The 55,873-nt window shown below is 62.2% G+C and carries 62 protein-coding genes (2 of these 62 only partly in view); 28 read left to right on the top strand and 34 right to left on the bottom strand.

Features of this window, described 5'->3' with window-relative positions; translation table 11 throughout:
- The 4 genes in view from BSG08_RS00590 to BSG08_RS00575 are tightly spaced (at most 12 nt apart) and all read left to right on the top strand, a layout consistent with a single transcriptional unit that may run on beyond the window.
- Positions 1-11, top strand: partial view of a monovalent cation/H+ antiporter subunit D gene (locus BSG08_RS00590; RefSeq protein ID WP_093030438.1) — the 3' end only. 1,519 nt of this gene lie to the left of the window's left edge; 11 of the gene's 1,530 nt are visible here — the last part of the coding sequence; its start codon lies off the left edge, out of view; it ends in the stop codon at positions 9-11.
- A gap of 12 nt (positions 12-23) precedes the next feature.
- The gene (locus BSG08_RS00585) at positions 24-515 is read left to right on the top strand and encodes a Na+/H+ antiporter subunit E (protein WP_093030435.1); all 492 of its coding nucleotides are present in this window, start codon (positions 24-26) and stop codon (positions 513-515) included.
- Positions 512-781 carry a K+/H+ antiporter subunit F gene (locus BSG08_RS00580; RefSeq protein WP_093030432.1) on the top strand — a complete coding sequence of 90 codons (270 nt, stop codon included), beginning with the start codon at positions 512-514 and terminating at the stop codon, positions 779-781. The genes BSG08_RS00585 and BSG08_RS00580 overlap by 4 nt, the downstream gene beginning before the upstream one ends.
- Positions 782-792: 11 nt before the next feature.
- Positions 793-1,191, top strand: coding sequence for a Na+/H+ antiporter subunit G (locus tag BSG08_RS00575; protein ID WP_093030429.1), 399 nt, complete (start codon positions 793-795; stop codon positions 1,189-1,191).
- An 18-nt stretch (positions 1,192-1,209) separates the two neighbouring features.
- Here the strand turns inward: BSG08_RS00575 and BSG08_RS00570 are convergent, their stop codons facing one another.
- From BSG08_RS00570 to ugpB, 4 genes are read right to left on the bottom strand one after another with little or no spacing between them, the layout of a single operon-like run.
- Positions 1,210-2,259: an ABC transporter ATP-binding protein gene (locus BSG08_RS00570; RefSeq protein ID WP_093030426.1), complete on the bottom strand. Its 1,050-nt coding sequence runs from the start codon at positions 2,257-2,259 to the stop codon at positions 1,210-1,212.
- 5 nt (positions 2,260-2,264) lie between these two features.
- Positions 2,265-3,101, bottom strand: coding sequence for a sn-glycerol-3-phosphate ABC transporter permease UgpE (gene ugpE / locus BSG08_RS00565; RefSeq protein ID WP_093031859.1), 837 nt, complete (start codon positions 3,099-3,101; stop codon positions 2,265-2,267).
- Positions 3,102-3,121: 20 nt separating this feature from the next.
- Positions 3,122-4,003 (bottom strand): sn-glycerol-3-phosphate ABC transporter permease UgpA, encoded by an 882-nt coding sequence (gene ugpA, locus BSG08_RS00560; protein ID WP_093030423.1) that lies wholly within the window; start codon positions 4,001-4,003, stop codon positions 3,122-3,124.
- Positions 4,004-4,058: 55 nt separating this feature from the next.
- On the bottom strand, positions 4,059-5,372 hold the full coding sequence (ugpB, locus tag BSG08_RS00555; protein WP_093030420.1) for a sn-glycerol-3-phosphate ABC transporter substrate-binding protein UgpB: 1,314 nt from the start codon (positions 5,370-5,372) through the stop codon (positions 4,059-4,061).
- Between the two features lie 167 nt (positions 5,373-5,539).
- On the opposite strand from ugpB, the gene BSG08_RS00550 reads away from it, so the two are divergent.
- A complete protein-coding gene (locus tag BSG08_RS00550; protein ID WP_093030417.1) occupies positions 5,540-6,442 on the top strand; it encodes a LysR substrate-binding domain-containing protein in 903 nt (300 codons plus the stop codon).
- Here BSG08_RS00550 and bhcD read toward each other — a convergent pair.
- From bhcD to bhcA, 4 genes are read right to left on the bottom strand one after another with little or no spacing between them, the layout of a single operon-like run.
- Positions 6,439-7,440, bottom strand: coding sequence for an iminosuccinate reductase BhcD (bhcD, locus tag BSG08_RS00545; protein ID WP_093030414.1), 1,002 nt, complete (start codon positions 7,438-7,440; stop codon positions 6,439-6,441). The genes BSG08_RS00550 and bhcD overlap by 4 nt on opposite strands.
- 8 nt (positions 7,441-7,448) lie before the next feature.
- Positions 7,449-8,612, bottom strand: a complete 1,164-nt coding sequence (bhcC, locus tag BSG08_RS00540) for a 3-hydroxy-D-aspartate aldolase BhcC (RefSeq protein ID WP_093030411.1) — start codon at positions 8,610-8,612, stop codon at positions 7,449-7,451.
- A 12-nt stretch (positions 8,613-8,624) separates the two neighbouring features.
- Positions 8,625-9,593 (bottom strand): beta-hydroxyaspartate dehydratase BhcB, encoded by a 969-nt coding sequence (gene bhcB / locus BSG08_RS00535; protein ID WP_093030408.1) that lies wholly within the window; start codon positions 9,591-9,593, stop codon positions 8,625-8,627.
- Positions 9,594-9,604: 11 nt separating this feature from the next.
- A complete protein-coding gene (gene bhcA, locus BSG08_RS00530) occupies positions 9,605-10,798 on the bottom strand; it encodes an L-aspartate--glyoxylate aminotransferase BhcA (RefSeq protein WP_093030405.1) in 1,194 nt (397 codons plus the stop codon).
- A 202-nt stretch (positions 10,799-11,000) separates the two neighbouring features.
- On the opposite strand from bhcA, the gene bhcR reads away from it, so the two are divergent.
- Positions 11,001-11,813 (top strand): HTH-type transcriptional regulator BhcR, encoded by an 813-nt coding sequence (gene bhcR, locus BSG08_RS00525; protein ID WP_093030402.1) that lies wholly within the window; start codon positions 11,001-11,003, stop codon positions 11,811-11,813.
- 4 nt (positions 11,814-11,817) lie between these two features.
- On the opposite strand, the gene BSG08_RS00520 is transcribed toward bhcR, so the two are convergent.
- Positions 11,818-12,684 (bottom strand): MurR/RpiR family transcriptional regulator, encoded by an 867-nt coding sequence (locus tag BSG08_RS00520; RefSeq protein WP_093031856.1) that lies wholly within the window; start codon positions 12,682-12,684, stop codon positions 11,818-11,820.
- Between the two features lie 130 nt (positions 12,685-12,814).
- Here BSG08_RS00520 and BSG08_RS00515 point away from each other — a divergent pair, with 130 nt between their 5' ends.
- The 7 genes from BSG08_RS00515 (at position 12,815) to BSG08_RS00485 (ending at position 20,631) form a co-directional block, all read left to right on the top strand.
- A complete protein-coding gene (locus BSG08_RS00515) occupies positions 12,815-13,606 on the top strand; it encodes an N-formylglutamate amidohydrolase (protein WP_093030399.1) in 792 nt (263 codons plus the stop codon).
- On the top strand, positions 13,599-14,195 hold the full coding sequence (locus tag BSG08_RS00510; protein WP_093030396.1) for a TRAP transporter small permease subunit: 597 nt from the start codon (positions 13,599-13,601) through the stop codon (positions 14,193-14,195). Before BSG08_RS00515 ends, BSG08_RS00510 begins: the two co-directional genes overlap by 8 nt.
- The gene (locus BSG08_RS00505; protein WP_093030393.1) at positions 14,195-15,517 is read left to right on the top strand and encodes a TRAP transporter large permease; all 1,323 of its coding nucleotides are present in this window, start codon (positions 14,195-14,197) and stop codon (positions 15,515-15,517) included. The genes BSG08_RS00510 and BSG08_RS00505 overlap by 1 nt, the downstream gene beginning before the upstream one ends.
- 54 nt (positions 15,518-15,571) lie before the next feature.
- Entirely contained in the window at positions 15,572-16,606 is a 1,035-nt protein-coding gene (locus BSG08_RS00500; protein WP_093030391.1) for a TRAP transporter substrate-binding protein, read from the top strand.
- Positions 16,607-16,671: 65 nt separating this feature from the next.
- Positions 16,672-18,033, top strand: coding sequence for a glutamine synthetase family protein (locus tag BSG08_RS00495; protein WP_093030388.1), 1,362 nt, complete (start codon positions 16,672-16,674; stop codon positions 18,031-18,033).
- A 76-nt stretch (positions 18,034-18,109) separates the two neighbouring features.
- Complete coding sequence (locus BSG08_RS00490) at positions 18,110-19,489, top strand: aldehyde dehydrogenase family protein (RefSeq protein ID WP_425439254.1); 1,380 nt, start codon at positions 18,110-18,112, stop codon at positions 19,487-19,489.
- Positions 19,486-20,631: an iron-containing alcohol dehydrogenase gene (locus BSG08_RS00485; protein ID WP_093030385.1), complete on the top strand. Its 1,146-nt coding sequence runs from the start codon at positions 19,486-19,488 to the stop codon at positions 20,629-20,631. The genes BSG08_RS00490 and BSG08_RS00485 overlap by 4 nt, the downstream gene beginning before the upstream one ends.
- A 66-nt stretch (positions 20,632-20,697) precedes the next feature.
- On the opposite strand, the gene BSG08_RS00480 is transcribed toward BSG08_RS00485, so the two are convergent.
- Complete coding sequence (locus BSG08_RS00480; RefSeq protein ID WP_093030382.1) at positions 20,698-21,153, bottom strand: Lrp/AsnC family transcriptional regulator; 456 nt, start codon at positions 21,151-21,153, stop codon at positions 20,698-20,700.
- 119 nt (positions 21,154-21,272) lie between these two features.
- Here BSG08_RS00480 and BSG08_RS00475 point away from each other — a divergent pair, with 119 nt between their 5' ends.
- Positions 21,273-22,319, top strand: a complete 1,047-nt coding sequence (locus BSG08_RS00475; RefSeq protein ID WP_093030379.1) for a Glu/Leu/Phe/Val family dehydrogenase — start codon at positions 21,273-21,275, stop codon at positions 22,317-22,319.
- 80 nt (positions 22,320-22,399) lie between these two features.
- Positions 22,400-23,317, top strand: coding sequence for an orotidine 5-phosphate decarboxylase (locus BSG08_RS00470; protein WP_093030377.1), 918 nt, complete (start codon positions 22,400-22,402; stop codon positions 23,315-23,317).
- A gap of 29 nt (positions 23,318-23,346) precedes the next feature.
- Here the strand turns inward: BSG08_RS00470 and BSG08_RS00465 are convergent, their stop codons facing one another.
- Together BSG08_RS00465 and BSG08_RS00460 are read right to left on the bottom strand one after the other, a co-directional pair.
- Positions 23,347-23,529 (bottom strand): hypothetical protein, encoded by a 183-nt coding sequence (locus BSG08_RS00465; protein WP_093030374.1) that lies wholly within the window; start codon positions 23,527-23,529, stop codon positions 23,347-23,349.
- A gap of 133 nt (positions 23,530-23,662) precedes the next feature.
- A complete protein-coding gene (locus tag BSG08_RS00460; RefSeq protein WP_093030371.1) occupies positions 23,663-24,490 on the bottom strand; it encodes an SDH family Clp fold serine proteinase in 828 nt (275 codons plus the stop codon).
- Between the two features lie 165 nt (positions 24,491-24,655).
- Between BSG08_RS00460 and BSG08_RS00455 the strand changes: the two genes are divergently transcribed.
- A complete protein-coding gene (locus tag BSG08_RS00455; protein WP_093030368.1) occupies positions 24,656-25,006 on the top strand; it encodes a hypothetical protein in 351 nt (116 codons plus the stop codon).
- 13 nt (positions 25,007-25,019) lie between these two features.
- Here the strand turns inward: BSG08_RS00455 and BSG08_RS00450 are convergent, their stop codons facing one another.
- Entirely contained in the window at positions 25,020-25,805 is a 786-nt protein-coding gene (locus BSG08_RS00450; protein WP_093030365.1) for an ABC transporter permease, read from the bottom strand.
- A 219-nt stretch (positions 25,806-26,024) separates the two neighbouring features.
- On the opposite strand from BSG08_RS00450, the gene BSG08_RS00445 reads away from it, so the two are divergent.
- From BSG08_RS00445 to BSG08_RS00420, 6 genes are all read left to right on the top strand, one after another.
- Complete coding sequence (locus tag BSG08_RS00445; protein WP_093030362.1) at positions 26,025-26,615, top strand: GcrA family cell cycle regulator; 591 nt, start codon at positions 26,025-26,027, stop codon at positions 26,613-26,615.
- Between the two features lie 95 nt (positions 26,616-26,710).
- Positions 26,711-27,784, top strand: coding sequence for a flagellar motor switch protein FliG (locus BSG08_RS00440; RefSeq protein WP_093030360.1), 1,074 nt, complete (start codon positions 26,711-26,713; stop codon positions 27,782-27,784).
- A 39-nt stretch (positions 27,785-27,823) separates the two neighbouring features.
- Positions 27,824-28,165, top strand: a complete 342-nt coding sequence (locus BSG08_RS19785) for an SH3-like domain-containing protein (RefSeq protein WP_281248243.1) — start codon at positions 27,824-27,826, stop codon at positions 28,163-28,165.
- The gene (locus BSG08_RS19780) at positions 28,158-28,436 is read left to right on the top strand and encodes an SH3-like domain-containing protein (RefSeq protein WP_093030357.1); all 279 of its coding nucleotides are present in this window, start codon (positions 28,158-28,160) and stop codon (positions 28,434-28,436) included. Before BSG08_RS19785 ends, BSG08_RS19780 begins: the two co-directional genes overlap by 8 nt.
- Positions 28,426-29,076, top strand: a complete 651-nt coding sequence (locus tag BSG08_RS00425) for a nitrile hydratase subunit alpha (RefSeq protein ID WP_093030354.1) — start codon at positions 28,426-28,428, stop codon at positions 29,074-29,076. Before BSG08_RS19780 ends, BSG08_RS00425 begins: the two co-directional genes overlap by 11 nt.
- A gap of 60 nt (positions 29,077-29,136) precedes the next feature.
- Positions 29,137-30,075: a lysophospholipid acyltransferase family protein gene (locus BSG08_RS00420; protein WP_093030351.1), complete on the top strand. Its 939-nt coding sequence runs from the start codon at positions 29,137-29,139 to the stop codon at positions 30,073-30,075.
- Positions 30,076-30,135: 60 nt separating this feature from the next.
- Here the strand turns inward: BSG08_RS00420 and hemF are convergent, their stop codons facing one another.
- From hemF to BSG08_RS00390, 6 genes are all read right to left on the bottom strand, one after another.
- Positions 30,136-31,026: an oxygen-dependent coproporphyrinogen oxidase gene (gene hemF, locus BSG08_RS00415; RefSeq protein WP_093030348.1), complete on the bottom strand. Its 891-nt coding sequence runs from the start codon at positions 31,024-31,026 to the stop codon at positions 30,136-30,138.
- Between the two features lie 26 nt (positions 31,027-31,052).
- The gene (locus tag BSG08_RS00410) at positions 31,053-31,853 is read right to left on the bottom strand and encodes an SDR family NAD(P)-dependent oxidoreductase (RefSeq protein ID WP_093030345.1); all 801 of its coding nucleotides are present in this window, start codon (positions 31,851-31,853) and stop codon (positions 31,053-31,055) included.
- A gap of 47 nt (positions 31,854-31,900) precedes the next feature.
- Positions 31,901-32,893: a class I SAM-dependent methyltransferase gene (locus BSG08_RS00405; protein ID WP_093030342.1), complete on the bottom strand. Its 993-nt coding sequence runs from the start codon at positions 32,891-32,893 to the stop codon at positions 31,901-31,903.
- A gap of 1 nt (position 32,894) precedes the next feature.
- The gene (gene clpS / locus BSG08_RS00400) at positions 32,895-33,233 is read right to left on the bottom strand and encodes an ATP-dependent Clp protease adapter ClpS (protein ID WP_093030338.1); all 339 of its coding nucleotides are present in this window, start codon (positions 33,231-33,233) and stop codon (positions 32,895-32,897) included.
- Between the two features lie 105 nt (positions 33,234-33,338).
- Positions 33,339-34,538 carry a class I SAM-dependent methyltransferase gene (locus tag BSG08_RS00395; RefSeq protein WP_093030335.1) on the bottom strand — a complete coding sequence of 400 codons (1,200 nt, stop codon included), beginning with the start codon at positions 34,536-34,538 and terminating at the stop codon, positions 33,339-33,341.
- Positions 34,539-34,589: 51 nt separating this feature from the next.
- Positions 34,590-36,575: an AsmA family protein gene (locus tag BSG08_RS00390; RefSeq protein ID WP_483880124.1), complete on the bottom strand. Its 1,986-nt coding sequence runs from the start codon at positions 36,573-36,575 to the stop codon at positions 34,590-34,592.
- 87 nt (positions 36,576-36,662) lie between these two features.
- On the opposite strand from BSG08_RS00390, the gene rimO reads away from it, so the two are divergent.
- Both rimO and trhA read left to right on the top strand, forming a co-directional pair.
- Positions 36,663-38,051, top strand: coding sequence for a 30S ribosomal protein S12 methylthiotransferase RimO (gene rimO / locus BSG08_RS00385; protein ID WP_093030329.1), 1,389 nt, complete (start codon positions 36,663-36,665; stop codon positions 38,049-38,051).
- A 164-nt stretch (positions 38,052-38,215) separates the two neighbouring features.
- Complete coding sequence (gene trhA / locus BSG08_RS00380; protein WP_342742576.1) at positions 38,216-38,857, top strand: PAQR family membrane homeostasis protein TrhA; 642 nt, start codon at positions 38,216-38,218, stop codon at positions 38,855-38,857.
- A 12-nt stretch (positions 38,858-38,869) separates the two neighbouring features.
- On the opposite strand, the gene BSG08_RS00375 is transcribed toward trhA, so the two are convergent.
- The 4 genes from BSG08_RS00375 to BSG08_RS00360 are packed head-to-tail and all read right to left on the bottom strand — an operon-like array spanning position 38,870 to position 41,813.
- Positions 38,870-39,793: an OmpA family protein gene (locus BSG08_RS00375; protein ID WP_093030324.1), complete on the bottom strand. Its 924-nt coding sequence runs from the start codon at positions 39,791-39,793 to the stop codon at positions 38,870-38,872.
- Between the two features lie 5 nt (positions 39,794-39,798).
- The gene (locus BSG08_RS00370; protein ID WP_093030321.1) at positions 39,799-40,371 is read right to left on the bottom strand and encodes a peroxidase-related enzyme; all 573 of its coding nucleotides are present in this window, start codon (positions 40,369-40,371) and stop codon (positions 39,799-39,801) included.
- A 3-nt stretch (positions 40,372-40,374) separates the two neighbouring features.
- Complete coding sequence (locus BSG08_RS00365) at positions 40,375-41,094, bottom strand: GNAT family N-acetyltransferase (protein ID WP_093030318.1); 720 nt, start codon at positions 41,092-41,094, stop codon at positions 40,375-40,377.
- Positions 41,091-41,813: a competence/damage-inducible protein A gene (locus BSG08_RS00360; RefSeq protein ID WP_093030316.1), complete on the bottom strand. Its 723-nt coding sequence runs from the start codon at positions 41,811-41,813 to the stop codon at positions 41,091-41,093. Before BSG08_RS00360 ends, BSG08_RS00365 begins: the two co-directional genes overlap by 4 nt.
- A 46-nt stretch (positions 41,814-41,859) precedes the next feature.
- On the opposite strand from BSG08_RS00360, the gene sfsA reads away from it, so the two are divergent.
- A complete protein-coding gene (gene sfsA, locus BSG08_RS00355; RefSeq protein WP_093030313.1) occupies positions 41,860-42,582 on the top strand; it encodes a DNA/RNA nuclease SfsA in 723 nt (240 codons plus the stop codon).
- A 50-nt stretch (positions 42,583-42,632) separates the two neighbouring features.
- Positions 42,633-43,445: a type I methionyl aminopeptidase gene (gene map / locus BSG08_RS00350; protein ID WP_093030310.1), complete on the top strand. Its 813-nt coding sequence runs from the start codon at positions 42,633-42,635 to the stop codon at positions 43,443-43,445.
- Here the strand turns inward: map and BSG08_RS00345 are convergent.
- From BSG08_RS00345 to coxB, 11 genes are all read right to left on the bottom strand, one after another.
- Complete coding sequence (locus tag BSG08_RS00345) at positions 43,427-44,854, bottom strand: FAD-binding oxidoreductase (protein ID WP_093030307.1); 1,428 nt, start codon at positions 44,852-44,854, stop codon at positions 43,427-43,429. The two genes, map and BSG08_RS00345, sit on opposite strands and share 19 nt — an antisense overlap.
- Positions 44,855-44,925: 71 nt before the next feature.
- Complete coding sequence (locus tag BSG08_RS00340) at positions 44,926-45,738, bottom strand: MBL fold metallo-hydrolase (protein WP_093030304.1); 813 nt, start codon at positions 45,736-45,738, stop codon at positions 44,926-44,928.
- 88 nt (positions 45,739-45,826) lie between these two features.
- Positions 45,827-46,414 carry a GNAT family N-acetyltransferase gene (locus tag BSG08_RS00335; RefSeq protein ID WP_093030301.1) on the bottom strand — a complete coding sequence of 196 codons (588 nt, stop codon included), beginning with the start codon at positions 46,412-46,414 and terminating at the stop codon, positions 45,827-45,829.
- Positions 46,414-47,676, bottom strand: a complete 1,263-nt coding sequence (locus BSG08_RS00330) for a M16 family metallopeptidase (protein WP_093030298.1) — start codon at positions 47,674-47,676, stop codon at positions 46,414-46,416. Before BSG08_RS00330 ends, BSG08_RS00335 begins: the two co-directional genes overlap by 1 nt.
- Positions 47,673-49,061, bottom strand: a complete 1,389-nt coding sequence (gene thrC / locus BSG08_RS00325; RefSeq protein WP_093030295.1) for a threonine synthase — start codon at positions 49,059-49,061, stop codon at positions 47,673-47,675. Before thrC ends, BSG08_RS00330 begins: the two co-directional genes overlap by 4 nt.
- A complete protein-coding gene (locus tag BSG08_RS00320; protein ID WP_093031847.1) occupies positions 49,058-49,741 on the bottom strand; it encodes an SURF1 family protein in 684 nt (227 codons plus the stop codon). The genes thrC and BSG08_RS00320 overlap by 4 nt, the downstream gene beginning before the upstream one ends.
- 102 nt (positions 49,742-49,843) lie before the next feature.
- Positions 49,844-50,644 (bottom strand): cytochrome c oxidase subunit 3, encoded by an 801-nt coding sequence (locus tag BSG08_RS00315; RefSeq protein ID WP_093031844.1) that lies wholly within the window; start codon positions 50,642-50,644, stop codon positions 49,844-49,846.
- Positions 50,645-50,669: 25 nt separating this feature from the next.
- Positions 50,670-51,251, bottom strand: coding sequence for a cytochrome c oxidase assembly protein (locus BSG08_RS00310; RefSeq protein WP_093030293.1), 582 nt, complete (start codon positions 51,249-51,251; stop codon positions 50,670-50,672).
- Positions 51,252-51,416 (bottom strand): hypothetical protein, encoded by a 165-nt coding sequence (locus tag BSG08_RS19375; protein ID WP_175544652.1) that lies wholly within the window; start codon positions 51,414-51,416, stop codon positions 51,252-51,254.
- Complete coding sequence (cyoE, locus tag BSG08_RS00305) at positions 51,413-52,360, bottom strand: heme o synthase (protein WP_093030290.1); 948 nt, start codon at positions 52,358-52,360, stop codon at positions 51,413-51,415. The genes BSG08_RS19375 and cyoE overlap by 4 nt, the downstream gene beginning before the upstream one ends.
- Before the next feature lie 91 nt (positions 52,361-52,451).
- Positions 52,452-53,336 (bottom strand): cytochrome c oxidase subunit II, encoded by an 885-nt coding sequence (gene coxB, locus BSG08_RS00300; protein ID WP_093030287.1) that lies wholly within the window; start codon positions 53,334-53,336, stop codon positions 52,452-52,454.
- A gap of 201 nt (positions 53,337-53,537) precedes the next feature.
- Between coxB and tldD the strand changes: the two genes are divergently transcribed.
- On the top strand, positions 53,538-54,962 hold the full coding sequence (gene tldD, locus BSG08_RS00295; RefSeq protein ID WP_093031841.1) for a metalloprotease TldD: 1,425 nt from the start codon (positions 53,538-53,540) through the stop codon (positions 54,960-54,962).
- Positions 54,963-55,117: 155 nt separating this feature from the next.
- On the top strand, positions 55,118-55,873 hold the 5' portion of the coding sequence (dprA, locus tag BSG08_RS00290) for a DNA-processing protein DprA (protein ID WP_093030283.1). 396 nt of this gene lie beyond the right edge of the window; the window shows 756 of its 1,152 coding nt (coding positions 1-756); the start codon lies at positions 55,118-55,120; its stop codon lies off the right edge, out of view.

Below are 55,873 nucleotides of genomic sequence, written 5' to 3'. Positions count from 1 at the left end.
GGCAACGCTGAGGGAGATCGAGAATGTTGCGCAAGATTCTGCCCCATCCCTTTCTGACCCTGACCCTGATCGTGGTCTGGCAGATGCTGGTCAACAAACTGACCCTCGGCAACCTGCTGCTGGGAACGGTCCTGGCCCTGATCATCCCGGTCATCACCTCACCCTATTGGCCCAATCGCCCACACCTGCGCAGCTGGCCGCGTATTGTGGAATATGTGCTTGTGGCGTTGTGGGATATCTGCGTTGCCAATGTGCAGGTGGCCTTTGTCATCCTGTTCAAGACCAACGCCAACACCAGACCGGCCTGGATCTCCATCCCCCTTGATCTGCGCACTCCCGAGGCAATCACCGTGCTGGCGGGCACGATCACGATGACGCCTGGAACGATATCCAGCGACGTTTCGGCGGACGGGCGCAGCCTGTTGGTGCATTGCCTCGATGCACCCGACCCGGACGCGGTCCGCGATCAGATCAAGGCGCGCTATGAACGCCGGTTGAAGGAGATTTTCGAATGATCGGATACGCGCTCTTCTTCGCCTTCTCCTGTTTCGGTCTGGCGCTTCTGATGAACATCTACCGGATCGTCCAGTCCCCCGGCCCCGGCGACCGCATTCTGGCGCTCGACACCATGGTGGTCAATGCCATCGCGCTGCTGGCGCTCTTTGGTATTCTCAAGGGAACGACGATCTACTTCGAGGTTTCGATGATCATCGCCATGACCGGCTTTATCTCGACCGTATCCTACACGCGCTTTCTGCTGCGCGGCGACATCATCGAATAGGGAGGCAGACCATGCTCGTGGAGATTCTCATTTCGGTTTCGCTGGTGATCAGTGGCATTTTCGGGCTTGTCGGCTCATTCGGGATGATCAAGCTGCCCGATCCGATGATGCGGCTGCATGCGCCAACCAAGGCGACAACGCTTGGCGTCGGCGGCGCGCTCATCGCCTCGATGCTTTATTTCTACTTCGTGGTCGGGCAACTCTCGTTTCACGAGTTGATGATCACGCTGTTCCTGTTTCTGACCGCGCCCATCACCGGGCATTTCATCGCCAAGACGCATCTACATCTCAACCACAAACCCTCTGACCTGCCACCCACCGGCACGGAGCGGCCATGGGCCAGCTACGAGAGCGATGCAGAACGCCAACGGATCGAAGCGGCGGCAGAGGCTGGCGACACCCCGCGCTAGTGCCTGTTACAGGTCACGTCACCCCAGCCTTGCCCCGCTATGCGCGTCGAAGAGATGCATATGCTCCGCCGCGACCGAAAGGCGCAGCGCCCCACTCCCCTGCCCGGCTGTATGGACCCCCGGGAGACTCGCGGTAAAGCTGTCGCCTGTCGCCAGCCTTCCATGCAAGAGCGTATTGGCTCCCAGCGGTTCTGCCAGTTGCACCTGCATCGTGATCGGTCCCTCAGGATCGGGGCGCAGATGTTCGGGCCGCAAACCCAGCTTGACCGGACCCGCATGGCCCGTGGAATTGGGCAGCGCCGCCTCGCCAAGATGAAGTGCGCCGTCCCGCCCCTCGGCATTCACCACATTCATCGAAGGACTGCCGATGAACTGTGCGGCAAAAAGCGTAGCGGGCCGCTCGTAGACATCCAGAGGTGTGCCGATCTGTTCGGCCCGACCGGCGTTCATCACGATCATCCGGTCGGCCATGGTCATCGCCTCGACCTGATCATGTGTGACATAGAGCGCGGTAATCCCCAGCTTGGCCTGCAATTCACGAATTTCCAGCCGCATCTGCACACGCAGCTTGGCGTCGAGATTGGACAGCGGCTCGTCGAACAGAAACACCGAGGGCGCGCGCACGATGGCGCGGCCCATGGCGACGCGCTGGCGCTGGCCACCTGACAACTGCCGGGGCTTGCGGTCCAACAACTCCGTCAGTTGCAGGAGCCTCGCGGCGTCCGCCACCTTGGCGGCGATCTCGGCCCTGGGCAGACCCGCGATCTTCAGCCCGTAACCCATGTTCTGCGCCACGCTCATATGCGGATAGAGCGCGTAATTCTGGAACACCATGGCGATGTCACGGTCCATCGGTTCGCGGTCATTGGCCCGCACCCCCCCGATGCGCAGATCGCCTGACGTGATCGTCTCCAACCCTGCCACCATGCGCAGGAGCGTGGACTTGCCACAGCCCGAGGGGCCTACAATCACGATGAACTCCCCATCCGCCACATCAAGGCTCACGCCCTTGATCACCTCGTCGCGGCCAAAGCGCTTTGTGATGTTGTCCAGTGTTACAGTTGCCATATCGCCTATTTCTCGCTGTCCACGAGGCCGCGGATAAAAAGTTTCTGCATCGAGATCACCACCACCACCGGCGGGATCATCGCAAGGATCGAGGTCGCCATGATCACCGGCCAGTTGGCCACATCGTCGCCCGAAGGGAACATCTGCTTGATGCCCATCACGATCGTGTTCATCGACGGGTCCGTGGTGATAAGAAGCGGCCAGAGGTATTGATTCCAGCCGTAGATGAACAGGATCACGAAAAGCGCCGCGATATTTGTACGGCTCATCGGCAGGATGATATCCCAGAAAAACCGCATCGGACGCGCGCCGTCCACCCGCGCCGCCTCGACCAGCTCATCCGGCACGGTGAGAAAGAACTGCCGAAAGAGAAACGTTGCCGTGGCCGAGGCTATAAGCGGAAATATCAGACCCGAATAGCTGTTGAGCATGCCAAAACCGGCGATCACCTCATAGGTTGGCACAATCCGCACTTCGACGGGCAGCATCAAGGTCAGGAAAATCAGCCAGAAGAAGAGGTTACGCGCCGGAAACCGGAAATAGACGATGGCAAAGGCCGACAGCAGCGAGATGATGATCTTGCCCACCGCAATTCCCACCGCCATGATCAGTGAATTGCCCAGCATCACCGCCACCGGCACGTTGACGCCTGACAACAGCGCGGCGGTGTAGTTTTCGACGAATTGGTCGCCGGGCCAGAGCGGCATCGGCGGGCGCACAATTTCCGGCTGGGTCACGGTCGAGGCGACAAAGGCCAGCCAGATCGGAAAGAAGATCAGCAGAACTCCCGCGATCATCGCCAGATGCGTGAGCCACAGCCCCGCGCCGCGCCGTTCGACCATGCCTGAGATCTGGATCGCCATCAGTAATGCACCCGCTTCTCGATATACTTGAACTGCAACACCGTGAGCAGCCCCACGACCAGAAGAAGGATCACCGATTGCGCCGCGGATGACCCAAGGTCTTGCCCCACGAATCCGTCGGAAAAGACCTTGTAGACAAGGATCGTCGTGGCCTGTTGCGGGCCACCGGAGGTGATCGTATGGATGACGCCGAAGGTCTCGAAGAAGGCATAGACGATGTTCACCACCAGCAGAAAGAACGTGGTGGGCGACAGCAACGGCAGTACGATGGTAAAAAACCGCCGCCAGAAGCGCGCGCCATCAATCGCCGCCGCCTCGATGATCGAACGGGGCACCGCCTGCAGCGCGGCCAAGAAGAACAGGAAATTGTAGCTGATCCGCCCCCATGCAGAGGCGACGACGACAAGGCCCATCGCCTCGTTCTGATTCAGCACATGGTTCCAGTCATAGCCCAACTGCCCCAGATACCACGCCACCACGCCCACGCGGGTGTTGAACATGAACAGCCACAGCACCCCCGCCACCGCCGGAGCCACCGCATAGGGCCAGATCAGCAGCGTCCGGTAGGCGCCGGCCGATTTAACCAGCCGGTCGGCCATCACTGCAAGAAACAGCGCGGGAATCATCGCCGCAAGGGTCACAAGGGTTGAAAAGATTGCCGTGGTGATGAAAGACGCGCGGTAATAGCTGTCCCCGAGCAGGTATTCGAAATTGCCCAATCCCACAAATCGCGATGACAGACCAAAGGGGTCTGGAATGAAGAGCGACTGCCATATCGCCTGACCGGCTGGATAGAAGAAGAATACCGCAGAGATAAAAACCTGCGGTGCAATCAGGCAGAGCGGCAAGAGCCAGCCCTTGAAGGTAACGCGTTTTTCCATGGGCTCTCACAAGAGTCGGGGCCGGGACGCTTGAGGTCCGGCCCCAATCCCTTAATCAGTTGCTGGCCTGTTCGAACCGGCGTAGCAATTGATTGCCCCGCTCCACCGCACTGTCGAGCGCCGCCTGCGCATCCTTGTCGCCGGACCAGACCGCCTCTAGCTCTTCGTCGATAATGGCGCGGATCTGATCGAAGGAGCCGAGCCGCAGTCCCTTGGAATTCTCAGTAGGCTCCTTGGTGGTCATCTGGATCACCGCCACATCGGTGCCTGGATTGGCATCGTAGAAGCCTGCGGCGCGTGTCACCTCTCCCGCCGCTGAGGTAATCGGCAGATAACCGGTGTCCTGATGCCATTTTGCCTGAATCTCGGGTGAGGAGAGAAAGTTGAGAAAGGCAGCCACGGCCTTGTACTCCTCGGCCTCGTGCCCTGCCATCACCCAGAGCGAAGCGCCGCCGATGATCGTGTTCTGCGGCGCACCTTCGACGCCTTCCCAATACGGCAGCGGGCGGATATCAAAGGCAAATTGTGCCTCGGCCTTGACGCCCGCATAGCCAGCCGAACTTTCGGTGAAGAGCGCGCAGTTACCGCTGCGGAAATTGGCGCCCGCCTCGTTGCGACGTCCGGCATAGATGAATTTGCCATCCCGCGCCCATTCTCCCATCTTGTCGATGTGCTGCACCTGAACCGGCCCATTGAACACAAGCTCTGTATCGAGCCCGCCAAAGCCATTCTCCTGCGTGGCGAAGGGCACATTGTGATAGGCCGAAAAGCTCTCGAGATGCACCCAGCTCTGCCAGGAGGTGGTGTAGGAGCAGGCATGGCCAGCCGTCTTGAGCTGGTCCAGCACCTCATCGACTTTTTGCCATGTGCTGAGATCGGTGTCGGGGTCGATTCCTGCCCCGGTCAGGGCGTCGCGGTTTACATAGAGAACCTGCGTCGAGGAATTGTAGGGAAAGGACAGCATCTGACCTTCGGGGGTGGTATAATAGCCGGTGACCGCCGCAAGATAGGCGTTTGGATCAAACGGCAGACCCGATTGCTCCATCACCTCATAGACCGGCTTGACCGCCCCTTTGGCGGCCATCATGGTCGCGGTGCCAACCTCAAAAACCTGGAGAATATGCGGCTGCTCGCCCGCACGAAAGGCGGCAATCCCGGCATTGAGCGCCTCGGAATAGTTGCCTTTGTGGGTAGCGGTGACCTTGTAGTCGCCCTGATCCGCGTTGAAGCTGGCCACTTGCTCGTCCAGCAACTCTCCCAGTCGCCCGGTAAAGGCGTGCCAGAACTGAATTTCGGTTTGCGCCATCGCGGCCAGCGGCGCGAGTGACGTTATTGCGGCGAGCAATGCGCCCAAGGCGATTTTCTGCATTTTATCCTCTCCCAGTGAACTGCGCAGCCGGACATCCCGTGCTGGCGGCGGCATTCAAGCATGCCACACGCTACACGGAAATTGACATAATACAACAGGGCATTTATGAGCATTAGTATAATATCATATTATTGTCATATTGAGAGATCCAAAAGGAAATCATCGTCTTGTCTACCCGTTTGCGCCTGCGTCAGCTTGAAGCGTTGGACTGCGTCGCCGAAACAGGCTCAATGACCCGCGCCGCCGAGCTCCTGGGAATATCGCAGCCAGCGGTGAGTCGTCTGCTATCCGACCTCTCGGCCGAGGTCGGGTTCCAGTTGTTTGACAGGCAGGGTGGGCGCCTCACCCCGACGCAGGAGGCGCGATTCCTGCTGCCGGATATTCACCGGGTTCTGGAGATGCTCGACCATATCGGCGAGGTCAGTCGCCATCTCAACGACCGCAAGGCAGGGCATCTGCGCATCGCCTGTCTGCCCGGCTTCGCCACCTCGCACCTCCCTGGCATCATGGCGCGGTTTCTGGCCGACCGCCCCGGTGTCACCGCGACGATCGAGCCCGACAGGCCGGAACGCATCCTTGAATGGATCGTCGGAGAGCAATATGACTGTGGCATCACCGACAGTTTCGACGGCCATCCGGCAGTAGACAGCAAGACGATTCTCATCCGTTCGGTCTGCATCCTTCCGACGGGCCATCCCCTGCTTGCAAAGCCCCGGATCACTCCCGAAAATCTGGCCGAAGAGCGGTTGATCCACACCCGTCGCGACAGCGCCTTTTTCCGCGAGTTGAACGAGCAGTTTCTCGCTGCCGGGGTCGAGATGAATTCCATCGTCGAGGCGCGCCAGTTCACCGCCGCCTGCGAGTTGGTGCTGCGCGGCGTGGGCCTGTCAATCATCAGCGAGTTAGACGCTGCGGGCTATGGCGCGAGGGGGCTGGAATTCCGTCCCTTCGCGCCTGCCGTGCCGCATCGCCTGGCGCTTGTCCGACCAATCCACAAACATCCGTCAATGATCACGCTGGAATTCATGGACGAATTCCGCGACAGCCTGCGTCCTTTTGAGGCCTGCTAAAACGTGACCGGCGTCACCAGCCCCTGTTCGCGTGCCAGTCGCGCGGCGACCGCTGCCACGGCCAGATCCTGAAGACCCACCCCCGTGCCGTCGAAAAGGGTGATTTCCTCATCCGAGCCGCGCCCGCCATGGGTGCCGTTGATCACGGCGCCGACAGGCGTGATGTCGCTCTCGGCAATCACGCCCTGTCCCACCGCATGCTGCGCCTCGCCGATGCTGATGGATTGCGCGACCTCGTCGGCAAAGACGGTGGCACGGGAGAACAGCGCCGGGTCGACCTCCTGCTTTCCTTTGGTGTCGGTGCCCATGCAGGCGATATGCGTGCCAGGTCTGATCCAGTCGGCCATGATCAGCGGCTCAAACGCGCTGGTGATGGTGATGATCACATCCGCCTGCGCACCAAGATCTTCGGGACTGACTGCCTCGAACGCCAGCCCCAGTTCCTCAGCCACAGCACCCAGACGCGGCAGCATCTCGGGATGCGGATTCCATGCCACGACCTTCTCGAAATCGCGCTGCTCGACGGCGGCGCGCAACTGGAAGGTGGATTGGTGACCCGCACCCACCATGCCCAGCACTTTCGAGTCCTCGCGCGCCAGATGCGCGATGGAGACCGAGGAGGAGGCCGCCGTGCGCAGAGCGGTCAGGTAGTTGCCACCCACCAGCGCCGAGAGACGCCCGGTATCGGGGTCAAACAGGAACACTGTGGATTGATGGTTGGTCAGACCCCTGGCCATATTGCCCGGCCAGTAGCCGCCAGCCTTGAGCCCGAGCGAGAGTCCAGTGCGATCGAACCCACCCTTGAAACCATAGAGCGCATCGGCATGACCGATCGCCTCGCGGACAACAGGGAAATTATAGGCATCCCCCCGCGCCATTGCCGCAAACACCGCCTCTACGGCGTCAAAGGCATCCGCGCGGCTGATCACCTTTTCGCAGATGTCTTCGCCGACGATCACGAAGCCGTCGGCGGTCGCTTCCGCATGAGTATTCATCATGCCGCCCCTCAATAGGCTTTGCCGCGCGCGGACACCGGCCAGACGGTCTCAACCTTGCCGCCGCGCACGCCAACATACCAGTCATGCACGTTGCAGGTCGGATCGCAGTGCCCGGGCACGAGGCGCAGTTTCTCGTTGACCTTGAGCACGCCATCGGGGTCGGCAACCACGCCATGCTCGTCCGAGCATTTGACATACTGCACGTCCGCGCGGCCAAACACCACCGGCAGACCGCTATCAACCGATTGTGCCTTGAGACCTGCATCCACGATGGCCTTGTCAGCCTTGGCGTGGCTCATCACGGAGGTCAGGATGAAGAGCGCGTTTTCCCACTCTCCCTGGTCTATCCGCTTGCCATCCCTGTCGAGGATGCGCCCGTAATCGGCATCCATGAAGGCATAGGAACCGCACTGAAGCTCGTTATAGACGCCCGAGTTGCCCTCGAAATAATAGCTGCCAGTGCCACCGCCGCCGACGATATCGCACTCCAGTCCTTCAGTCTTGAGCGTGTCGACGGCATCCCTGACCTGAGCCACGGCGATGTCGATCTTGGCCTTGCGATCCTCATATTTGTCCATGTGCTGCATCGCACCCTGATAGGCCTGAATGCCCGCGAATCTGAGGCCCGGTGCTGCGTCGATGGCCTTGGCAATCTCGACCACGGCGGGGGTGGTCGTCACGCCGCAGCGCCCCGCGCCACAGTCGATTTCCACGAGGCATTCGATCTCGGTTCCATGCTTTTGCGCGGCGGTCGAGAGGTCGGCCACATTGGCCAGATCATCGACGCAGCAGATGGTGCGCGCCCCAAGCTTCGGCAGGCGGGCCAGACGGTCGATCTTGGCAGGGTCGCGGACTTGGTTCGAGACCAGAACATCCTTGATACCGCCACGGGCAAAGACCTCTGCCTCGCTGACCTTCTGACAGCAGACGCCGCAGGAACCGCCGAGGCTTTCCTGCAATTTCGCAACATCGACGGATTTGTGCATCTTGCCATGCACCCGGTGGCGCACGCCGTGTTCCCTGGCCCAATCGCCCATCTTCCTGATGTTTCGCTCAAGCGCATCGAGATCGAGGATCAGGCAAGGGGTCTGAATATCGGCCTCATCCATGCCCGGCAGGGCGGGTATGTCATAGCCAACCTCAAGGCCTTCAAAGGTTACCGGTTTGTTCATCTCTTTTCCTCCTCACTTGATCCAGGGCAGCGTGTCGAGATCGACATTGCCGCCGGTGATGATGACGCCGACCCGTTTGCCGGCAAACACCTCGGGGTTTTTCAGAATGGTCGCGAGCGGCACGGCACAGCTTGCCTCTATGACGATCTTCATGCGCTTCCAGGTCAGCTTCATCGCGTCGATGATTTCCTGCTCACTCGCGGTCAGGATGTCGGTGACGTGATGCGAAACGAAATGCCAGGTGTTTTCCTTGAGCGGCACCTTGAGTCCGTCGGCTACCGTGTCGGGCGCGTCATCGGCAATGATGTGCCCCGCCTTGAAGCTGCGATAGGCGTCGTCCGCCTGCTCCGGCTCTGCGGCGTAGATTTCGACATGAGGCGCCAGATTCGAGAGTGTAAGACATGTGCCGGACACCATACCGCCGCCGCCAATGGGTGCGATCACCGCGTCCAGCCCGTCGGTCTGTTCGAGCAGTTCCGCAGAGCAGGTCGCCTGCCCCGCGATCACCCGCAGATCGTTGTAGGGATGCACGAATTCCGCCCCCGTCTCGGCCTCGACACGGGCAAATACCTCTTCGCGGCTCGATGTCGAGGGCTCGCATTCGGTAATGATCCCGCCGTAGCCGCGCACCGCGTCCTTCTTGGCCTGCGGCGCGGTTCGGGGCATGACAACGTTACAGGGGATCCCGCGCCGCCCGGCAGCATAGCTGAGCGAAAGTGCGTGATTGCCAGAACTGTGCGTCGCCACTCCCTTTCGCGCCATCTCTTCACTCAGGCCGAAAACCGCATTCGACGCGCCCCGGACCTTGAACGCCCCCGCCTTCTGGAAATTCTCGCATTTGAAGAACAATTGCGCCCCGGTCAGATCATTGAGAAAGGATGACGTCAGGACCGGCGTGCGGTGGATATAGGGTTTGATTCTCTCATGCGCGGCGCGCATGTCTTCGATCGTCAGATCGCTTGCAGTTCTCTGGTCCAGCATGGTCACTCCTTTCACGCAGCCCGTTCGGTCAGGGTGGATTTGGCGGTGGCGCGGTAATATTCCTGCGCCGCGATCACGCCACTACCCAACCTGACCGGATACTTCAGATCCGCCATCGCCATTTCCAGCGTCGCCAGCCCCGACAGAACCATCGTGGCCGTCAGACTGCCCAGATGCCCGATGCGGAACGCACGACCGTTCATTTCGCCCAGACCGACGCCGAAGCTGACACCATAATTGGCAAAGGCATGCTCGGTCAGCGCGTTGCTGTCAAAACCTTCGGGCACGTAAACAGCACTCACCGTGTCGGAGTAGAGATCCGGGGACTGCGCAACCAGCCTCAGCCCCCAGCCGGAAACCGCGCGACGTACACCTTCAGCCAGCCTTGTGTGACGGGCGTAAACATTATCCAGCCCCTCCTCGAACAGCATGTCGAGGCTTTCGGCCATGCCGTAGATCAGTTGCAGCGGCGGGGTGTAGGGAAATCCGCCCTTGCCATTCGCACTCATCATATCACGGAAATCGAAGAAGGTGCGCGGCAATTGCGCGCGCTCCATCGTCGCCAATGCCTTGGGGCTGACTGCAAGAATCGCCATGCCCGTATTCAGCATAAACCCCTTTTGCGAGCCGCTGACTGCGATATCGACACCCCATTTGTCCATCTCGAACGGCATCGAGGCCAGGGAACTCACGCAGTCCACCATCAGCAGCGCCGGGTGATCCGCTTCCTGGATCGCACGCCGTACAGCGGCAATGTCCGAGCGCACGCCGGTCGCGGTCTCGTTATGAGTGACCAGAACTGCCTTGATGGCATGGCCGTTGTCGGCCTTCAATGCTTCTTCGAACCGGTCCGCGGGTGCGCCGCTACCCCATGCGCATTCGATAATCTCAACGCTCAGCCCGTGTCGCTGGCACATGTCGATCCAGCGGTGACTGAACATGCCGTAGCGCGCCACCAGAACCTTGTCGCCGGGCGAGAGCGTGTTGGTGATCGCCGCCTCCCATCCGCCCGTGCCGCTGGCCGGAAAGGTGATGATCTGGCCGACAGTCGTGCCGAACACCGTCTTGCATCCCTCAAGCACAGGGGCGAGCGTGTTCACGAAGGCCGGAGAACGGTGATCCTGCGTCTGCACCTGCATCGCACGGCGCAGGCGGTCGGGAATATTCGTGGGGCCGGGAATGAAAACCGGATTCTGATCTGACATCGCACCATCCTCCTGTGATGATGGTTGATCATGCCTCAACACAGAGTCATATGCAATTTTCTTGAAATTATTTTCCATTATTTATTTTAATTATTTATGCTTATGTTTTTAATATATTTTTAATTTTCCAATATCATCATAATTGACATTATGAAAATAATTTTCATTTAATTCCGGAAGCCATCCTGGAGGAATCGCAGTCATGACACAACCCAAGCGTCCCCGTGGTCGCCCTAAATCGCAGTTCAGCGAGAGCAGCGCCGGAACGATGCAGGCACTTGATCGCGCGCTTGGCGTGCTGACCGCCGTTGCGCGCGAGGAAGGAGTGAACCTCAGCGACCTGTCGCTCAGCCTCGGGATTCCCACCGCCACCACACACCGCATTCTGACCACCTTGCAACAGCGGGATTTCGTCCGCTTTGACGAGGAACGCCAGGACTGGACCATCGGGATCGAGGCCTATCGCACGGGCGTGGCCTATCTCAAGCGGACCAATCTCGCCGACGCCGGACGCCCGGTGATGCGCCGGTTGATGGAGCAGACCGGTGAGACCGCCAATCTCGCCGTACCGGATGGGGCGGAGGTGGTGTTCATCGGCCAGGTCGAGACGCAGAACCCGATCCGCGCATTCTTTCCGCCCGGATCGCGCACGCCAATGCATGCCTCGGGCACGGGCAAGGCGATCCTGGCCGCATTGCCTGAGGAACGGCTGCTCGCGCTGCTCAAGGGCGCGGGACTAAAGGGCTTTACCGACAAGACCCATGTCACCCCCAGAGCACTCTTCGACGATCTGGCGCAGACCCGCGCGCGCGGCTGGTCGTTTGACCGCAACGAGCGTTATGACGGGATGTCCTGCATCGGGGCGGCGATCTTCAACGACCGGGGCGAGCCCTGCGCGGGCGTGTCGATCTCTGGCCCCAGCAGTCGGTTCGCCGACATGCAGATCGCCGAATTCGGCCGCGCCGTGGCGCAGGCGGCGGCCCAGATCACCCATCTGGTTGCGGGGCGCAGCTGATCGTTTACTTCTGAAACAGACGCGTCGCGTTGAACAACTCGTCCAACCGCTCGTAACGCTCGCGTGTGGCGGGCCAGCGTTCCTCCTGCACGGCGGCAATCAGCGCCTCTAGCAACATCATGGTCGAGATGTTGGAATCCCAGGCCGAGGGGATTTCCACCCAGCAGTTGAAACTGTGGGTGGCAAGATCGGAAATCGGGCTCATCCACTGATCGGTGATCAGCACCACCCGGACGCCACGCGCCGTGGCGATTTCTGCCAGACGCATCAGGTTGGTTTCATAGCGGCGGATGTCGAATATCAGCAGAGTGTCCCCTTCAATCATATCCAGCACATAATGCGGCCATGTGGCCGAGGACGAGGTCATATGAGTGACCCGTTCGCGCACCGCCTGAAAATGGGTAAAGGCATAATCTGCGAGCGCCCGGGTGATGCGCCCGCCCACCAGATAGAGCCGCCCGTCGGTATCGGCCAGAAGGTGCGCCGCCGCGTCGAACCGCGCGCTGTCGATATTGGCGAAGGTCTGTTCGATGTTCTGAGTCACCGCCTGCGCGAAACGATTGAGCGAATGCGTGGCAGGTGCCTCTGACGCCCAGTTGGCCCGGCGTTGGGTGGGCCCGGACACCTTGGCCTCCAGTTCCTTCAGCAGGGCCTGATGAAACTGCGGATAGCCCTTGAAGCCCAGTTTTTGCACCATCCGCGCCACGGTAGGTGTGGAAACGCCCGCATTGGCCGCCACGATGGTGATCGACGCCAGCCCCGCAGCCGGGTAGCTGTCCAGAAGCGCCTGCGCAAATTTGCGCTCGGATTGCGTGAGGGTGCTGTAATGCTCTCGGATCAGATCACGCACGGTTGGCGGTAGCTTGCTCACATCGGTCATCCTCGTCTGACTGCTGCCGGGACAGGCAGGCGGCAAGACAATCGTCAAGCACCTGCTGGAAATATATTGACACAAATCATGCCATGTGGAAACATTTTTACAAGCACCCTAGGAGAGGCAGATGCCAAGCGATCTGCACAGAAATGAGTCTGACGTGGTCGAAGTGATCGGTGCGCGGGCGGTGAGCCCGGCGCTGATCCTGTGCGAACATGCGTCAAACCATATTCCGGCGCGATACGATGGCCTGGGACTCGACGATGCGGCGCGCGCGAGCCATGCAGCATGGGATCCGGGCGCAAGGACGGTGGCGGTGCATCTGGCCGAGGCCCTGCACGCGCCGATGGTTGCGGCGCGGGTCTCGCGGCTGGTCTATGATTGCAACCGGCCGCCCGAGGCGGCGAGCGCCATGCCGGAACGCTCGGAGCAGATCGAGGTGCCAGGCAATCGCGGGCTGAATGAGGCCCAGCGCGCCGAACGGGTAGCGAGCGTTTACGAACCGTTCTGCGCCAGGGTCACCGAGGTGATCGCGGCACGCAAGGCAGCAGGGCTGGCAACGGCCCTGATCACGATCCACAGCTTCACCCCGGTCTGGTTCGGCGCACAACGCGATTGTGAAATCGGAATCCTGCATGACAACGACACGCGGCTCGCGGATGCGATGCTGGCCGAGGCGCACCACCTGCCGCACCGGGTGATCCGCCGCAACGATCCCTACGGCCCGCAGGATGGCGTGACCCATTCGCTGAAACTGCACGGGCTGGCGCATGGCCTGCCCAACGTGATGATCGAGATCCGTAATGATCTTCTGACCGACGCGAGGGCACAGGCGCAGATGGCCGAAGAGATCCTGACCTTGCTGCGCCCGGCGCTGGCCGTTTGTGTCAAAACGGCCGAGGGGAGCACGCATGCCTAGGCCCGTCCTTGCCTATATCCGCGCGATCGATTCAATGAACCGCTTTATCGGACGGATCACGATGTATCTGATTTTCGCGCTGATCGGCGTGCTGCTCTGGTCCTCTTTGTCCAAGGCGCTTTTCAACCCGTCGCTCTGGACGCTTGAGACCGCACAATTCGTCATGGTCGCCTACTACGTGCTGGGCGGACCCTATTCGATCCAACTGGGCAGCAATGTGCGGATGGACCTGTTCTATGGCAACTGGTCAATCAAGACCAAGGCGTGGGTCGATGCCTTTACGGTCCTCTTCCTGATGTTCTATCTCGGCGTGCTACTCTATGGTGCGGTCGGTTCCACCGCCTATTCGCTGGGGTATTTCGGGACAGAACCGTTTGCATGGTTCTGGGATCTCACCAAGACGCTGGTGACCCAAGGTCCGGCTGCCGCTGCTCAGGAGCTGGGCTTCATGGAGCGCTCTTCGACCGCATGGCGGCCCTTCATCTGGCCGGTGAAGACAATTCTCTGCGTCGGTCTGTTCCTGATGCTGCTGCAGGCATTGGCCGAACTTTTCCGGGACATCGGCCGGATCAGGGGCGAGGCGCTCTGATGCCCTATGAAATGATCGCCATCCTGATGTTCTCGTCAATGATGCTGATGCTAATGACCGGACAGCGGGTTTTTGGCGCTATCGGCTTTGTCGGCGCGGCGGCGGCAATGCTGCTCTGGGGCGTGGGCGGAGTGGATGTGCCGTTCTCCGCCGCGATGAAGCTGATGAAATGGTATCCGCTGCTGACCCTGCCGATGTTCATCTTCATGGGTTATGTGCTGTCGGAATCGAAGATCGCCGATGATCTCTATCGCATGTTTCATGTCTGGATGGGACCGGTGCGCGGCGGCCTAGCGATCGGCACGATCGGACTCATGGTGCTGATTTCGGCGATGAACGGCCTCAGCGTGGCGGGCATGGCGATCGGCGCGACAATCGCGCTGCCGGAACTGCTGCGCCGGGGTTATGACAAGATCATGGTGACGGGTGTCATTCAGGCTGGATCGTCGCTGGGTATTCTCGTGCCGCCCTCGGTGGTGCTGGTGCTCTATGCGATGATCGCGCGGCAACCGGTCGGGCAATTGTGGCTCGCGGGCGTCATTCCCGGCCTGATGATGGCCACGATGTTCATCATCTACATCTATGTGCGCTGCCGGATTCAGCCGCATCTGGGTCCGGTCCTGTCCGAAGAAGAGCGTAATGTGTCACTGGCCGAGAAGTTGCGTCTTCTGCGGGCCGGTCTCTTGCCGCTGTTCATCTTTGCCGCAATGATGGTGCCCTTTGTCAAAGGCTGGACGAGCCTTGTGGAAAGCTCGGCTATTGGCGCGATGGCGGCGTTCGTGGCGGCGGTGCTGAAACGCCGGATGACACGGCTGGTGTTCGAGACGTCGGTGCGCAACACGCTGGCCATATCCTGCATGTTCATGTGGATCATCCTAGCCGCATTGGGCTTTGGCGCGGTGTTCGACGGGCTGGGGGCGGTCAAGGCGATAGAGTATCTCTTTACCGAACAGTTGCACCTCAGCCCCTGGATGATCCTGATCCTGATGCAACTCTCGTTCATCCTGATGGGCACATTTCTGGACGATACAGCGATGCTGGTCATCGTGGCTCCACTCTATGTGCCACTGGTCGGCGCGCTTGGCTTTGATCTGATCTGGTACGGCGTACTCTACACCATTACCACGCAAATTGCCTACATGACGCCGCCCTTTGGCTATAATCTCTTTCTCATGCGCGCCATGGCCCCGCCCGAAATCGGGCTGCGCGATATCTATTGGTCGATCATCCCATTCGTGGGCGTGATGGTGCTGGCGCTGGCATTGGTGATGGTGTTCCCGCAGATCGCACTCTGGCTGCCGGATCATGTATACGGAAAATAATCCCGAGAAGAGCCCCGGACAGGGGCCGGAATTTTATAACAAGGAGAGAAGACGATGACCACCAGACGCAAGTTTCTGACCTCTGCCGGGGCGGGTGCCCTCGCAGCGCCGCTGGCCACACCGGCACTGGCACAATCAACGATCACCTGGCGCATGCAGACCTATGCCGGGGCCGCGCTGGCCGAACATGTGATCAAACCCGCGGTGGACATGTTCAACAAGATCGCAGGCGACCGGATGCAGATCGAGCTGTTCTTTGCCGATCAGTTGGTACCGACCGGCGAATTGTTCCGGGCCATGCAGCGCGGCACGATTGATGCGGTGCAATCGGATGACGACAGCATGGCGTCACCCACCGAAGTGACCGTGTTTGGTGGCTATTTCCCCTTTGCCTCGCGCTACAGCCTTGATGTGCCGGTGCTGTTCAATCAATACGGCCTCAACGAGATATGGGACGAGGAATATTCCAAGGTCGGCGTCAAGCATATCAGCGCGGGTGCGTGGGATCCCTGTCATTTCGCCACCAAGGATCCGATCCACAGCCTTGAGGATCTCAAGGGCAAGCGCGTCTTTACCTTCCCGACTGCAGGCCGCTTCCTGACGCAGTTCGGCGTGGTGCCGGTGACACTGCCGTGGGAAGATATCGAAGTCGCCGTACAGACGGGTGAACTGGACGGTATCGCATGGTCAGGCATCACCGAAGATTACACGGTGGGCTGGGCCGATGTGACCAACTATTTCCTGACCAACAACATCTCCGGCGCCTGGGCCGGGTCGTTCTTTGCCAACATGGACCGCTGGAACGAATTGCCCGAGGATTTGCAGACGCTCTTCCGGGTGTGTTGCGACCAGTCGCATTACTATCGCCAGTGGTGGTACTGGGGCGGCGAAGCGTCCCTGCGCGTCAATGGCACCAAGATGCAGTTGACCACGATCCCCGATGCCGAGTGGCAGCAGGTCGAGGACGCGGCACTGGTATTCTGGGACGAAATTGCAGCCGAGAGCCCGACCAAGGCAAAGGTTGTCGAGATCTTCAAGAAATACAATGCCGACATGGCCAAGGCCGGACGGCCCTATCGCTATACCTGAACCACCCTGTCCCGGCGCGCGGCACAACCCCGCGCCGGGGCGCTCACACGAACAGGATCTGAGACATGCCAGCCAATCTTACTTTTGACGCCCTCAAGGCCGAGGCCGCATCCGGCACGGTGGACACCGTTCTGGTCTGCTTTGTGGATATGCAGGGGCGCCTGATGGGCAAACGCTTTCATGCGGGCCATTTCGTCGCCAGCGCTTGGGAGGAAACCCACTGCTGCAACTACCTGCTGGCCACTGACCTTGAAATGACCACACCCGAAGGCTTTGCCGCCACCAGCTGGGAACGGGGCTATGGCGACTACATCATGAAGCCGGACCTCTCGACCCTGCGCCGAATGCCCTGGCTCGATGGCACGGTGATGGTGCTGTGCGACGTACTCGACCACCACACCCACGCGCCGGTGCCGCATTCGCCGCGCGCCATGCTCAAATCCCAACTGGCGCGGCTCGATGCCATGGGCTTTGACGCGATGATGGCAACGGAACTGGAATTCTTCCTGTTCGAAAAAAGCTATGATGATATCCGCAAATCCGGCTATCGCGATCTGACACCGATTTCGGGCTATAACGAGGATTACAACATCTTCCAGACCACCAAGGAAGAGCATGTGATGCGCCCCATCCGCAACCACCTGCACGCGGCGGGCCTGCCCATCGAGAACACCAAGGGCGAGGCCGAGGCCGGTCAGGAGGAACTGAACATCAAATACGCCCCCGCGCTCGATACCGCCGACTACCACACCATCGCAAAGCATGCGATCAAGGAGATCGCATGGCAACGGGGCCACGCCGCCAGCTTTTTGCCGAAATGGAGCCACAAGCGGGTGGGATCGTCATCCCATGTCCACCAATCGCTGTGGAAAGACGGCAAACCGGCGTTCTTTGACCCCGAGGACAAGCTGGGCATGAGTGCGCTGATGAAACATTACATGGCGGGTCTGCTGAAATATGCCCCCGATTACACCTATTTCCTCGCGCCCTACATCAACAGCTACAAGCGTTTCCAGAAGGCCACCTTTGCCCCCACCCGCACGATCTGGTCAGTGGACAACCGCACCGCTGGGTTCCGCCTGTGCGGCGAGGGCACCAAGGCGGTGCGCGTCGAATGCCGCGTGGGCGGGTCCGACCTCAACCCCTATCTCGCAATGGCCGCGATGCTGGCTGCCGGGATCAAGGGGATCGAGGACAAGCTGGAACTGCCGCCGCCCACCGTCGGCGATGCCTATGCGGGCGACACGGGGCGCATTCCGCAAACGCTGCGCGACGCCTATGAGGTATTCAAGATCTCGGCCTTCCTGCGCGAGACCTTTGGCGACGAGGTGGTCGACCATTACGCCCGCGCCGCCGAGATCGAAATAGAGGATTTCGACCGCGTGGTCACCGATTATGAGGTTGCGCGCGGATTCGAACGGGCCTGAGCGCCGCGTCGGCGGAATTGAGTATTTCTGACAGGATGAAAGGGCGGGCGGAATGCCCGCTATCAAGGATGCGATCATGCAGACACTGAAATGTATCTCCCCCATCGACGGATCGGTCTATGCCGAACGCCCGGCGCTGACGCTTGCGGCGGCACAGGCGGCGGTCGGACGGGCGCGTGCGGCACAGGCGGACTGGGCTGCGCGCCCCTTGCAGGAACGAACGCGGCTGGTGATGGCCGGCGTCGCCGCCGTGGGCGCGATGAACGACGCAATCGTACCGGAACTGGCGCATATGATGGGCCGCCCGGTGCGCTATGGCGGTGAATTCCGCGGCTTCAACGAACGCGCAAGCCATATGGCGGCGATTGCCGAAGGGGCGTTGGCGGATATCGCCGTGGGTGAGGACGCGACGTTCATGCGTTATGTCCGGCGGATCCCGCATGGCGTGGTCCTTGTCGTGGCACCATGGAACTACCCCTACATGACAGCGATCAATACCGTGGCGCCTGCGCTCATCGCGGGCAATACCGTGGTGTTGAAACATGCAACGCAAACGCTTCTCGTGGGCGAGCGCATGGCAAAGGCGTTTCACGCGGCAGGCGTGCCCGAGGATGTGTTTCAAAACGTGTTTCTGGATCACGACACGACATCTGCATTAATCGCAGGCGGTGCCTTTAACTTCGTCAATTTCACCGGATCCGTAGGCGGCGGGCGCGCGATGGAGCGTGCGGCGGCGGGCACATTCACCGGGCTGGGGCTGGAACTGGGCGGCAAGGATCCGGGCTATGTGATGGAAGATGCCGATCTGGACGCCGCTGTCGAGACGCTGATTGACGGGGCGATGTTCAACTCCGGCCAATGCTGCTGCGGGATCGAGCGAATTTATGTGCACGAGAGCCTGTTTGACGCCTTTGTCGAGAAATCCGTGACGCTGGTGAATTCCTATAGGCTGGGCAATCCGCTGAACGCCGAGACCACCATAGGACCGATGGCCAATCTGCGCTTTGCCGCTGAGGTGCGTGCGCAGGTGGCCGAGGCGCTGGACATGGGTGCCAAGGCGCATATCACGACCATGCCCGAGGATGACGGCGCGGCCTATCTCACACCGCAGATCCTCACCAATGTCACCCATGACATGCGCGTCATGCGCGACGAGAGTTTTGGCCCAGTCGTGGGCATCATGCCGGTGGCCTCCGACGACGAGGCCATCGCGCTCATGAACGACAGCGAGTTTGGCCTGACCGCTAGCCTCTGGACCACCGACGTGGCGCGCGCGCAGGCGGTGGGCGACCGGATCGAGACCGGCACGGTTTTTCTCAACCGCGCCGATTACCTCGATCCCGGCCTCTGCTGGACCGGCTGCAAGAACACCGGGCGAGGCGGCGGCCTCTCGGTGATCGGCTATCACAACCTCACCCGCCCCAAATCCTACCATCTCAAGAAGGTGACGCAATGACCCTGACTGCCAACTGGTCCTATCCGACCGCGATCAAATTCGGCGCTGGCCGGATTGCCGAGCTACCCGCTGCCTGTGCGCAGGCCGGGATCAAGCGCCCGCTTCTGGTCACCGACAAGGGGCTTGCAGGCCTGCCGGTCACGGCGCAGACGCTCGATATTCTCGACGCCGCGGGTCTTGGCCGGGCGATGTTCTCGGAGGTCGATCCCAACCCTAACGAGATCAACCTTGCCGCCGGTGTCGCCGCCTACAAGGCGGGAAAACATGACGGGGTCATCGCCTTTGGCGGCGGCTCGGGGCTCGACCTGGGCAAGATGGTGGCCTTCATGGCTGGGCAAATCCGACCTCTCTGGGATTTCGAGGATATTGGCGACTGGTGGACGCGCGCCGATGCCGATGCCATCGCGCCGATCATCGCCGTGCCGACCACGGCCGGGACCGGCTCGGAGGTGGGGCGCGCCAGCGTGATCACCAACTCCGAAACACACGCGAAAAAGATCATCTTTCACCCCAAGGTGCTGCCGACCGTGGTGATCTGCGATCCCGAACTGACGGTTGGCATGCCGAAATTCATCACCGCAGGCACCGGGCTTGACGCCTTTGCCCATTGTGTCGAGGCCTTCAGCAGCCCGCATTATCACCCGATGTCCCAGGGCATCGCGCTTGAGGGCATGCGGCTGATGATCGAATACCTGCCGCGCGCCTATGTCGATGGCAACGACATTGAGGCGCGCGCCCAGATGATGAGCGCGGCGGCGATGGGGGCCACGGCGTTTCAGAAGGGCCTTGGCGCGATCCATGCCATGAGCCACCCGGTGGGCGCCTATTTCAACACCCATCACGGCACCACCAATGCGGTCTGCATGCCTGCGGTGCTGGACCTGAACGCAGATGCGATCCGCGACCGATTCGACCGCGCCGCGGGCTATCTCGGCCTCAAGGGAGGCTTCGACGGCTTTCGGGCCTTCGTGCAGGAGTTCAACGACAGCCTCGGCATCCCGCGCAAACTATCCGATCTGGGCGTGACGGCAGAGGCGATCCCCGATCTTGTCCGCGACGCACTGACCGATCCCAGCTGTGGCGGCAATCCGGTGCCACTAACTAGGAACAACCTGACCGCACTCTTCGAAGCCGCGCTCTAGAAACCGGCCCGGCCTTCATCTGGCCTGAAATACCTCAGGGGGTTTGGGGGACAGCGTCCCCCATCCTCACCTCTCGGGCAGTGCATCACGCCGGATCATCGTGCGCAGCGCAAAACTTGACCGCATCGCCCGAATACCCGGCGTCTGCATCAGCCCCTCTTCGAGAAACCGGTCGAATCCGGCCAGGTCTGCGGCCACAACGCGAATCAGGACATCGCGCGTGCCGGTCATGAGATAACATTCCATGACCTCGTCAAAGCGTCTGAGCCGGGTCTCGAAGGCAGTTATCGCATCGCGCGTGTGGTGCTCCAGCTCGACAAAGACAAACGCATTGAGCGGCAGGCCGAGTTTCTCCTGATCGACGCGCGCGGCATAGCCGGTGATCACGCCCGAGGACTCCAGCCGTGCGATGCGGCGCGCCAGCGGTGTGGGCGATAGCCCGACGATCGCCGAGAGATCGGCCAGTTTCTGACGCCCGTCGCATTGCAGGGCGGCGATGATCTGACGGTCGATTCTGTCCATTTTCCCTAAATTCTCCCGCTTCCCTGGAGATATCACCCATTCGTCACGCGCAATTGAGCGATGTTTGCTGTTTTTTCGCGCCTCACAGCTCTTACCTTAGAGCCAAGGAGGATTCCACCATGCTCACACGTCTGGCTATACCCACTCACGAAGAACTCTACCGCGTCGAGGACCGCGAAAGTGGCCTGCGTGGGTTCATCGCATTGCACTCCACACGCCTCGGACCCGCCGCCGGGGGCCTCAGGATGCGCGTTTACGACGGCGACGATGCGGCGATCGAGGATGTGCTGAACCTGTCGCGCGGCATGAGCTACAAGAACGCGGCCGCGGGCCTGCCGCTGGGTGGCGGCAAGGCGGTGATCATGGGCGATCCGGCTGCCGACAAGACATCCGGTTTACTGCGCGCCATGGGCCGGGCGATCAATGCGCTTCAAGGCCGCTACTGGACCGCCGAAGACATGGGGATGAGTCCCGAGGACATGGCCGAGATCGCCCGCGAGACACGCTTCGTGGCCGGGCTCGACAGCGGCAGACATGCCAGCGGCGACCCCTCGCCGGTGACGGCGCGCGGCGTGTTCAACGCGATGCGCGCGGGTGCGGCGCAGGTCTTTGGCACCACGGACCTCGCGGGCCGTCACGTGGCAGTGCAGGGGTTGGGTCATGTCGGCTGGCATCTCTGCCTCCTGCTGCACGAGGCAAGGGCGCGACTGAGCGTGGCGGATATGGATCCCGCACGCGTCGCCGGCACGGTCAAGGAATTCGGCGTGACCGCCGTCGATCCGCGCGCCATCCATGCCGCCGAAACGGATATCTTCGCCCCCTGCGCCATCGGCGGAATTCTCAACCCCCGCTCGATCCCCGAAATCCGGGCCCGGATGATCTGTGGCGCGGCCAACAACCAGTTGTCCGGCAGCGGCGATGCGCAGGCTCTGCAAGAGCGCGGCATCCTCTATCTGCCCGATTACGTCGCCAACGGCGGCGGGATCATCAACGTGGCGGCAGAGATCCTGCAAATCGACGATCGCGCCCCCTGGGTCGAGGAACGTCTGACTGCAATGCAGGCCCGGATGACGCATATCCTGACCCGTGCGAAAGGCGAGGGTGTCAGCCCTGCGCTCATCGCCGACCGGATGGTCGAGGATGAGCTGCTGCAAACCGCGGTCTGACGCCGCCGCGCTCAGGCTTGAATTGAGCCGCATCGCCGGACCTGCTAGTTTGGGGTGAAAAACCCGACGGAGGCTCTGCGATGCGTCTGCCCCTTTACCTTGTCTTGATCCTTGGCCTTTGCGGCACGGCGCAGGCGCAGAATATGCTCAGCGAGCGGGTAACGCTGGCCCACGGCAGTTTTTCCTCGGGCGGCGGCCTTACTATCGTGGCCGAATTGCGCCGCGCGGGTGACCGGACCGCGTTATGCGGGGCATGGTCCGAAAGCCGCAGCCAATCGAGCTATACGACCGACGAAGCGCGCCGCATTGTCCGGCTGGCCAGCGTTTATGTCGAGGGTCGTCGGATCGCGCAGGATTTGCGGTTCATGCCGCGGATTCCGCCGCGGCTGGATTTCGCCGGAGCGCCGGCGCGGTGCAGGCTGACCGACCTGCCCTGGCGCGCGAACCGGATACCCGAGGTCTTCATGCCCCGCCAGCAGATCAGCCGGGCCAATGGCGGTGGCAGCAATCCCGACATCACCTTTCGCCAGACCGGGGCGGGTGCCATGGAGCAGGCGCTCGAGGTGGTGCCCTTCCTTGTCCGCAACAGCCGCCTCGTGCGACTCTCGCCCGCCGCACGGATGATCGAGGGGCGCTATTCCTCGGGCGGAGGGATCCGGCTGGCGGCAGAGGTGGTATCGGTCAATGGCCGCGCGCATCTCTGCGGGGTCTGGTCGGATCTGCCCGGTCAGGTGGCGATGACGGAACCGCTGGGGCGCGAAATACTGGAACGGAGCAGCGCCGTGCAGAAGGGACGGATCGTTATGGACAACCTGAGCGGTCTGCGCCGGGTGCGGGCACGCAGCGAATACACAGGCGTGGATGCCAGTTGCCTGGATACCGGCGCAACGTGGACCCCGGCGCAGTCCCAGACCCCGCTCGACCTGCGCCTGCCCTCCGGGGTCGTCTACCGCAGCACAACGCCGGAGGGGCAACAGGTGATCCGGTTCGGGTCGTGAATGGAAGGGATGGGCGCTTTGAGCCTATATCAATCGTAGATCACGCCCGGCTCCAGTATTTCGAAGCTCTTTATCTCGAACTCATACATCCCCGAGCGATCAGCCTTCTCGGCCCTCGCGATCAGCTTGCCATCTGCGTTCCGGAAAACAGCATGGGCAGAATGAATTGCCCGATAGCAGTGCGTTCCGTCAGGATAGATATACTTCAGCATCTTCGGGCCTCCAAACTCGTTTGCGGCAGGTTTATCAAGACAGAATGTTCTTGAATTGCTCCAGATGCCGCGAAATCAGTCAACGACAGATTCTCCTGCAAACGCGGTCCAATGCACCCCAATATAACCACCCCTACCCCATCCGCCGTCCCGGCGGATCGAACGGCAGGAATTCGACCGCCGACTGCTTGACCGGCGCGGGGTAGAGTTTCATCAGGGCCAGCACCTCGGACGGCATGCCCACGGTGATGGGCAGACCAAGTTCAGTCGCCTCTGCGGGTGTCAGCGCATAATCATGCGTCCATGTGCCCGAGGCCAGCGTTTCGGCCAGCGCCTCTGCCTTGGCTTGATTCATGCGCGGCGTCATGATCTCGATCGCGCCACGTTTGACCTGTCGTGTGGCCTTGTCACTCACATCAGCCAGCACCAGCGCCAGATCCGAGACATGCTCGATCGGCTTGGCATCCCGCGCGGCGATGATCGAGGCCGCGGAAATGCCCATGATCTGCGGATCAATCGGTCCCAGCATGGAAAACTCCCCCATCACGATCTCATCGGCGGCCAGTGCAATCAGCGTGCCACCCGACATGGCATAGATCGGCACCAGCACCGTCACCCTGGCCGGATGCGCCTCGACCGCGCGCGCGATCTGCATGGCGGCCAGCACAAGGCCGCCGGGCGTGTGCAGGACCAGATCAATCGGCGTATCATCCGGGGTGGCCTTGATCGCAGAGATGATCGACTGCGCATCCTCCAGACCGATCATGTTGGACATGGCGAAACCGAAAAGGCTGCGCTTTTCCTGCCGATGGATCATTGTGATGACCCTGCTCTTGCGTCTCCGCTCGATGGCGCGGATCGCCTGTTCGCGGCGAAAGGCAAAGACCCGACCCGTTAGCAGCGGTTGCAGGATCAACACAATAAAAAACAGAAACAAGAGATGCGAAAAATTGAATTCCATGGCGCGGGCGCTCCTTTGTCACGGACAGGTGTCCGGGGCGGGCCGTCCAACTGTCGCAGGACGGGACAATGTTGTGAATTGAAAAATCCGCCCGGTTACGGCATGGACAGGGAAACACAGAGCACGTCGGGAACAGACGGCGAGACAATACATGAGGCATGGGCGATGAAACAGATGCTGACCCTTGGTTTGGTGATGGTGCTTGCGGGATGCGGCGGCGGAGATCGCCACCAGCCGAATTCGCGCGCTGCCTCCGGGATCATGCCGATGGCTTCGGGACCGATCAACACGGCCTGTCTGCAATCGGATCGCAAGGCGCGCTCGCGCGCACTCTGCGGCTGCATTCAGGCGGTGGCGCATCAAACCCTCAGCGGTGCCGAACAGCGCCGCGCCGTTCAGTTCTACAAGGATCCGCAGATGGCTCAGGACATCCGCCAGTCCAGTCGCCCGGCCGACCAGCGTTTCTGGCAGGCGTATCGCGCCTATGGCGACCGGGCCGAGCAGGTCTGCACCTGATCACGCCCGAAGATCACGCCTTGAGCCGGTACCCCGTGGCCAGCATCCGCCACGCCAGAAGGCATATCAGGAGGGTTGATGCGATGCCCACCGTCAGACCCAGCATCGGGGCACTGTCCGACACCCCGATCACGCCATATCTCGCCCCGTCGATCAGGTAGAAAATCGGGTTGAAATGGGTGATCGTGTTCAGCACCGGCGGAAGTGCCTCGACCGAATAAAAGGTGCCCGACAGAAAGGCCAGCGGCGTCACGATGAAATTGGTGATCGCCGCCATCTGATCAAACTTGTTGGCGTAAATACCCGCCACGATCCCCAGACCACCCAGGAAGGCCGAACCGAGCAGAACAAAGGTCAATGCCCAGAGCGGGTGCTGTATCCCGAGACCAAGCACGACATATAAACCCAGCGCAATGGCCAGCGCCACCAGAAAACCGCGTCCCAAGGCACCCGCCAGATAGCCCAGCAGCAACTCACCAGCACTGAGTGGGGGCATCAGAGTATCAACGATGTTGCCCTGCACCTTGGAGATGACGATCGAGGACGATGTGTTGGCAAATGCGTTCTGGATGACCGTCATCATCAGAATGCCTGGTGCTATGAAGTTGGTGAAATCCACGCCCATCACCTCGCCGCGGCGCGGCCCGATGGCGATGGAAAAGATCATCAGGAACAACCCCGCAGTGATCAGGGGCGCCATAAGGGTCTGCGTCCAGACGACCATAAACCTGCGGATTTCACGTCCGGCCAGGGTCATCAGACCCAGACCGTTCACACGACCGAACCTGCGTGTGCCCATGGCTTGGGCGCTTCCCGATCCAAACCTTGCCGCCTGCCCCGTCATCGTCAGCCTCCGTTTTTCCCGGTATTCCCGCAGTCTTTGACGCGCCCTGACGCCAGGCCGTCGATTCGACGCCTTGTAACTCGGTCGCCAGTGATTAGAATAGGGCCTTGATCAGATTTGCAAGGCGGCGGGCCCCGGGGCCCGGACCGCCTTTTGACCCAGAGGAAAGCCCCGATGCCCTGGAATGACGAACGCGTAGAGCTGTTGAAGAAGATGTGGGGCGAGGGCCAGTCTGCCAGCCAGATAGCCAAGGAACTGGGCGGCGTCACGCGCAATGCGGTCATCGGCAAGGTGCACCGTCTGGGCCTCTCCAACCGCAGCGGATCGGGCGGCCCTGCCACGAGCGCGGGCAGCGCAGACACCAAATCCGAGGTCAGGCCAGAGACCAAGGCCACGAAGACCGTTTCAAAATCCGCACCCAAGCCTGCGCCCAAACCCGAGATGACCAGCGATCCCGCACCGGCGGCGACTCAGCCGAGCAGGATCAAGGCGATCATCCCGGCGGGACAGCCGTTGCCACCACAGCCCTCTGCCAATGAAATCGACCCCGAGGCGCTGGCGAAAGTGAACGAAATCGAGAAAAAGGCCCGCAAGCTGACGCTGATGGAACTGACCGAGCGCACCTGCAAATGGCCGGTGGGCGATCCGGCAACACCCAATTTCTGGTTCTGCGGCCTGCCGGTGCAATCCGGCAAACCCTATTGCGAGGCACATGTCGGCGTCGCCTTTCAGCCGATGTCCAGTCGCCGCGACCGCAAACGCTAACCACGGCCCGCATCCGACGAAGAACCCGCAGGGCTTAGATATTTCTTCACACTTGCACCCCTATGATCCGGCAAAATGTCGGATCAGGGGATTGTATGCAGGACTCAACGTCATTGACCGGCCGGAACGCACCGGCACGCGCGGGCGCGGCGGCGCATCTGACACGGGTGCAGAAGGCGGCGATCATCGTACGGTTTCTTCTCAACGAAGGCGCGGATGTGCCGCTTACCGACCTTCCCGAGGGTCTGCAGGCGCAGTTGACCACACAGATGGGTTCCATGCGCTACGTGGATCGCAAGACACTGGCCGAAGTGGTGGCCGAATTCGCGCAGGAACTTGAGGGGATGGGCCTGACCTTTCCGCGCGGCGTGGCAGGCGCGCTCGCGGCTCTTGACGGACGGATCAGTCCCCAAACCGCCGCGCGTCTGCGCAAGGAGGCGGGCGTGCGCCAGTATGGCGATCCCTGGAATCAGGTGCGCAAGGCCGATGTCAAAACTCTTCTGCCGATGATCGAACGCGAGAGCACCGAGATTGCGGCGGTAATGCTGTCAAAACTCGATGTGGGACGCGCCGCAGAACTTCTGGGCAAGCTGCCCGGCGAAGTCGCGCGCCGGATCACCTACGCCGTGTCGCAAACCGGAACCGTCAGCCCCGCGGCGGTTGACCGCATCGGTCTGGCGCTCGCGGCGCAACTACACGATGTGCCCGAGATGGCCTTTGCCGAGGGCGCGGTGGAACGCGTGGGCGCGATCCTCAACTATTCCCCTGCCGCGACCCGCGATGATGTGCTGACGGGACTTGACGAAACCGATCAGGATTTTGCCGCGCTGGTGCGGCGCGCGATCTTTACCTTCGAGCATATCCCCGAACGGGTGAAGCCCACCGACATCCCTCGCGTCACACGAGAGGTAGATCAGGCGGTTCTGGTCACGGCGCTGGCCGGCGCCGCTGGCGGCGATCTGGCCCCGGCAGCCGAATTCATCCTAGAAAACATGGGCAAGCGCATGGCAGAGGCAATGCGTGAGGAGATCACGGAACGCGGTCGCATCCGCCTGCGCGACGCCGAAGAGGCGATGACCGCGGTCGTCAACGCGGTTCGAATGCTCGAGGCGGCAGGCGAGATCACCCTGATCCGCCCGGAGGACGAGGCCGACGACGACGAGGCTTGAGGCTGGACAGGACAAATCCGCTCGCCTAGGCTCTGGCTTATGAGTGACTGGAACGGACGCCGGTGGCATGACATGGGCGGACAGGCTGCGGGGCCTGTGCCGATGGAGGGGCATGACTTTGCGCTCTGGGAAAAGCGGGTCGATGCGCTGATGGTAGTCTGCGGGAAAAAGGGCCTCTTTACCGTCGACGGGCTGCGCCGCGCGCTCGAAGATATGGGAGAGGATGCATTCGAACGATACAGCTATTACGAACGCTGGATCGCCGCCGTGAACCAGAACCTGATCGAAGCCGGAGTTTATTCGCTCGAGGAACTGGCCACTCGCATGAACGAAATCGCCGCGCGCGGCCCGACCTACGCCGAGGCCCAGCGCAATGGCTGAGCGGGTGCGCGTGCGGGCCATCACGCCCCCCGGCCATGTCCGCGCACCATGGTATCTGCGTGGCAAGACGGGCATGATCGAGCGGCCATTGGGCGAATTTCACAATCCCGAACAACTGGCCTATGGCCTGCCTGCGGCGAAGAAACGACTCTACCGGGTGCGCTTCAGCATGGCCGAAATCTGGGGTGAGGCGGCGGAAAACGTCACTGACACGCTGGATGCCGAAATCTATGAGCACTGGCTGGAGCCGGAGGATACCCATGCCCCATGACCATCCGGACCATTTTCACCACGAGGGCGTGAGTCCCTCGGGCCACCCCTACCGCGACGACAATGACGGCCCGCTGACCTATTGGCAGCGCATGGAAATCGCGGTGCGTGAACTGCTGATCGAAAAGGGGCAAATGACTCCCGTCGAGATCGCCGCCCAGATCGAGGCGATGGATTCCCGCAGTCCGACCAACGGCGCGGCGGTCGTGGCCCGTGCCTGGGCTAATCCGGCGTTCAGGGTCCGCCTACTGGAAAACGCCTCTGAGGCCAGCCGCGAGATGGGATTCGACATCGGCCCGCTCAACCTCATCGCGGTGCAAAACACGGCCCAGACCCATAACCTGATCGTCTGCACGCTCTGTTCATGCTATCCACGCAATCTGTTGGGTCTTCCGCCGGATTGGTACAAGACCCGCGAATACCGCTCGCGCGCGGTGTGCGAACCGCGCGCGGTTTTGCGCGAGTTCGGCCTTGATCTGCCTGCAACCACCACCGTGCGCGTCCATGACAGCACCGCCGACATGCGCTATATCGTCCTGCCCCTACGCCCTGCGGGCAGCGAGGGCATGACAGAGGCCGAGCTGGCGGCGCTGGTCACCCGCGACAGCATGATCGGTACCGGCCTTCCGCGCCAGCCCTGACAGTCTTGTGAACAGGTGCAGAGACGCGTATCTGTGCCCCGACCACAACAAGGCGACCCGATGAGCGACGCACAACCTCCATTCCTGTCCCGCCTGAGCGATACCGGTATCGGCATGGCGATGTATGCGCCGATCGCGGTGACGAAACTGCTACCCTACCGCTGGCGCATTCCCTTCATGGGCTGGCTGGCCGCTCATGTTGTGGCCCCGATCGCGGGCTATGACAAACGCGTGCGCGAGAACCTGGCCCATGTCCTGCCGGATCTGCCCGGCCCAGAGGTCAGGCGCCTCATGCGCGCCGTGCCCGACAATGCCGGGCGCAACATGGCAGAGCTTTATTCCACCGCCGATTTCATCGCCCGCACGCGACCGTCCCGCGTTTACGGCCCCGGCCTAGAGGCGATCCGTGCCGCCCAGGCCGAGGGTCGCCCGATCATCTTTGTCACCGGCCATTTCGGCAGCTTCAACGCCGCGCGCATCGCCATGATCGAACAGGGTTTCGATATGGGTGTTTTCTATCGCCGCATGCATAATCGCTGGTTCAACAAGCGCTATACCGTGGCCATGGGCGCCCTGAGCCAACCTATGTTCGAACAGGGCCGACGCGGCATGATGCAGATGGTCAAGCATCTGCGCGGCGGTGGCGTGCTGGCGATCCTGACCGATCTGAACGCCCATGACGGCGTGCCACTCGATTTTTTCGGCAAACCGGCGCTGTCGCCACTGGCCACAGCCGAACTCGCGCTTAAATTCGACGCGCCTCTGGTCCCGACCTGGGGCATCCGCAAGTCGAACGGTCTGGATTTCGAGATCCTCGTCGAAGAGCCGGTGCCGCCCACCGACCCCGTCACCATGACCCAAGAGGTCAATGACCGGCTCGAGGCCCAGGTGCGCGAGCGCATGGACCAATGGTTCTGGATTCACCGTCGCTGGAAGGATGGCACCGGCCCCCTTGCCGAACGCGGCGCGCAACAACTCGCCGAGCGCAAGGGCGACTGAACCCGTCAGGCCGACTTGCCGGAAAATACCCTTGCCACAGGCAGCCGGACTGCGCTGCCGTCAGATCCATTTCGCCAGGGGCGGCAGACTCATCAACACGGCATCGGCGTCATGGCCGGTGGCGAGGCCGAACTTGGTACCCCGGTCATAGACGAGATTGTATTCGGCATATAGCCCGCGATGGATGAGCTGCACCTCCTTCTCTGCCTCGGACCAATTCTGAACCCGGCGCTTTTCCACAAGCGGCAGAAAGGCGGGCAGGAACGCGCGACCGATGTCCTGCGTCAGCGCAAAATCCGCTTCCCAGTCGCCCGAGTTGCGGTCATCCATGAAAATTCCACCCACCCCGCGCGCACGATGCCGGTGCGGGATATGAAAATACTCGTCGGCCCATTCCTTGAACCGGGGATAGAGATCGGCCCCGTGCGGATCGAGATGGGTTTCGAGCGTGCTGTGGAAATGGCGCGTGTCCTCGGCATATTCGATACAGGGGTTGAGATCCGATCCGCCGCCGAACCACCACGCGTCCGGCGTCCAGAACATCCGCGTGTTCATGTGAACGGCGGGGCAATGCGGGTTCTGCATATGCGCAACCAGCGAGATTCCCGAGGCCCAGAACCGTGGATCCTCCGCCATGCCGGGCACACCACGCGCCGCCATCGCGCGTTGCGCGACCTCGCCCAGGGTCCCGTATACCTCCGATACGTTGACGCCCACCTTCTCGAACACGCAACCGCCACGCAGCACGCTCATCAGTCCACCCCCCGTGTCGAATCCGTCGTCACTGGCGCGGCGGGTTTCCTTCACCTCAAAGCACCCCGGCACAGCATCCGACAGGGGCCCCGTGGCGTGATTGTGCTCCAGCATTTCAAAGGCCGTGACGATTTCATCGCGCAATTGCCGGAACCATCCGGCAGCACGGGCCTTTTGCTCTGTGAAATCCTCGGTCATGCTCTTCCTTTCAATGGCCTCGGCCCTCAATGCGCCGGGGCCGCGCAGGGATCAAGCAACGTGCGTCCACCGTCCACCGTCATGACCTGCCCGGTCATGAAGCCCGAACCGTCGCAAGCAAGATACTGCACCGCTTCGGCCAGTTCCGTCGCCGAGGCGATGCGCCCCAGCGGCGTGTGGCATTCGATATCCTCGCGGTAATCCGTATGCTCGCGCAGCGTCTCCTTGAGCGAGGCGCTCATCACCGAGCCGAAGGCCACCGCGTTGACGCGGATCCGGTGCGGCGCCAGCGCCACCGCCATGCTGCGTGTCATCTGGTCCAGAGCGGCGGAGGAAATCGAATAGGCCATGAGATCGGGATGCGTCCGCCGCGCGGCAATCGATGAAAGATTGACAATCGTGCCTGCCGATCCCTCGCGCTGACCCTCGGACTGCTTGATCATCCGCCGCGCGACCTGCTGGCTCATCCTGAGCGCGGTCATCAGGTTCTGCTGCAACAGCATCTCGACCGCGTCGTCATCGGGGTTGAGCGCCTCTGACGGCACCACCTGACGGCTGGCGTTGACGAGAATATCGACGGTCTCGAACGCATCTATCGTCGCCGAGAGCAGATTGGCCTGTGCCAGTTTCTGGCGCAGATCACCCGCGAAATAGCGGATATTGCTGCCATCCTCGTTCTCGCCAAGCTCCTTGACCAGCCGGCTCTCATCCATATCGGCAAAGACGACATTGGCCCCCTTGTCCGCGAAATGCCGCCCGATGGCGAGGCCGATCCCGTTTGCCGCGCCGGTAATAATGGCAGTCTTGCCCGAGATGGAAAATGACATGAGCGTGACCTTTCAAGCTGGGGTTACCCTGCGCACCCGGGACGGTTTCAACGTGGCTGACGCGCCGGGCGAGCGGCATGGAGAATTTTGAAGCGGGTGTCACCCGCAGTTTCCTCAACCTGAGCAAAATGCTGCGCCAGATTGGCCTCATAGGACAGGTGGCGGTTGGCAACAAGCCAGAGCGCGCCCGAAGGTTTGAGCATACCCGCCGCGGCGCGGATGAAGGCCCGGCCAAGATCCGGCTGGGCAGAGCGTCCCTCGTGAAAGGGGGGGTTCATGATCACAGCATCAACGCGGGGCTCCGGCGTCCAGCGGATCACATCGTCCCAGTGGAACCGCGCGCGCGGATCCGGTACGTTACGCCGCGCACAGTCGAGCGCTGCGTGATCGGCCTCTACCAGATCGAGCCGCGCGATTCCGTCGCGTTCCAGCGCCCGTGCGCTCAGATAACCCCAGCCCGCGCCCAAGTCTACGACATGCCCGCCCAAATTGGCCGGCAGGGCATCGCCCAGCAACCGGGACGCCGGATCAATCCCATCGGCGGAAAACACACCCGGCGCGGTGACAAATCCGCCTTCTATGTTCTGCGGTGCCTCTTGCATCCAGTCGGCAAATTCCTGTCCTGCGTCAAAGCCGAAAATCTTGCCATGCGCCTTGGACAGCGGTGCGCTTACCGTCACGCGCTTGCGGCAGTCCCGCAGAATCGATTCGATCCCATCGGTCTTGGCGCCGTCCAGAATCACCAACCCGTCTGTCACCTCCGCGGCCTGCGCCACCAGTGCATGCGCCAGCGCCTTGGCGCGCGGCAGACAGACCAGCGACGCCCCATAGCGCCCCTCGGGCGCGACCGCGCAATCATAACCCGCTGCGGCGAAATGATCGTAATCTGGTTTGAACCCGGTGATGACGTGAACGCGCTCCCCCGGCAGCGCCGACAGATCAGCCCCGGCGCGCGGTCCGAAAACGGCAATCCGCCCCGTCGCGGGCAGAGCGATATCACCGCCCGTCAGGGCCAGCGCCAGACGCGCACGCTCGCCCACCTTACTCTTTTTCCATGGTGCATTGCAGCGGGTGCTGATGGCGGCGCGCAAAATCCATCACCTGCGCCACCTTGGTCTCCGCGATTTCATGGCTGAACACGCCCACCACGGCCAGGCCCTTCTTGTGGACGGTCAGCATGATTTCGAACGCCTGCGCATGGGTCATGCCGAAAAATCGCTCTAGCACCGCTACGACAAATTCCATCGGGGTGTAATCGTCATTCAGAAGCAGAACCTTGTAGAGCGGCGGGCGCTTGGTCTTGGGACGCGTCTTGACAACGACATTGGTATCGCTCTCGTCATCGCCCTGTCCGGTCATTTGGATGAGATGCGTATTCATGTCTCTTGCGCTATCGGAGCAGTATCGCGTGATACTTGGCTGTTCTGACACGTCTATATAACTTTTGGCCCGGTTTAGAAAAGGGGGCAACACGAAAGAAGCGGCTCAGCGCCCCTGCAGGATGCCCGAGTATAACAGCAGCCCCCAATCCCCCAGTTCCCGCTCGATCCGGGACCATAGCGCCGCCATGCCGATGGGATCGATCCCCGTCGCGGTGGCGATCCCGGCCAGGGACCGCCGCCCGTCCACCGCAGCAATCAGCGGCGCGGTCTGTTTCGCCAGCACCAGCCGCGCCTCTATCCCGGCGAACGATAGCTTTGACGTCTGTCCCTGTGCAACGGCGCGGGCAAGCTCTGCCGGGCGAACCCCCTTGAGATGCGGAACAAGCGCGCGGTTCGCACCCCCGGCAGGGGCGCGTGCCTCGGAGGCACGGATCGCATAGCCCACATGGGTCTTGATGGTGCCGCGCAGTTTCTCAGCCACAGCCATGCGCGCAACCGTGTCCAGATGGTCCGGCACCTCGGTGATGCGCGCCAGATCGTAAAGGGCGGGCATGGCAAAGCCGCTGAGCGCCCAACCGGAGGCGGCCAAGACATCGCAGAGCGCATTCACGTCAAAGGCGCGGTCCTGACTGTGCAGCAGCAGGTCGTAGAATCCCGCATCACTGTCCTTGTGATCGCCGAGGTTGGGATTTGCCCGGAACGGGTGCCCCGCAGGCAAGGCGGCCACGACCTGTTTCGCCGCCGCCAGTCGCGCCTTGGGCGGCATTCCCGCATAGAGCGCGCCGAACGCCTCCTGCAGCGGATAGACCCCGGCCCGTCCATAAGGCGCGTAAACCATGAACCCCATCCCGCCACCGGGCGCAAGCGCTGCCAGCAGCGCCTCGAAACCCGCCTGCGGATCGGGCAGGTGGTGCAGAACGCCGCAGCAGTCGATATAGTCGAACTGCCCCAGTTGGGCGGCGTCCATCAGGCTGCCGGTCACAAAGCGGATACCGCTCAGTCCACGCACCCGCGCCCGTTCCTCGGCCACCCGCCGCGACTCGGTGGAGAGATCGACATAGGTGATCTCGGCGACGCGCCCCGCATTCTTCATCTGCTGCGCCAGCTGGATCAGACCGTCGCCCGTACCGCCCCCGGCCACCAGCACGCGCAGCGCCCGCGACCAATCACGCCGCCCCTCGAACACGAAATGGTCGATTTCCAGCACATGCGAGGGCGAGCCGGTGATGAGCCGCTTGACCTCGTCCCCCGGATCACGCTCGGGATAGGGATAGGCCTCGTATTGCGCCCGCACGTCACTCATGCCGCGCCCCTTGCTTCTTCTTGGCAAAAATACCCAATTGTCCCGCTTGCCTCAATCGAACAGCTTGCGCAGGCTACGCCTGGCCCGCTCCTCCAGCTTGTCCCTGATTGCATCCTCGGTTGACTGGCCCTCTTGCGGGATCACGTTCAACTTCTTCTCCACTGCACGATTGAGTTCCCTCTCTGCCTTGTCTTCCAGCTTCTCGCGCTCTTCCTTCAGATTGACATCAAGCGCTTTTTCCAGATCGGGCGTGATCCTCGGATTTGACCACGGCCCGCGGATCCGCACTGGAATGGCCAGCCCATGCCGGGTCTCACCCTCCAGAAGCACCGGCGTGAAGAGATAGTCGATATCGCGCGCGCCCAACCCCACGCGCCCCCTGCCCGTTGCCTTGGCCAGCGGCAGATTCATCACCAGATCCTGATTGTAGAGATTGCCCTTGTCCATGGTGAAACTGGCGCTCATCTCGTCAAACACCGTGGTGCCGCCGGTCAGGTCACCCGACCGCATCAGCCGGTCCAGATCAAATCCGCTGATCACCCCGCGCCCGGTGCGCAGCGCCCCGTTGCCGCTCAGCGAATTCATGATCGCATGCATGGATTGCCCGGTTCCAAGAAATGTCAGATTGCCGTCGGCACTGGCGGAAAATCGGCTGATATCCATTGCATCCCGCAGGAAGGTTACAAGGTTGATACCATTCACATTCATCGTGCCGCCGACCGACAGGCCCGCGCGGTTGTTGGCCACGAATTCGCCGGTAACAAGCCCGTCATAGGCGCGCAGTTCGCGCAGTTCAAAGACCGCGCGCGAGGCCTCAAGCGTCATCAGCGTGCGCGTCTTGCCCAGCTTCAGATCGCCCAGATCAATGCTGTCGGCGACCAGCGCCACCTCGCCATTGGCAAGACCTAGAACGCTCGCATCAATCGGCGTCCTGGACCAGCCGCTGCCGGTCCCGGCGTCACCTCCTGCGCTGCCACCGCCCTCGTTGCTATCGGCTCCGGCCAGTTTCGACAGATCGAGCGCACCCGCATTGAGCTGCGCGTTGATGCGCGGCACATCCCCGGACAGCACGATATCTGCCGCACCTGACAGGCTGTTGCCGTCCAGTCCCAAAACCATCTCACGCAGCGACAGGCGCATGTCCTGCGTCAGCGTCACCTGCGCCGATCCCTTGACGCTCTGCCCGAACCCCTGCGGCAGCTCCATCGCCCCAAGCCCCAACGCCTTCAGAAAGGCGCGCGTATTAGCGAGGTCGATCTCGAGCAGCCCGTCAAGCTGCGGCTGCACAGCCGCACGCCCTCTGAATCCGATAGATCCGCCCGGCCCACGAACCGTGGCGGCAACGCCGGTGACCGCACCGTCGATGAACTGCCCCACCCGGTCCAGATGCCCAGAGATCGTCACCGGATCGCCGGTCTGCCGCAGCACTGCCTCGAAAGTCGCGGTGCCATCGTAATCGGGCCAACGCACGTCCAGATCCATGTTGCGGAATTCCCACACCTCGCCGCTGCCGTGGTCGGTATAGATCAGCGAGGCCTCGGTAATCAGCGCCCGATCCAGCGTCAGCGCCAGCCGGTTCGACGTGGCCGGCGCCGTGCTGTTGGATTGTCCGGACGGGGCCACGCCCTCGACCCCCAATTCCCAGTTGACACGCCCATCGCGCGCGCGTTCCAGCCGGATCTCAGGTCCCACCGCCTCCAGCCCGGTGATGCGGATATCGCCACCAAAGAGCGCCTTTGGCTCCACCCCGATCTTGAAACTGTCGGCGCGCAGCATCGGTCCTGCATCGGACCAGTCGGCATTGGCAACCTCGACCGCGCCGGTCGACACCCCGAGGATCGGATAAAAGCTGATCCTGGTCTCGCCCTGCATGGTGACCTGACGGCCCGTTGCCTTACTGATCTGCTCTGCGGCGATTCTGGCGATCCGGTCACCCGGCAGCAGCAAGAGTCCGCCCACAACGATCACCGCCACAACGATGACCAGACCGATCAGCCTGAAGACCCAACGCATCGCCCATGCCCTCGTCCAGCTCACTCATGCACAGTCTAGGCCCGCCCCGCAGGCCGGGGCAACCGCTTTTGCCCCTTCCCGCGCGGGCAGGCAAAGGCTATATCGCGCCGCATGAGCACCAACCTGCCCGAACTGCGCCCGGATCTCGCGCCCCGCGCCCGCATTGCCGATACTCCCCGCCAGGGCCAGCCGACCATCGGCATGGTCTCGCTGGGCTGTCCCAAGGCGCTGGTGGACAGCGAACGCATCCTGACCCGGCTGCGCGCAGAGGGTTACGGCATCTCGGCCGACTATGCCGGCGCGGATGCCGTGATCGTCAACACCTGCGGCTTTCTCGACAGCGCCAAGGCTGAGAGTCTCGAAGCCATTGGCGAGGCGCTGACCGAGAATGGCCGGGTGATCGTCACCGGCTGTCTCGGGGCGGATCCGCAGTATATCACCGGCGTGCATCCCCGCGTTCTGGCGGTGACCGGACCGCATCAGTATGAACAGGTGCTGGATGCCGTGCATGCCGCCGTGCCACCCAGCCCGGATCCCTTCATTGATCTGCTGCCCGCCTCGGGTGTCCGCCTCACGCCGCGCCATTACAGCTATCTCAAAATTTCCGAGGGCTGTAACCACAAGTGCAAATTCTGCATCATTCCAGACATGCGCGGGCGTCTCGCCTCGCGCCCCGCCCATGCAGTTTTGCGCGAGGCGGAAAAGCTGGTCGAGAGCGGCGTGCGCGAACTGCTGGTCATCTCTCAGGATACTTCTGCCTATGGCGTCGATATCAGACATGCCGAGGCGAATAGCCACCGCGCCCATATCACCGATCTGGCGCGGGATCTGGGGGCGCTCGGGGCCTGGGTGCGGCTGCATTACGTCTATCCCTACCCGCATGTGCGCGATCTCGTTCCGCTGATGGCCGATGGTCTCATCCTGCCCTATCTCGACATTCCGTTTCAGCATGCCCATCCCGACACGTTGCGCCGCATGGCCCGCCCGGCCGCGGCGGCGCGAACGCTGGACGAGATCGCCGCCTGGCGCGCCATCTGTCCCGACCTGACCCTGCGCTCGACCTTCATCGTGGGCTATCCGGGCGAGACCGAGGCGGAATTCGAGGCGCTGCTGGACTGGCTGGACGAGGCACAACTGGACCGTGTGGGCTGTTTCCAGTACGAAAATGTCGCAGGAGCCCGCAGCAACGCCCTGCCAGATCACGTACCCGCAGAGGTCAAGCAGGACCGCTGGGATCGCTTTATGGCAAAGGCGCAGGCAATTTCTGAGGACAAACTGGCCGCCAAGGTTGGCACAGTGCAAAAAGCGATCATCGACGAGATCGACGCCAACGGCATCGCCACCTGCCGTACGCGGGCGGATGCGCCGGAGATCGACGGGAACCTGTTTGTCGACGAGGGGACGGAAGGGTTGTCGGTAGGGGATATCGTTCACGTTGTCGTGGACGAGGCGGGGGAATATGATCTGTGGGGGCGGTTAGGCGATAGAAGCTCCCGGTAGGCGCGCTTCACCTACCCTACAGCCTCCGCGCGCGGCAAGACACCCATACCCGGCACCTGACCAGCCCGCGCCGCAATTGCCCCGGCATCACCCTATGAATGCCGGAAATGCCGGGCATTCTTGAAGTATTAACGAATGGCGGTCACACTGAAGGAATGATCGACATGTCCTATCCCAACTATACAAGGGCCGAACGTGTGGCCGATGGCGCGGTGCACATTGCCGGGCTTCTGGCGGCCTTTACCGGGGTCGCGGTGCTCTTTGCCATGTGGGCGCTCAGGATGGACGGGGTGACGCTCGCCTCGACCATTGTCTATTCCGGCGCGCTGCTGCTGATGCTGGCGACCTCTGCCGCCTATCACATGGGCGCACATACCGCCGCGCGGCCGATTCTGCGGCGGCTCGATCACGCCGCTATCTATGTCAAGATCGCCGGCACCTTCACGCCGCTCAGCGTGCTCCTTGGAACCGCCTTTGGCTATGTGATTCTGTTTCTCGTCTGGGCGCTGGCGCTTTTCGGAGCCGCGACCAAGATGATGGCGAAACGCGGTCAAATGACCACTGGCTGGTTGCCTTACGTGGCACTCGGCTGGATCGGTGTCGCGCTTTTCATTCCGCTGACGGATATCCTGCCCGGCAACAGCCTTGCGCTGCTTCTGGCAGGCGGACTGATCTATACCGGCGGGGTAATTTTCTATGCCTGGGAAACCCTGCGCTTCGCCAATGCGATCTGGCACGGTTTCGTGGCCATCGCCACCGCCTGCTTTTTCCTCGGGATCACGACGGCGCTCGCGGCCAGACTCTGAGCGCCACCAGCGCTATTGCGTATCCAGCAATACCACCTCGACCCGGCGATTGCGCTCGCGCCCGCCCGCCGTGCGATTGCTCGCAACCGGAGCAAGATAGCCGATGCCATGCGCCTCGATCTGGGCTGGCGGAACGCCGTATTCGTTGACCAGCCGATCGCGCACCGCCTCGGCACGACTGCGGGACAGGGCAACGTTATTGTCGAACCCGCCCACGCTGTCGGAATGCCCGACAAGCGCCACCCGATGCCCGGAATCGGCCAGCAGAAACGCCACCAGCGCGGCGAGGCTCGCATAGGGCCCCACCCCAAGCTGCCCGGCACCCGACCCGAAATCCAGATCGGCAAGCGTCGCGTACCCCTGCTCCAGCAAACGCTCTCCCAGCTCCAGCTCCGGCTCCACAGGCGCAAGTGCGCGCACCGGTTCCGTCGTCCCGCTGTCGGATAGCGGGCGCACATGAGTGATCTGAACATAGCCCGTCTGACCGGTGCGACTGATCAGCAGGGTTGCATGCTCACCCTCCGCGCCCGCGCCGCGACGCGCATAAAGATAGCGATAGTCAAACAGATCCACGAACATGTCGGGTGCGGGCAGGACAGGCGTGTTGAACCTGAAATCGAACCCGCCACACTCCATGTCGGCACACTCGAAATCGACGCTCCAGCCAGATGTCTCCAACTCTGCACGCAGCGGCAGCAGAACCTGCAAGGTGGTGAGACTGCTGGTCGGCAGATGCCAGGCCCGCTGCGTGATCTCCCCCGCAAGACGCCGCCGCGGCAGCGTGCCCTGCGCAAAAGGGCCGGTTGGCAAGAGGATCGTATCTGCGGCCCGCGTTACCTCGCGCGCCAGCGTGGCATTTGCGGGCATCTGCAGATCGAGCGCCTGCACGGGCCATGACAGGCTTAGCAACAGACCGAGAATACCGACCGTGCGCATCGCTCTCAACGGGCCTGTGCGTGATACTCGGGGTTGGGCTGCATTCCCGTCGCCGAGGCAACCCGGTTGGTCATGTTGAAGAACCCGGCCACATTAGCGATATCCCAGATATCACGCTCGCTGAATCCCGCCACGCGCAACGTCGCGCGGTCAGCCTCGCCGATGGCGGCGCTGGCGGTCGTGACAAGCGCCGCGAAATCGAGCATCGCCCGGTGCCGCGCCGACAATGGTGCCGCGCGGTAATTCATCACCATCGCCTCGCCCAATGCCGGGTCCCCAGAGAGCGCGCGAACGGCCGCACCGTGCGCCACCTGACAATACCAGCAGCGATTGATCGAGCTCACCACGACAGCGATCATCTCACGCTCCAGCTTCGACAGCCCCGAGTCGGCCAGCATCAGGTTGTTGTAGAGCGCGGTAAAGCTGTTGAGCTTGTCGATATCGAACGCATGCGCCTTGAGCACATTGGGGATCAAGCCCAGCTTTTCCTCGCAGATGTCGAAATATTTTTGCGTCGCCTCAGGCAGCGGATCGACCATTGGCAGGTCAAGCGCGGTGATCTGTTCAGGATGGGTCATGGCTCAGTCCTTCTGGCGGTAATGATACTGTCCGATATGGGCAAACCCCATCGCGACATAAAGTCCGTTGGCAGCCGTATTTGCCTGTGTGCAGATCACCGCGAGGTGGCTTGCCCCCTCTGTGGCGGCCCAGTGCGCGGCCTGAATCATTAGCAGCCGCCCCATTCCGGCGCGACGATGGGCCGCGCGCACCTCAAGAGCATGGACCATGGCGACACCCCCGTGGATGGCGACAAACCCGGTCGCGGCAGGGTGGTTGTCATGCCGCCCCAGAAGCCCCGTCTTGGGGCTTGCCGCGCGTTCCATAACGCGAATCCGGTCGGGTCCGATACCGCCCTCGGCCCAGATTTCGCGCATGATCTCCAGCGGCTCCCAGATGGTGAAGGTGCTGACCTTTGGCGTCGTCTCCGAGATCAGACCCGCGACCGGCGCAGCATAGAGATTGACCGGGTCGACAACGCCATACCCCTGCGCTGCGAGCAGCGCGTCAAGCGCCTCGTCGCCCTGGCGAATCTGAAAGAGCGGACTCTGCCCCAGGGCGCGCATCGCCTCTTCGGCGCGCGGCAAATCCTCTGCGGTGACAGGCCCGCAGACAGTGGCGGCAGAGACCCGTTTGCCCCCGCCCTGCCCGTCGCGGATCACCACCGCGCCCAGCGACCGGCAGGCGGCAGGTGGCCAGGTGCCCTCTGTCACCGCATAGAGCGTATGAACGTCGGGACTCATGCCGGAAACAGTCCCGAGAGTTCCGTCATCGCGGCATCGACCCGCCCGCCATCACTGCCCCGGATCACGATATGCGCCCCGTAACAGCCATCGCGGATGAACGGATAGGATCCGATCGACAGGTCCGGATACCGCTCCGCCAGATCCGACAGCGGCCCGGCGATATCGCCCTCGCCACGCCGGATTTCCAGCGTCTGGGACAGCAGCGGCGCACCACCCGTGAGTGTCGGCAAAACAGATGCCAGCATCGCCTGAAATATCGCAGGTACCCCCGCCATGACATGCACGTTCTCGATGCTGAACCCGGGCGCGGCGCTGATCGGGTTGTCAATAAGTAAAGCCCCCTCGGGAATGCGCGCCATGCGCAGACGGGCCTCGTTCAGCTCCTGATCGCGGCCCGCGTAATGCGCCACCAGAATGGCGCGGGCATCCTCGCGCACCGCAATTGGCCGGCCAAAAGCACGCGCCACATTTTCAGCAGTGATGTCATCATGGGTCGGACCGATACCGCCCGAGGTAAACACCGTGTCATAGGCGGCGCTGAGCGCGCGCACCGCCGCAACGATCGCATCCGGATCGTCGCGGACCACGCGCACCTCGCGCAGGTCGATACCCGCCTTGGTCAGTTCGCCGGCAAGAAAATGCATGTTGGCATCCCGCGTGCGCCCGGACAGGATCTCGTCGCCGATCACCAGCATGGCGGCGGTGGGGTTGGGCATGGCTGTCCTCCTTGAAGTGCGATCATTCCCGGTATAGGCGCAGGTCATGCGCTTTCAAACCCCTCTTGTGCCTGCCGTGCTCATCCGACGCTACAAGCGGTTTCTGGCTGATATCCGACTGATGGACGGGCGCGAGGTGACCGCGCATTGTGCCAATCCCGGCGCGATGCAGGGGTTGGCCGAGCCGGGCACGCGCATCTGGGTCGAACCGAATGACGACCCCCGCAAGAAGCTGAAATTCGGATGGCGGCTGGTCGAACATGCAAACGGCCATTTCACCGGCATTGATACCGGCCTGCCGAACCGGGTGCTCGGGGATGCGCTCAGGGCCCGACAGATCCCCGAACTTGCCATCTATGACACCGTGTTGCCCGAGCAGAAATATGGCGAGAAGAGCCGGGTTGATTTCCTGCTGCGCAGCGCGAACCTGCCTGACGCCTATGTCGAGGTGAAATCCGTCACGCTGTCGCGACAGCCGGGGCTGGTGGAATTCCCTGACAGCGTAACCGAACGCGGCACGCGGCATCTGCGGGATCTGGCCGAAATGGCACGGAACGGGCATAGCGCGGTGCTCTTTTACCTGGTGCAACGCACCGATGCACAGGCCGTTTCGGTCGCCCGCGATATCGACCCCGCCTACGCAGACGCCCATGCGGCGGCGCGCGCGGCGGGAGTCACCATGCTGTCATATCGCGCGGATATCAGCCCGCAGGTGATCACAATCGGTCACAGACTCTTCCCTGACGAGACACATCCTCTGGCTCTCTGACGCAAATAGTCCTAAATAAAGGAAAAACGAAAAATACCGTGAGGCGAGACGTGAGCGAAAAACACCGAGGCCGACTGACACGCGAGGGTATCCGCATCCATGAGGCGGCGGATTTCGCGGGCATGCACAGGGCCGGGGCTCTGGCGGCGGCTATCCTTGATGAGATCGCCGACCATGTCTTTGTCGGGCAGACCACCGGGGTGATCGACAGGTTGATCGAGAAAAAAGTGACAGCTGCGGGTGCCAGATCCGCCACCATCGGCTACAAGGGCTATCAGCACGCCAGCTGTATCAGCGTCAATCACGTGGTCTGCCACGGAATACCCGGCGACAAGGTGCTCAAAGATGGCGATATCCTGAATGTCGACGTGACGGTGATTGTGGATGGCTGGTTCGGCGACACCAGCCGGATGTATGTGGCCGGACGTCTCAGCCGCAAGGCCGAACGGCTCATTCAGGTCACCCATGATGCGCTGATGAAGGGGATCGAGGCCGTGCGTCCCGGCAATACCTTTGGCGATATCGGTCACGCCATTCAGGCCTATGTCGAGGCGCATCGCATGTCGGTGGTGCGCGATTTCTGCGGTCATGGCCTGGGACGGGTGTTCCATGCTCCGCCCAATGTGCTGCATTACGGACGCGCGGGCACCGGGCCGGTGCTGGAAGAGGGCATGTTCTTTACCATCGAGCCGATGGTCAATCTGGGCCGCCCCGAGACCAAGGTTTTGCCCGACGACTGGACCGCCGTGACACGCGACAGATCGCTGTCGGCGCAATTCGAGCACTCGATTGGCGTGACGGCGGCAGGGGCAGAGGTATTCACGCTTTCGCCTGCCGGGCGGTTTCACCCGACCTGGGGCTGATCCCGCAACACCACCCCCGGATTCATGACGCCCAGCGGATCGAGCGCCTCCTTGATCGCGCGCATGGCTGACAACTTTGCCGGATCGCCATAGCGCTCAAGATCCCCCACCTTGAGCCGCCCGATACCATGTTCCGCGCTGACGGACCCACCCATCTCATGTACCAGATCATGCAGTGCCCGCTTGATATCGTCACGCTCGGCCAGATGATCGGCGCGCGTGCGCCCCGGTATGGGAAAGACATTGTAATGCAGGTTACCATCGCCCAGATGGCCGAAACAGTTGATCCTGAACGCGCCGATGCGCGCGACCACCTCCTGTCCCCTGATGATGAACTCCGGTATTTCGGACATCGGCAGGGAAATGTCGTGAGAACTGACCGATCCGATCCGCCGGTTGGCCTCGGGAATCTGCTCGCGCACCTCCCAGAACTGGTGCCGCTGCGCCTCTGATTGCGCGATCATCCCGTCACTCACCAGTCCCGCCTCCAGCGCGTCTGAAAACAGCGTCTCAAGCGCCGACGTCGGATCAAGACCAAGCGCGAGCCCTACGTCGATCAGCACGAACCACTCCGGCGGATCGGCAAAGGGCTGACGGATATCAGGCAAGGTCTCGGCCAGGAATTCCAACCCCTGACCGTGCATGATCTCGAAAGCGCTCACTCCCTCGCCCATCTGCGCGCGCGCCAGCGCCAGAAGGTCGAGTGCAGCACGCGGACTCTGCACCACCATCAGCGCGGTGCCCTCGCCCGCCGGACGAGCAAAGAGCTTGAGCGCCGCCGCGGTGATGACGCCCAGCGTGCCCTCGGACCCGATCAGCAGATTGCGCAGGTCATAGCCCGTGTTGTCCTTGCGCAGACGTTTCAGCCCATGCCAGATCTGTCCATCGGGCAGCACCGCCTCCAACCCCAGACAGAGATCGCGCGCATTGCCGTAGCGCAGCACGTTCACGCCCCCCGCATTGGTGGCAAGATTGCCACCGATACGTGCCGATCCCTTGGCCGCGATCGACAGCGGAAAGAGCCGGTCCACCTCTGCCGCCGCCGTGTGGACATCCTGCAGGATCGCACCCGCCTCGACGACGATCACATTCTCTTCAGGCCAGATACCGCGCACCGCGCGCATCCGCTCCAGGCTCAGGATTACCGGCAGCGGGCCATCGGGGCTGATCTGTCCGCCGACAAGCCCGGTGCCACCGCCATAGGGCACGACCGGCACCCGCGCCTGCGTGCAGGCGCGCACCACCTCGGCCACGTCATCGGTGCTGTCGGGGGCGATGACCACCCCCTGCCCCGCCCAGCGCCCGCGCGGCTCCTCCAGATAGGCGGGCGTGGCGTCGCGAAAGGAGTGTGCAGGCAACCGCTCGCGCAGGGCGGTAATGAAATCGGGGCTGGCGGACCTGAGCGTCATGACCCCTAGCTATCACGTCCCCCGCCCGGTTCCAGCCCTTTCATTCACGTGGGCAGCGGTGGACCTGTGACTCATTCATTGTCGCGCAGCCAGGCGGGTTGCAGCACGATGATCGTGGGCCGGTCCGGAAGCGTTCTCAGCGAGACCTCGATTTCACTCGATCCGGGTCGCTCGATTGCGAAATCCTCTTCCATTCCAGCTAGAAACCGGCCCAGCGAGGCATCAGCGAACCAGTGCATGGGGATTACGATGCTGGCCTTCACCCTCCGCAACACGTTCATCATGTTCTCGATCGCCATCGTATAGCCGCCATCGACTGGCGCCATGACAACATCCATCCGCCCGAGCGCCGCGTATTGATCGTCCGTCGGTTCGTGATGCAAATGGCCCAGATGGGCGATGCACAACCCCTCGGCCTCGAAAACGAAGATCGAATTGCCCTTGGGTTCCACCCCGCCGCCGGAGCGGATATCGGTCGAAACATTGCGCACCACGAGGCTGCCCAGATCGAGATGATGCTCTATCCCCTGCCCGTAATCTCCCCAGCCCGGCAGCACGTGCGGAATTGCCGGATCGGGACTGGCGGTCCAGTGAGTCGAATGGGCGTGGTTCATTGTGACGATATCCGGGATCAGATCGGCACTGCCGATAAAGCCGGTGAAATCCGTCACCGCATCATATTCCCCTGCCTGGATGAGAAACGACGCATGCGCGATATAGCGTATACGCACGGTATGCTCGGGCAGAGGGGCGCGGAAACTGACCTTGTGCAGGTATTCCAGCCCCGGCGTCGATTGCGCCAACGCGATGCAGTGGCTGGGGCGACGCTCCTGCGCAAACGCGGAAGTGGCCAGCATCAACATCAAAACGGCAAGCCGGATCATCGGCAGTCCTCCTTTTTGTCAAGGAAAGGGTAGCACGATCCGATGCTTCGTCAGCCCCGACAGGTCACCTCAATTACACAAGCAGATGTCACCCCACATCCGTCCGCCCCCTTCGGTCCGCCCGAAGCGCGGCATATAGCACATGTGTGCGCCAGCGGCCGTTGATCTGCAGATAACTCTGCGCGACGCCTTCGTACTTGAAGCCGCATTTTTCCAGCAAGCCGCGCGAAGCGTGGTTTTCCGGCAGGCAGGCCGCCTCGATCCGGCTGAGATTGAGCCGGCCGAAGGCGTAATGCACCATACCCGCGATGGCCTCCTGCATATAGCCCTGCCGTGCGTAAGGCTGGCCGATCCAGTAACCCAGCGTGCCCGCCTGCGCCGGACCGCGCCGGATATTGTCCAAAGTGATCGCCCCCAGCAGTTCCTGATCCTCGCGCCGGATCAGAAAGAGCGGCACGGCGCTGCCATTGGCGATCGAACGCTGCGCCCACCAGACCCGGTTGGAAAATCCCTTGCGCGACAGATGGTCAGTCGCCCAGAGCGGCTCCCACGGGGTGAGAAACTCGGCGCTCTGGGCACGCAGGCTGCTCCAGTCGCGGAAATCGCCGATCACCGGTTGGCGCAGGGTGAGACGCTCGGTCTCGATCCTGAGCTTCCGGCGTGGCAGGAGCAGCATCAGGCGGCACGCCTCGCATCAAGACTGGCTAGCGTGGGGGCATCCGCCACCGGACCATAAAGCGCCAGCGCGGCGGGCGCGCGCGCCACGGTGCCCTCCGCCAGACGGCGCACATCGGCGAGCGTCACCGCATCGATCCGCTCGACCACCTCTGAAAGCTCGGGCACCCTACCCCAAATCTGCAACATCCGCGCCAGCCGTTCAGCTCGGTTCGAGGGGCTTTCGAGTCCCATCAGCAACCCTGCCTTCATTTGCGCGCGGGCGCGCTCGACCTCGGCCGCGCTCATATCCTCTGCGGCGCGCTTCATCTCGTCGATGGTGATGCCCGCAAGATCGCCCATCTGCCCCCCGGAGGTGCCTGCATAGATGGTCAGCATGCCGGTATCGGCATAGGCCCCGGTCTGCGCATAGATCGTGTAACACAACCCGCGCCGCTCACGGATCTCCTGAAAGAGCCGCGATGACATCGACCCACCCAGCGCAGACGCATAGATCTGCGCCGTATAGATGTCAGGATGTGCATAGTCAGGCCCCTCGAAGGCCAGCGCGAAATGCGCCTGCTCCAGATCCTTGACATGGCGCGTTTCGCCACCCTTGAAATGCGCCCTCGGCGGCTCTGTCGTACCGCACGGGATCATGTCGCCGAACATGTCCTCGGCCATACGCACAAGGCTGCCGTGATCGACGGCGCCTGCTGCGGCGAGCACCATCTGCCCGGGCCGGTAATACTGATCGACAAAACCCTCCAGATCCCGCCGGACGAAACCGCGCACGCGCTCTTCGGCCCCCAGGATGGTGCGTCCCAGCGGATGATCCGGATAGGCGCTTTCCTGCAACCAGTCGAAAATGATATCGTCAGGCGTATCGGCGGCCTGTCCGATCTCTTGCAGAATCACGCCGCGCTCGATCTCGATCTCGCGTGGATCAAGCACCGAGCCGCGCAGGATATCCGCCACCACATCCAGCGCAAGCGGCACATCCTCCTTGAGCACGCGTGCGTAATAGGCCGTGGCCTCGCGGCTGGTATAGGCATTGATATAGCCGCCCACATCCTCGATCGCCTCGGCGATCTGCAAGGCTGAGCGGCGCGTGGTGCCCTTGAACGCCATATGTTCCAGAAAATGCGCGATGCCGTTCTGCTCGGCGCGTTCGTGGCGCGCACCGGCCAGCACCCAGACACCGATAGCCGCCGATTGCAAACCCGGCATATTCTCGGTCACGATCCGAAAACCGTTGGGCAGAGTGGTCAGATTGACGGTCAATTGGCGATCCGTTCCTTGATCAGGGTTTCGATCTGGCCAAGATCATTGGCCACGCGCGTCATGCGCTCGTCCCGCTCATACAGGTCCGCCATACGTTCGGGCAAGGGGGGGTGAATTCCGCTGGCTTCCTCGACCGCCGCCGGAAACTTGGCCGGATGCGCCGTGGCCAGCGTGATCATCGGCACACCTTCCTTGCGATACGCCTCCGCCACATGCACGCCCACCGCACTATGCGGACAAAGCAATTCGCCACTCGTCGCCCATGTTTGCCGGATCGTGGCGCGGGTTTCTTCCTCGCCACAGCGCCCGCTGTCAAACGTCTCACGCAGGCTTTCCAGCGCGCCTTGGTTGATCGAGAATCCACCCGCCTTCAGTTCGTCCATCACCTGCGCCACAGCGCCACCATCCTGCCCATAGGCATAATAGAGCGCGCGCTCGAAATTCGAACTCACCTGAATATCCATCGACGGGCTGATCGAGGAGATCACCCCGTCGGGGCGATACTCACCCGTACTCAGACAGCGATGCAGAATGTCATTCTGATTGGTCGCCACCACCAGCCGCTCGATCGGAAGACCCATCCGCTTGGCGATATAACCTGCAAAGACATCGCCGAAATTGCCCGTGGGCACCGTGAAACTGACCTTGCGGTCGGGCGCGCCGAGACTGACAGCAGAGGTGAAATAATACACCACCTGCGCCAGCACCCGCGCCCAGTTGATCGAGTTGACTCCGGCAAGGCGCACACCGTCGCGGAAAGCGATATCATTGAACATGTCCTTCACACGCGCCTGCGCATCGTCGAAATGCCCGTCAATCGCCAACGCATGCACATTGGCCTCGATCGGCGTCGTCATCTGCCGCCGCTGCACCTCACTCACGCGCCCATGCGGATAGAGGATGAACACATCCACCGCATCAAGCCCCCGAAACGCCTCAATCGCCGCCGAGCCGGTATCGCCCGAGGTCGCCCCCACGATGCTCACCCGATTGCCCGAGCGCCTGAGCGAAAGTTCGAACATCTGCCCGATGAGCTGCATGGCGAAATCCTTGAACGCCAGCGTCGGCCCGTGGAACAATTCCAGCAGGAAATGTCCCGAAGCGAGCTGCTTCAACGGCGCGCGGGCAGCATGGCCAAACCCCTCATACGCCCGCGCGATGATGCCGTGAAATTCGTCGTCGCTGAACGCATCGCCGATGAACGGCCGCATCACCCGGAACGCCGCCTCCTCATAGCTCACGCCCCCCAGCGCGCGGATATCGTCGGTATTCATTTGCGGGATGCTCTCAGGCAGATAAAGTCCGCCGTCGCGCGCCAGCCCCGTCAGCATCGCCTCTTCAAAACTGAGCGTGGGCGCCTGGCCCCGTGTCGAGATGTATTTCACGTCTTGCCTTTCTCTGCCTGCCGCATGCGCCTGATGAAAACCCCGGTCATCGCCGCCCAGATCGCAGCCAGCGAGAACCATGTAATCGCGTAACTGAGGTGATCGTTGGGAATGCCGCCCGTGTCTACCGGCAGCGGCGTCACCCCCCGTTCCGGTTCCGACAGCTCCCGCGTCACTACCAGAACCGGCTCGGTGTCCAGCACCCCGGCCATCTGCGCGATGTCGCGGGCAAACCACATATTGCCTGCCACGTCATTCTCGGGTGTCGAACTCAGCCGCTCGTCGGGCCAGTGCAAGTTGCCTGTAACCATAACAGGCCCCTCGGGCGGTGCAGGAACATCGCCCGCCACATTGATGAAACCCCGATCCAGCAGCACCCGCCGCGCGCCCGTATCCAGCGCCGAAATCAGGCGATACCCCGCGCCTGCCTGTTTCTGGCTCACCAGTACGCGCAGCGCCTCTTGGCCGATCCGTCCGGTGACCTCGACCGGCAAGTAACGATCCACTTCGGGCGATACTTTGGCGGGCACCTCCACGGGTGCCGCCGAAATTCTCGCCCCGATGTCGGCAAGAATACCCTCTTTCCACGCCAGCCGCTCCACCTGCCACCACCCAAGCGACAGCAGCACCGCCACACCGGCCACGCCAAAGATCAGGGGAAACAGCACTCTCTTTCGCATCATCCACTCTCAAAAGGAAAATGCGGGAAGGGAAATCCCCCCGCATCTTCTTCCTGGTTCAAATACCCGCGCAGCAGGCATCGATTTTTCGCAGAAAAACCGTCAACTGCCCCAGATATAGACCGCAGCAAAGAGAAACAGCCAGACCACATCGACAAAGTGCCAGTACCACGCGGCAGCCTCAAAGCCCACATGCTGCTCGGGCGTGAAATGCCCCTTGAGTACGCGCAGCAGGCAGACAAAGAGAAAGATCGTGCCGATCACCACATGGGCGCCGTGGAAACCCGTCGCCATGAAGAAATTGGCGCCATAGATGTTGCCCGAGAAACCGAAAGCGGCGTGGCTGTATTCATAGGCCTGAAAGACCGTGAAGATCGCACCAAGCGCAATCGCTATGATCAGCCCCCATTTTACATCCTTGCGGTTGTTTTCATGCACCAGCGCGTGGTGCGCCCATGTCGCGGCACAGCCCGAGCACAGTAGGATCAGCGTATTGATCAGTGGCAGGTGCCATGGATCGAAGGTCTCGATCCCGACCGGCGGCCAGACGCCATCGACCATCGGAGAGTTTTCGCCCATCGGATACATTGCATGCTTGAAAAAGCTCCAGAACCAGGCGGCAAAGAACATCACCTCGGACATGATGAACATGATGAAGCCGTAGCGCAGGCCGATCCGTACCACCGGCGTGTGATCGCCGGTCTCGCCCTCGTTCACCACATCGGCCCACCAGCCGAACATGACGTAAATCACGCCGACAAGACCCGCCAGAAGCATCCATGGCCCATGATCGTGAAAGAACAGAACCGCCCCGAAGAGCATGACGAACCCCGCCAGCGCGCCCAGCAGCGGCCAGATGGAGGGGGGCAGAATGTGGTAATCGTGATTTTTTTCGTGTGCCATCTTTGTCATTTCCCTCGTCGGAGGCTCAGTTCAGTTTTTCATCGGGCTTTACGACCGGCTCAAGCGCGGCATAGGCCTCAGGCAGGTCGATCTCGTGGAACGTATAGGACAGGGTGATCGTATGCACGTATTTTGCGTCCCGGTCAGTTACGATCTCGGGGTCCACGTAGAAGGTAACAGGCATCTGCACCCGCTCACCCGGTTGCAACACCTGCTCGGTAAAGCAGAAACAGTCGATCTTGACAAAGAACCCCCCCGCCTCATAGGGCGTCACGTTGAAGCTGGCGGATCCGGCCACGGGTCGGTCGGTCGGATTATAGGCTTCGTAGAAGGCCAGGCCGGTCTCGCCTATCCGCAGTTTCATCTGCCGTTCGACGGGGCGGAATACCCAAGGCATGCCGCGCTCCTTGCTGGCGTCAAAGCGCACCGTGATGGTTTCCTCCAGCACGCCCTCACTAGCAGCCTGGGCCACGCCAGGGGTTCCGCCAAAGCCGGTCACGCGGCAGAACCAGTCGTAGAACGGCACCGCGCCCCAAGCGAGGCCGCCCATCACGACGACGACACCCACCAGCTGGGCGGCGGTTTTGGTTTTCGGATCAAGTGTCATTCAGTTGGTTCCCTGTTCAGTTGCAGGCATGTTGAAGTCGTCGTCAGAGACCTTGGCGATGGTCAGCCCGAATACCAGCGCCACAAAACCCGCCAGCACCAGCCCGAGACCAAGATTGCGGCCAAAGCGGCGCCGGTGCAGTTCATGTTGCGCGCGAAAGCTCATCCCCACGCCCCCAGCCCGAGACCGCGCAGGGCTGCCTCAGCCAGAATCGCGCTGAAATGGGCGAAGAGATACCAAAGCGACAGCCGGAAGGCGCGCTTCTCGATACGGTAATTGTCGGCCTCGGCCATCGCCTCGTCACGCCGCCAGATCGCCAGCGCATCACGCAGAAAGAGCGCGTTCAAGACCAGCGCCGTAGCCAGATAGACTGGCCCGCCGATGCCCGTGAATGCCGCCCCGATCGCCAGCGCCGCCAAAAGCACTGTATAGACAAGGATATGCACCCGCGTCGCCCGCCGTCCATGCGTCACTGTCAGCATGGGCACGCCCGCAGAATCATAATCCCCCCGCATGAAGAGAGCCAGCGCCCAGAAATGCGGTGGGGTCCACATGAAGATGAGCGCGAACATCAGCACCGCCTCGATACTCACCGAACCCGTGGCCGCCGCCCAACCGATCATCGGCGGAAACGCCCCGGCTGCCCCGCCAATAACGATGTTCTGCGGCGTCCAGCGTTTCAGCCCGATGGTATAGATCACCACGTAAAAGAAGATGGTGAATGCGAGGATCGCCGCCGCCAGAAGGTTCGTCGCCAGCCAGAGCATCACCACCGACATGACCGCAAGCGTCATGCCAAAGGCAAAAGCCTCGTCGCGGCTGACCTTGCCTGTGGGAATCGGGCGGTTCCGCGTGCGCTTCATCATCGCGTCGATATCGGATTCCCACCACATGTTAAGCGCGCCCGCCGCGCCGCCGCCGACCGCAATAAAGAGTATTGCGGCCAGCCCCACCACCGGATGCACGGCCACCGGGGCGGCCAGCAAACCCACCAAGGCGGTGAACACGACCAACGTCATCACCCGCGGCTTGAGCAGGGCGAAGAAATCGCCAAAACCCGCCTCGCCGGGCTGCGCGGTGCTGGCTGTGTTGAGGCTCGCGTCACTCATGCTCTTGTCTCGGACCGTTCATTTCGGCGGCGGCGGGATCACTCCCGCCTTGCCATTGCAGTGCAGGCCAGGCTTTACCCCGGCTCCGCCATCAGTTCGCCAGCGCCACGTCCACGCTGCGCGGCGTGCCGGCATATTCCTCAATGGCGCCATCAAGCCATTGTTCATAGGCTTCCTCGCTGACCACCTTTACAGTGATCGGCATATAGGCATGCGCCTGACCGCAAAGCTCGGAGCATTGGCCGAAATACACGCCCTCCTTCTCGGCCTTGAACCACAGTTGCGCCAGACGGCCCGGCACGGCATCCTGCTTGACGCCAAAAGCGGGGATGGTCCAGGCGTGGATCACATCCGCGCCGGTCACGGTCATCACCACGGTCTTGCCGACCGGAACAACCACGGCTGTATCGGTCGCCAGCAGGAATTCGTCGCGGTTGTAGCCCGCCTCGGTCAGCTGCTGCTCGACCTCGGGTGTCAGGCGGTTGTCGCCGCCCGTGGCAGGCGCGCCGATCATGTAGCTGTCAAAGGCAAAATCGTGATCGGTATATTCATACCCCCAGAACCACTGATAGCCCGTGACCTTTATGTTGATCTCGCCCTCGGGGATCTCCTGCTGCTTGAACAGCACGGGCAGCGAGAACGCGCCGATAAAGACCAGAATGACAATCGGAATTATCGTCCAGGCAATCTCGACCGGCGAATTGTGCGTGAATTTCGCGGGGTTGGCATTGGCACGGCGATTGTAGCGCACGATCACGATGGCCAGAAGCGCCGTCACGAATAGGACGATGGCGATGATGATGACGTTGATCATCCCGTCCAGCCATTGCAGATCGCGGGCAAGTTCGGTGGCCGCGGGCTGAAATCCCGTACCGCCCTGAATGGGGGCGCCGATGACCTCTAGCCCGTCCTGCGCGCGGGCGGGGAGGGCGGAAAGGGCGGTGAGAGCCGCCAGAAGGCTGAAAGGTAGTCGCATTTTGCACCCTGATCGGTTGAATCGGTTCATGTCTTTTTGGCGGGTCTCGCGCCGCGCGGACGGAATCCCGTTGTCTCGATGCTGTCTAAAACCATATTCTGCCTCAAACGACAAGAAAGACCATTGCGGCAAACGGACGCTTTTTTGATCTGGATCAAACAGGCCCCGCCGCGACGGATCGACAGGATCAAGGAACGCCCCATGAACGACACGCCATTTCGCCCCTTCGAAACCTTGCTGGATCGCGACGTGGCGCTGGCCCGCCTGCGCGAGGCCACCCAAGGGGCCGACGATGGCGAGTTGTTTCTGGAACGGCGGCGCGCCGAGGGGCTGCTCTTTGATGACGGGCGGGTCAAGACCGCCTCCTATGATGCCTCCGAGGGGTTCGGTCTGCGCGCCGTGCGCGGTGAAGTGACTGGCTATGCCCATTCCTCCGAGATGACTGACGCAGCCCTGACGCGCGCGGTCCAGACCGCACGGCTTGCGGTGGGCGCGGGCGGCGGCACGCTGGCCGACGGTCCTGCCCCCACCAATCGCCGACTCTATACCGACACGGACCCGATCACCGGGGCGCCGTTCCCCGTCAAGCTGGACACGCTGCGCGAGATCGACGCCTTTGCCCGCGATCTCGATGCACGGGTGGTGCAGGTCTCGGCCTCGATCGCCGCCTCGTTGCAGGAGGTGGTGATCCTGCGCCCCGACGGCACACAGGTCAGCGACATCCGCCCGATGACGCGCCTCAACGTGTCGGTCATTGTCGAACAGGACGGACGGCGCGAAAGCGGCAGCGCGGGCGGCGGCGGGCGCGTCGGGCTCTATGGTCTGCTCGACCCCGCTGACTGGCAGGCCAGAGCGCGCGAGGCGCTGCGCGTGGCGCTGGTCAATCTGCGGGCAGAGGCCGCCCCGGCAGGGGTGATGGATGTGGTGCTGGGGCCCGGCTGGCCCGGCATCCTGCTGCACGAGGCGATCGGCCACGGGCTGGAGGGGGATTTCAACCGCAAGGGCAGTTCCGCCTTTGCCGGACTGATGGGACAGCGAATCGCGGCAAGCGGAGTCACCGTGCTGGACGATGGCACGATCCCCGACCGGCGCGGCAGCATCAGCGTGGATGACGAGGGCACGCCCTCTGCGCGCAATGTTCTGATCGAGGACGGCATTCTGGTGGGCTACATGCAGGACCGGCAGAACGCGCGGCTGATGGGGGTCAACCCCACCGGCAACGGGCGGCGCGAAAGCTATGCCCATGCCCCCATGCCGCGCATGACCAACACTTATATGCTGGGCGACGACGCCACACCTGGCGATCTGGTGGCCGAGTTGAAGGACGGTATCTATGCAGTGGGCTTTGGCGGCGGGCAGGTAGACATCACCAACGGCAAGTTTGTCTTTTCCTGCACCGAGGCTTACCGCGTCAAGAACGGCCAGATCGACGCACCCGTCAAGGGGGCCACATTGATCGGCGACGGCGCGACGGCGCTGCAACAGATTCGCGGTCTGGGCAACGACATGGCGCTCGATCCCGGCATGGGCAATTGCGGCAAGCAGGGCCAATGGGTGCCGGTGGGCGTGGGCCAGCCCACGGTGCTGATCGGTGGGCTGACGGTGGGCGGGTCTGCGGCTGCCTGACTTGGTGACGGGATGCGCCGTACAGACACATTTTTCTCAATTAAAACATCATTTTGCAAGATTTTTGCGGATCACACACGTTTTTGGTGCCTTGGTTTACCGCTCATTAACCCTCTGCGCGCTATCCATGATCCTGCAAGCAGGCGAGGTCACGGATGCCCGAAGAAAACCATCCTTCCACTCACCCCCCACTCCCACCCACCACGGAAGATGAGCGGGTTTCGTGGCTTCGCCTCTTGCGCTCCCGCCGGGTCGGACCGGCCACGTTTCACCGGCTGATGGCCGAACATGGCAGTGCCGGGGCGGCCCTCGCAGCGCTGCCCGAGGTGGCGCGCGCGGCAGGTGTCGGGGATTACACCGTCTGCCCCGCAGGCGTGGCAGAGGCCGAACTGCGCGCCGGGCACACGATGGGCGCACGGCTTATTCTCAACACTGACGCAGACTATCCCGCGCAGTTGTCGGATATTCCCGATGCACCCCCCTTGCTCTGGATGATGGGCGACGCGACCCTGCTGTCGCGCCCGATGATCGCGCTGGTGGGCGCGCGTAATGCCTCGTCTCTGGGCACACGCATGGCGAAATCGCTCGCTGCTGACCTTTCGGAACAGGGTTATATCATCGTCTCGGGTCTTGCACGCGGCATCGACACCGCCGCCCATCTTGGCAGTCTCAAGGGCGGCACGCTCGCGGTAATGGCAGGCGGGGTCGATGTGATCTACCCCACCGAGAACACCACCCTGGCCGGTGACATCCTGACCAACGGCCTGCGCCTGTCCGAACAACCCATCGGCCTCGTTCCGCAGGCCCGCCACTTTCCAGCCCGAAACCGGCTGATCAGCGGTCTGGCGCGCGCAGTGGTGGTGGTCGAGGCGGCGGCGAAATCCGGCTCTCTTATCACCGCGCGCACGGCA

The organism is Roseovarius azorensis (assembly GCF_900109455.1).
GTDB classification, from domain to species: domain Bacteria; phylum Pseudomonadota; class Alphaproteobacteria; order Rhodobacterales; family Rhodobacteraceae; genus Roseovarius; species Roseovarius azorensis.
This window is presented reverse-complemented; position numbering and strand designations above follow the sequence as displayed.

Coding starts and splice junctions, on each gene's coding strand:
- BSG08_RS00585 (WP_093030435.1), top strand. CDS start 24: ATGTTGCGCAAGATTCTGCCCCATCCCTTTCTGACCCTGACCCTGATC.
- BSG08_RS00580 (WP_093030432.1), top strand. CDS start 512: ATGATCGGATACGCGCTCTTCTTCGCCTTCTCCTGTTTCGGTCTGGCG.
- BSG08_RS00575 (WP_093030429.1), top strand. CDS start 793: ATGCTCGTGGAGATTCTCATTTCGGTTTCGCTGGTGATCAGTGGCATT.
- BSG08_RS00570 (WP_093030426.1), bottom strand. CDS start 2,259: ATGGCAACTGTAACACTGGACAACATCACAAAGCGCTTTGGCCGCGAC.
- ugpE (WP_093031859.1), bottom strand. CDS start 3,101: ATGGTCGAACGGCGCGGCGCGGGGCTGTGGCTCACGCATCTGGCGATG.
- ugpA (WP_093030423.1), bottom strand. CDS start 4,003: ATGGAAAAACGCGTTACCTTCAAGGGCTGGCTCTTGCCGCTCTGCCTG.
- ugpB (WP_093030420.1), bottom strand. CDS start 5,372: ATGCAGAAAATCGCCTTGGGCGCATTGCTCGCCGCAATAACGTCACTC.
- bhcD (WP_093030414.1), bottom strand. CDS start 7,440: ATGATGAATACTCATGCGGAAGCGACCGCCGACGGCTTCGTGATCGTC.
- bhcC (WP_093030411.1), bottom strand. CDS start 8,612: ATGAACAAACCGGTAACCTTTGAAGGCCTTGAGGTTGGCTATGACATA.
- bhcB (WP_093030408.1), bottom strand. CDS start 9,593: ATGCTGGACCAGAGAACTGCAAGCGATCTGACGATCGAAGACATGCGC.
- bhcA (WP_093030405.1), bottom strand. CDS start 10,798: ATGTCAGATCAGAATCCGGTTTTCATTCCCGGCCCCACGAATATTCCC.
- bhcR (WP_093030402.1), top strand. CDS start 11,001: ATGACACAACCCAAGCGTCCCCGTGGTCGCCCTAAATCGCAGTTCAGC.
- BSG08_RS00515 (WP_093030399.1), top strand. CDS start 12,815: ATGCCAAGCGATCTGCACAGAAATGAGTCTGACGTGGTCGAAGTGATC.
- BSG08_RS00510 (WP_093030396.1), top strand. CDS start 13,599: ATGCCTAGGCCCGTCCTTGCCTATATCCGCGCGATCGATTCAATGAAC.
- BSG08_RS00505 (WP_093030393.1), top strand. CDS start 14,195: ATGCCCTATGAAATGATCGCCATCCTGATGTTCTCGTCAATGATGCTG.
- BSG08_RS00500 (WP_093030391.1), top strand. CDS start 15,572: ATGACCACCAGACGCAAGTTTCTGACCTCTGCCGGGGCGGGTGCCCTC.
- BSG08_RS00495 (WP_093030388.1), top strand. CDS start 16,672: ATGCCAGCCAATCTTACTTTTGACGCCCTCAAGGCCGAGGCCGCATCC.
- BSG08_RS00490 (WP_425439254.1), top strand. CDS start 18,110: ATGCAGACACTGAAATGTATCTCCCCCATCGACGGATCGGTCTATGCC.
- BSG08_RS00485 (WP_093030385.1), top strand. CDS start 19,486: ATGACCCTGACTGCCAACTGGTCCTATCCGACCGCGATCAAATTCGGC.
- BSG08_RS00480 (WP_093030382.1), bottom strand. CDS start 21,153: ATGGACAGAATCGACCGTCAGATCATCGCCGCCCTGCAATGCGACGGG.
- BSG08_RS00475 (WP_093030379.1), top strand. CDS start 21,273: ATGCTCACACGTCTGGCTATACCCACTCACGAAGAACTCTACCGCGTC.
- BSG08_RS00470 (WP_093030377.1), top strand. CDS start 22,400: ATGCGTCTGCCCCTTTACCTTGTCTTGATCCTTGGCCTTTGCGGCACG.
- BSG08_RS00465 (WP_093030374.1), bottom strand. CDS start 23,529: ATGCTGAAGTATATCTATCCTGACGGAACGCACTGCTATCGGGCAATT.
- BSG08_RS00460 (WP_093030371.1), bottom strand. CDS start 24,490: ATGGAATTCAATTTTTCGCATCTCTTGTTTCTGTTTTTTATTGTGTTG.
- BSG08_RS00455 (WP_093030368.1), top strand. CDS start 24,656: ATGAAACAGATGCTGACCCTTGGTTTGGTGATGGTGCTTGCGGGATGC.
- BSG08_RS00450 (WP_093030365.1), bottom strand. CDS start 25,805: ATGGGCACACGCAGGTTCGGTCGTGTGAACGGTCTGGGTCTGATGACC.
- BSG08_RS00445 (WP_093030362.1), top strand. CDS start 26,025: ATGCCCTGGAATGACGAACGCGTAGAGCTGTTGAAGAAGATGTGGGGC.
- BSG08_RS00440 (WP_093030360.1), top strand. CDS start 26,711: ATGCAGGACTCAACGTCATTGACCGGCCGGAACGCACCGGCACGCGCG.
- BSG08_RS19785 (WP_281248243.1), top strand. CDS start 27,824: ATGAGTGACTGGAACGGACGCCGGTGGCATGACATGGGCGGACAGGCT.
- BSG08_RS19780 (WP_093030357.1), top strand. CDS start 28,158: ATGGCTGAGCGGGTGCGCGTGCGGGCCATCACGCCCCCCGGCCATGTC.
- BSG08_RS00425 (WP_093030354.1), top strand. CDS start 28,426: ATGCCCCATGACCATCCGGACCATTTTCACCACGAGGGCGTGAGTCCC.
- BSG08_RS00420 (WP_093030351.1), top strand. CDS start 29,137: ATGAGCGACGCACAACCTCCATTCCTGTCCCGCCTGAGCGATACCGGT.
- hemF (WP_093030348.1), bottom strand. CDS start 31,026: ATGACCGAGGATTTCACAGAGCAAAAGGCCCGTGCTGCCGGATGGTTC.
- BSG08_RS00410 (WP_093030345.1), bottom strand. CDS start 31,853: ATGTCATTTTCCATCTCGGGCAAGACTGCCATTATTACCGGCGCGGCA.
- clpS (WP_093030338.1), bottom strand. CDS start 33,233: ATGAATACGCATCTCATCCAAATGACCGGACAGGGCGATGACGAGAGC.
- BSG08_RS00395 (WP_093030335.1), bottom strand. CDS start 34,538: ATGAGTGACGTGCGGGCGCAATACGAGGCCTATCCCTATCCCGAGCGT.
- rimO (WP_093030329.1), top strand. CDS start 36,663: ATGAGCACCAACCTGCCCGAACTGCGCCCGGATCTCGCGCCCCGCGCC.
- trhA (WP_342742576.1), top strand. CDS start 38,216: ATGTCCTATCCCAACTATACAAGGGCCGAACGTGTGGCCGATGGCGCG.
- BSG08_RS00375 (WP_093030324.1), bottom strand. CDS start 39,793: ATGCGCACGGTCGGTATTCTCGGTCTGTTGCTAAGCCTGTCATGGCCC.
- BSG08_RS00370 (WP_093030321.1), bottom strand. CDS start 40,371: ATGACCCATCCTGAACAGATCACCGCGCTTGACCTGCCAATGGTCGAT.
- BSG08_RS00365 (WP_093030318.1), bottom strand. CDS start 41,094: ATGAGTCCCGACGTTCATACGCTCTATGCGGTGACAGAGGGCACCTGG.
- BSG08_RS00360 (WP_093030316.1), bottom strand. CDS start 41,813: ATGCCCAACCCCACCGCCGCCATGCTGGTGATCGGCGACGAGATCCTG.
- sfsA (WP_093030313.1), top strand. CDS start 41,860: ATGCGCTTTCAAACCCCTCTTGTGCCTGCCGTGCTCATCCGACGCTAC.
- BSG08_RS00345 (WP_093030307.1), bottom strand. CDS start 44,854: ATGACGCTCAGGTCCGCCAGCCCCGATTTCATTACCGCCCTGCGCGAG.
- BSG08_RS00340 (WP_093030304.1), bottom strand. CDS start 45,738: ATGATCCGGCTTGCCGTTTTGATGTTGATGCTGGCCACTTCCGCGTTT.
- BSG08_RS00335 (WP_093030301.1), bottom strand. CDS start 46,414: ATGCTGCTCCTGCCACGCCGGAAGCTCAGGATCGAGACCGAGCGTCTC.
- BSG08_RS00320 (WP_093031847.1), bottom strand. CDS start 49,741: ATGCGAAAGAGAGTGCTGTTTCCCCTGATCTTTGGCGTGGCCGGTGTG.
- BSG08_RS00315 (WP_093031844.1), bottom strand. CDS start 50,644: ATGGCACACGAAAAAAATCACGATTACCACATTCTGCCCCCCTCCATC.
- BSG08_RS00310 (WP_093030293.1), bottom strand. CDS start 51,251: ATGACACTTGATCCGAAAACCAAAACCGCCGCCCAGCTGGTGGGTGTC.
- BSG08_RS19375 (WP_175544652.1), bottom strand. CDS start 51,416: ATGAGCTTTCGCGCGCAACATGAACTGCACCGGCGCCGCTTTGGCCGC.
- cyoE (WP_093030290.1), bottom strand. CDS start 52,360: ATGAGTGACGCGAGCCTCAACACAGCCAGCACCGCGCAGCCCGGCGAG.
- coxB (WP_093030287.1), bottom strand. CDS start 53,336: ATGCGACTACCTTTCAGCCTTCTGGCGGCTCTCACCGCCCTTTCCGCC.
- tldD (WP_093031841.1), top strand. CDS start 53,538: ATGAACGACACGCCATTTCGCCCCTTCGAAACCTTGCTGGATCGCGAC.